Source organism: Pararhizobium sp. A13 (genome assembly GCF_040126305.1).
Taxonomy (GTDB): Bacteria; Pseudomonadota; Alphaproteobacteria; order Rhizobiales; family Rhizobiaceae; genus Pararhizobium.
Window position 1 is genome coordinate 1206427 of the sequence record NZ_CP149511.1, and the last position, 55243, is coordinate 1261669.

The following is a 55243-nucleotide window of genomic DNA, read 5'->3' on the forward strand; positions in this document are numbered from 1 at the left end:
TTCCAACGCTGGAGCTTGGATGATTGGAGGAAATCAGACTAATGAACTCGCCAGACGGCAGGAGACGTTGAGGCGAAACCTGACACTCCTTGACTGGCTGATTCCGACACAGGACATGGCAAGCGACCTGCCGATCCGAACCATACGGTTGGGCGACGAGCTGCTTTCCGTCGCTGCAGCAAGGCAACTGCTGCAGCTCGGATTCTACACATCGGCAATTTTCTTTCCGACCGTCTCCCGGGGCGAAGCGGGCTTGCGAATCTGCCTGACTGCCTCACATACCGAGCCGCAGATCAAGGCCTCTGCGTTGCAATCGACGGGATCAGGGAAGAGATCCGCCAAGCCGGCGCATGAGCGAATGCGGCCTCCGAAAAGCAGAGTGTCGAGGAGCGGCTCAAAGTCCACCAAGGTGATCCGATGAACGATTGTCCCGGCGAGAACCTGTTTTTGCTAACGGCGCATCACGCGAACATCGTAGCGTCGGTGAGAACCCTGAGGCAGGATGTCGCCAACGGCGCCAGGGATTGCGGAAAGCTCGGGCAGGTGGTGGCCGAAGAGGAGTTGGTCCGAAACAAAATAATCCATTGGCGACCGTCCTCTGCCCGCGAGGCACAGGTCAAGCTGATTTATCTCGTCTATTTCCTGGCCAGTACGAAGGGCTCTTTTGACACAGCCACGATCGCGAAAATCCAAGAATCCGTCGACCACCTCCGGTAACATGGCGGCATGGCAGACAGCTCACGTCTTGGGTGTCGTGGTCCCATTCTGAAGAACGGAAACTGTCTCGAGAAGTGTGACGATCGATGACATCGTGTCATTTGGAAGGTCTTCCAGCAACTTCATCATTCGAAAGCGGGTGTCGGCTTCCTTCTCGGTCGCGCCCCATAAATGGGGGGCTGCCGAAAAGAGCATGGTAAGCGGTGAGACGCCCAATACCTCGCTTAGATGGATCAGCCTGCTGACATGCATCTTCGATGAATTGCGTTCGTACCGGCCATAGACCTGCTCGCTCAGGCCAACGAGCGTTGCAAGCTCAGCCCTGCTAAGATTCTTGGCCTGGCGACAGTTCCTGAGTGCCTCACCGACCTTGTTATCGAGCTCAGCGAACGCGGAGATACCGTCAAATCCCTCCCGTCGGTAGACAGGCTTTTCATTTTCAGGATCCGATGTCTTCACCAGTCCCAAGTCCGCGATGTGACTTTCCAATTTTGTCGTCATATCCCACTAACCCAATCCGCAAGGCGCGAGTCATACATTACGATGCGGCCGAATGGCTATGCACTTCGTTGGGGGTGGTCAATTGAAGTGATGCTCCAGATTTGACCCCGGTGGAACTTGAACACGCCGTCGGATTTCTCGTTTTAGCCGGGGTCGCTTTTGCAGATTAAACCAGAACCGATCTGACCGATCTGTCGCCCCGTCCTTGATATCGAAATAATAGGGATCGCTGCGCCTGGGTCGCTGCTTAAATTCCGTGAATACGCACCATTCATTTCTGGAGAAGACCCGCGTAACGCCGTCGGCGGTCGTCTCGGTGCGGCTGCGGCTTGAGAATCCGGAAGAGCTGTGTCCGCCTTTGCAGGTCGTCACTGCGCGCGTGCACTGCGATTGTTCACGCGAAAATCCCTGACCCCGCACGTCGCCGCCGGTGGTTGGTGCCCAACCCGCCGGGCAATCCGCATATTTCTCATAACCTGGTTTGCCGGCGCCACCTTTGGGGCAGGTTGGCCAGGAAAATCCAGGCCCCTTCATCGCGGAAATCAATTTCTCCATCGGAGGATGGCATGCCGGAACGCTGTGCCAGGATGGATTGGAGGAAGCCGCGCAAAGGAGGACTTCGCAGCCCCATTCATTGGCTTTGGAAGGAGACATCAGAAAACTGGCGACTGTGACTGAGAGCATCGATGCGAGCAGGTTTTTCATAGGCCTCTCTCCCTACAGGCGACGAACGATTATCGGTCGCGACGTGACGGCTGGCGTCGCGCGTCCGTGAACGGCGGTGAAATCTCGCTGCTGCGCTCAGAAAGAAGGTTGAGATCCGCGAGCGGCCGGCGACCCGCCGTCTTGTCGATTGCCTTTTGACGCCACTCGGCCATGTCGAGTACATAGGTCGCCCACATCCCATATCGGGCGGCGACGGCATGGTGTTGTGCGTCAAGGTATCCACCGTTGCGCGAAACGGGCGCGATCAGTCTCGCCCATCCGACGCGCAGCATTTCGTGAGCGATATCCCGACCGCTTGCCTTGCAGACGCCGCTCGCCACATCAGAAACGTCTCGAACGGCAAGGCTACAGCTGACGACGCGACTGCCCACGGTGCGCTTCAACCAAGCCTTCGCCAGGGCGCCGCATGGCACGGGGACAAGAGAACTATTCCTGGCTTGGGCCGCCCTTGGATCAAAAGCCCATTGCGGCAGATCACAGCTGTCGATTTCTCTCAACCGTACAAGCATTCGGTGGTTGGCAAACCAAAGCGTTCGTCCGTCGATCACAACCACTTGCCCCGATACCGTACCTCGGCGGACAACCACCTGCTTTTCCGACGAACCACCGATCACGTCGGCCGCCCTGCCCTCGCCGGAAGCGATCAAAACTGAGAGAGCGAAAATCACCGTCCGGATCATGGTGCCCTCTTTGCGTTCTTCGCCGCATGACTGAGGAAAACTGCCGGATGCTGGACGTCCGTGAACCGCCAGAGCCCTCTGCGCCTCTCGCGTGCTACCTGCTCTGCGACAGCATAGGGAGCATGGACCGGCAGTCCGTCGGCTCTCAGGGTTGCGAAACCGTAACCCTCCGTGATCATCATCATTGCGAGGTCAAGTCGCTCGTTCCCGACCGCGGCGTAGCATATGACGAAGGTTAGATCGTCCTGTTCGGCCACCGGAGCACAGACGGGTTCTGTGTCCTTGATGAAGGCAGCCAGAACTGCGATCGACGCTTCGCCGCAATCGCGTCTGGTTCCTGACCGGTCAGTGTAGGAGGTGCCTCGCAAACAAGACTGGAGCCCATAGAGCCGAATGCGTTTTCCCCCGGTAACGACGGTGTCTCCCGTTTCGAACACAGCGCCTTGCGAGAGCTCGAAATAACCCGCGGGCGCAGCATGGACTGGGGTCACGGAAAGGGTGGCCGCAATCGCGCTCTTGATCAGGAATGGCTTCATTGCGCCACCACCCTCGGATCGGCCCACATGCCAAATCCGCCCCGGCCGATTCTCTCTGCGTCTTCAAGATCCGGCCGCATCAGAGTACCGTCCTGCTTTCTTGACAGTCGAAGGGCTCCAAGCGAAACCAGTTGTTCCTCAAAGTTATCAACCGTGTCCAGGGTGCCCGGATAATTGTAGTATCCGAAGCAGGTGGCATCCTGCAGAGGCGCATTTCGCTCGGTCAGGAACGCGCGGCAAAAGATGACTTTGGCAGCTTTCAGCATGATATCCAGCTGCTCGCGCGCATAGTCACCACAGCCACCTGCGAAACCCTCCTTCTGGTTGACCATTTCGCCCCGGCAGGGCTCAAGCCCATACAGGTGCAGACCAACTTCGGCATCGACCGCGATATCCACGGGCGACTTGGCGCGAAATCCGCTCGGCGAGGCGAACCCCATTCGATCCACGATCTTTCCTGCGGGATCATAGTATTCGACCACCAGAACCACCTTTCCGGGGGCGGCCAGCGATTTCACATAGGCACGATCGACTGCCCCGCCGGCCCATGCCTGGGCGGCCAGGAAAATGGCTGGCCCTGCGAGGATTGCTCGTTTGCGGATAATTCGCGTTACCGATTGCGTCAACATGGATACATCCAGTGGGTGTAATTTTTCGCTTTGCGACTCAACATTTTCATTGTAGATATGAACATATTCGGTAACGACTGAAAAGGGAAATTGCAACAGTTTCCCAAAACTCAACGGCCTTTGAGCACGAGACCGAACAGCAACGGAAAATGTGAGGACGAACCTTGAGATTGAAACGGATCAGCATTTTGGCCGCCCTGCCCGTTCTCGTATTTCCTTTCGAGGATGCATATTCATTTGATAATAAGCGCTTTTCCAGCGGGACATTACGACCTTTCGATACACCAGCACTGATCGTTGACAGGCGCTCATCGAGACCAGCCGAAGGTTTTGTGCTCGAACCTTCCGGGACTCTTGTCAAAATCCAGCATGCCCAAGGCATGAACAAATCTTGGTCATATGCGCGCCCAACGGCCGCTCTCGAGACCGCGAGGGAGCCATCGCGGGATGAAATCAACTCGTCCAAAAATATGAACACGTCATATTCATACATGGCTAAACGTCCGAGCCTTGCGACCGAATGCGGCGCCTCTCCCATGAAACCGGGGGAGATCGAAGATCTTGTCGGTGTTACGGCTAAAGCCTATGGCGTCGATCCCGAATTTGCCAAGGCGATCGCGTGGGCGGAAAGCCGGTTCGATCAGACCCGCAATAGCCCGGAGGGTGCACGCGGGCCAATGCAACTCATGCCCGACACCGCGTTCAGTCTCGGTGTGCGAGACCTGTGCGATCCGGCATCCAATATTGACGGCGGGGTCCGTCACCTCAAAGCCCTCATCGACGAATTCAAGAACCCGCTGGTCGCGGCCGCGGCCTACAACGCCGGCAGAAGGGCCGTCTATGACAATGGCGGCATCCCGCCCTACGGCGAAACCATCCGCTACGTGGCCTCAGTCATCAATCGCGAACTCGGTCTGCAGATACGGCGCCAAGAGCGCGACACGCGCGATGCGATATCCGCACATGAACCATCCATTCCCGACCGGAAGGCCAGCGGCGTAATCGGCGGACGAGGCATCCGGTTCGTCAACGGTGTCATGCACTTCTGAACCAGAGGAGACGGAAATGAAGCTCATCCTATCGCAAAGACAAAAGAACGCAGTGCGTTTCGCTACGATCCTGTCGGCGCTTGCGGCATCGCAGCTTATCGCCGCGGACATCGCGATGGCGCAGGCTACCAATCAGGCTTTCGCGCCACTCCAGACGGTGGTTCAGGCGGTTGTTGATTTTATCACCGGTCCGTTCGGTCGCTTGGTCGCCATCATCGCCGTCATCGGCCTTGGGTTCCTGGCGTTTGCCGGCCGTCTGAGCTGGTTCACGGCAGGAGCAGTTGTCCTTGGCATCGGGCTTGTGTTCGGCGCGCCGGCCATTGTCGACCAGCTGATGTCGACCGTCGGGAATTGAGCCATGGCCGAGTTCGAAGACGACAAGCCGGCCCTCACGCCGTTGATCATCGGTCTCACGCGTTCGCCCACACTGTGGGGTGTTCCCTATATGGCGATTGTCGTGGTCATCGGGCTTACGATCATCGCCTGGCTCGCGACCAACACCGTATGGGCGCTGCTGACCGCGCCGGTTGCCTACCTCATTCTCTTCACGCTTTGCACGTGGGACAGCCGCATTCTCGATGTGCTGCAGGTCGCAGTGCGCATGACGCCGAAGACGCCCAACAAGCCGTTCTGGGGCGCCAACTCCTACGGACCGTGACGGCCATGCTGAAACTCATCCGCGAAGAGCTTGGCTTCGGAGCCATCGCCGGTCGGGAAAAGCCGATGTCGAAGCATATCCCCTATCTGCGGCATGTCGCCGACACGGTGGTCAAACTCGAGAGCGGCGCTCTCCTCTCCGTCATTCGCCTGAACGGCCTGTTTTTTCAGACAGAGGATCAGGCTGAACTGAACATGCGGTCCGTCGTCCAGAATACGATGATCCGGGCGCTCGGCTCCAGCCGCTTCTCGCTGTGGTCCACCGTGATTCGCCGACAGGTCGAAGGTGATCTCGCAGGCTCATTCGAGGATCCGTTCTGTGATCTGCTCAATCGCCGCTACATGGCGCAGCTCAGCGAAAAGCGCATGTTCACCAATGAACTCTACCTGAGTGTGTTGCGCACCGGAATGCGAGGGGCGCTTGCGGCCGGCGACAAGGCGCGTCGCCTCATAACCAGAGCAGGATCGCACGAAGCGGCCGAGGATCAGTTGCGGGAATCCGTCAGCGAGCTCGAAGAGCTTGTCGGCAATATCTGCCGCGATTTGCAAAAGTACGGGGCTCGTCCGCTTGGCATCACCTACCGCAACGAAGAGCCCTATTCCGAGCCCAGCGAATTCTTCGATGCCCTGGTGAGCTGCGGCATTCCCCGACAGATGCGCCTGCCCCGCATGAGTATTGCATATTATGTCGGGAGCTCGCGCTTGCACTTCTCCAGGCGCACCCTGCAGGTGCAGGGACCGACAAAAGCGGACGACCGTTTCGGTGCCATGCTGTCGATCAAGGAGTATCCGCCCTTTACGGGTCCAGGCATGCTCGACGGGCTCTTGCAGGTCAACCATGAATTCATTCTGACGCAGTCCTTCACGATTGCCGATAAGCCGATCGCTCAGGAGCGGATCTCACGCCTGAAGCGGCAAATCGCGGCGTCCGACGAAGCCGGCAGTGACGTCGAGAACGATATCGATTTCGCCCTCAACAGCCTGATGAACCAGGAGGCGGTGTTCGGCCTCCATCACATGACCCTGCTTTGCCTGTCGCGCGATCTGGATGGCGTCAACAAGGCTGTCTCGGATCTCGGCGCCGGCCTGACAGACATGAATGTCAATTGGCTGCGGGAAGACCTCAATCTCGAGGCAGCGTTCTGGGCGCAACTGCCCGGCAATCATGCCTACATCGCCCGGAAGGCTCTCCTCTCCAGCTCCAATTTTGCCGGTCTTTCCTCGATGCACAACTTCGCCGCCGGTCAAACCGACGACACCCATTGGGGCACGCCGATCACCATCCTGGAGACGACCAGCCAGACGCCCTATTGGTTCAATTTCCATCGAAGGGACATCGGCCATTTTCTGGTGACCGGCCCGACCGGCTCCGGCAAGACCGTCGCTCTCGCCTTCCTGCTTGCTCAGGCCTTCCGGGTTCAGCCCACGCCCAAGGCTGTCTTCTTCGACAAGGACCGAGGCGGTGAGACGTTCGTTCGCGCCATGAATGGCGCTTACGAGGTTCTGACTCCTGGAACGCCCACGGGTTTTAATCCGCTTCAGCTGGAAAATGCCGGGCCAAACCGGGAGTTCCTCTTGCGCTTGCTGAAGGCGATGCTTCGCCGTGGCGATGGCCGCGACTTCGATCAGGAAGAAGAGGACATTCTTGAGCGTGCTTTGCTGCGGCTCATGCAGGAGCCCGCGGCCCAGCGAAACCTTGCGAACCTCGCAGGGCTCTTGATCGGCCGGTCGCGGGCTGGCCCGAACGACCTGAATGCGCGCCTGCGGCCGTGGATCGACGGAGAAAAGGCCTGGCTCTTCAACGCTCCGCACGATGTCCTCACCCTTTCGGACCGCAGGGTGTTCGGTTTTGACATGACCAACATTCTCGACAACGAAGAGCTCAGAACGCCGGCCTTGATGTACATCTTCCACCGTCTCGACGAGCTTCTCGATGGTTCGCCGGTGATGATCTTCATGGACGAAGGCTGGCGCCTTTTGCGAGATCCAACCTTCAGTGATTTCATCGTCGACAAGATGAAGACGATCCGAAAACTGAATGGGATCGTCGGGTTCGGCACCCAGTCGGCGGCCGATATCGCGCGCGCCCCCGCATCCCACACGCTGATCGAGCAATCATCGACCAACATCCATTTTCCCAATCCGCGCGCCGACGAGGAAAGTTACATCCGGCGCCTTGGGCTGACGGTGAAGGAATTCAACTTCGTCCGGACCACGCCGCCCGAGAAGCGCACGTTTCTCATCAAGCATGGCAACGACAGCGTCATTGCCAGGCTCGACCTCAGCACAATGCCGGACATGATCAAAGTGTTGTCCGGCCGCAAGGAGACCATCGAGGAATGCGCGCGGCTAAGGCACGAACTGGGTGATGCGCCGTCTGCCTGGCTCCCGCAATTTTGCGGTTGGGAGGCCTGGCCATGAAACGGCTTGCTCTCCCGCTTTTCGTGGTTGCCGCGGTCGATTTGCCGCCTTCAGCCAGGGCCGATGTCCCCGTGATCGACAAGACGATCCTCAGCCAAGACACAGTGCGCGACGGGACGGCGAGCGCGATCGAAGACACCGACAAAGACCGCCACACGATCAATACCTCGGTTACCTGCTCGATGTATCGCCCTTCGCGTCGAAACGATCCGGTTGGTGCCGCCGAGCAAAACTCGGAGATCTCCGGGCTGGTGCGCCGTGTCGCACGCGAAGAGGGCGTCGACGAAAACGAGTTCCTCGCGCTCGTCTATCAGGAAAGTCGGTTCAACCCTTGCGCCAAATCCGGCGCTGGCGCGACCGGACTTGCGCAATTGATGCCGGGTACCGCAGACGATCTTGGCGTTAACGAGAACAACATCGAGGACAATCTGCGAGGCGGCGCCCATTTCTACAAGCGGCAGCTGTGGCGCTATAACGGGAACGTCGCGCTGGCGCTTGCCGCCTATAACTCCGGTCCCGGCAACGTCAACAAATACGGTGGGATTCCCCCATTCAAGGAGACCCAAGGCTACGTCCGCAGCATCACCCAGGACTGGTTGCCGGCCTTCGGCGGCTCGGAAAAGTCGGGCATTCCACTGAACTACGGTGGTGGCGAAACAGCTTACACAGGCATGCGGGACTCCACCCTGAATGCCATGGGTACCACGGCTGCGACGTCGGAGAGCTTGGCCAATGTGGGAAGTTGGTACCAACAGTTGGCGGGTCTGCAGACCGGGACCATCCAGGACAGCTGGGACCATAACTCCACCGCGCGCAACGCCAATCTGGAAATGATGAACAACGTCATCAAACTTAGCACTGCGATGGCCGATCTGATCAATTCCCGCAACGCCGTTGCGGCTTCCGATCTCTCAAGTTCGTCGCAATCCACGCAGCGCGGCGGCGACGAAGACAAGTCGGGCGATACGACGGGTCTCTGCGACGCGCAACAAAAACTGGCGTGGGATCCCGTGAAGCAGGCCTGCGTCGAACAACGCGAAGGTGACGCCGACGTTCAGCTGTTGCTGCAACCCCAATAGAGGAGAGCCGATCATGAAGCTTGCGACGATAACTGCTGCATTTGTCTTGTTGCCGCTTGGCCTCGCCCTTGCCGATGTGCCGGTCATCGACAGACAAAATTACGAGATCGCCAAACAGACGGCGGACACAACCGACCGGATCCTCGACACCAACAAGAATATCCTGACCACGGTCAAGGATACGCTGAAGGCCGTCACCGGCGATCGGGGCAGCACTGCCGAGCCATTGCAAAACCTTGCAATCGGCCAGGGCTTCAGCGTCTCGTCCATGCCATCCCTCGATAGCCTGATCAAAGGCGGCGTCCCGGATTTCGGCAATATGAGTGGTGATGTTTCGAAAGTCGCCACAGCCTTCATCAACGGCCTGCAGTTGGTGAAATCTCTTTCCGGCACCGAGAACAGCAATTTCTCCGGCGATAAATCCTACGAGCAGTTGGTCAATACCGTGCTTGGCGTTTCAGCCCTGATCAACGGGTCGCAAACGGCAACGGAAGCGCGGCGCAGTGCCTTTGAGGCGGCTGGACAACAGATCGGCAAGGCCGAGGATATCAAGGGTTCGATCGACCAGAATACCCAGCTGCAGGTCCAGTCGGGCCTCACCCTCAATGAAATGATCGGGGTGATGAATGGCGCCGTGACATCGCTGCAGGCGGAGAACCAGCGCCGCCTGACCGACATTTCGAACAGCAAAAAAGCCCTCACCTATGGAAATTGACCTGATGCGGCCGCTTGTTTGCTTGAGTGCCATCCTTGCCATGGCAGCTCTATCGGGGTGCGGAACCGTCAAGGAAAAAACCGCCCCATGCAAGCGGCCGGCTGAGCTCAGTTCCTATGCGCAAGATCCGCGCCAGACCTGCGGGGCGATGCGCGCGATCAACGATCCGGCCGCCGCGTTCGCAGCCATTGGAATGGAACAATAGGCAATGGAAGACTTTCTCGGCGACCTGCTGCAGCGTATCGAGGATTCCGGGACGACGTTTTCGGAAAAGGCGTACACGGTCGTCGGCCAGGAAATCATGCCGCTGCTGCAAATCATGCTGGTGGCCTATGTCGCGTATTATGGTCTTCAGCTGTTTCTGGGCACCGCCCGGATCGGCGTTTCCGAAATTATCGGGCGCATCGTCCGGATGATGATCATTCTGGCGCTCGTCAGTTCCTGGGCGAACTTCAACAATCTGTTCTACCACTGGATCAACGACACGCCCGAGGACGTCGGTCGTGCGATCCTGGCCGCGTCCGGTACCGGCATCACCGAGCCAACCAACGGATTGTCGCAGATCTGGAGGACCGCCAATCAGGCCGCTTCCGCCTTTGCAGAGCAATCCGGCTATTTTTCCGTCCTGCCCAGCATGATCGGGGTACTGATCATGGTCGGGGCCGGCGTGTTTATTGCCGTCGCACTGGCGATCCTCATTCTGGCGAAAGTGATGCTGTGGGTGTTGATCGGGACAGCGCCGATTTTCATCGCCTGCATGCTGTTTGAGAAAACCCGGGGATACGGGGTCGGCTGGTTCAATCAGGTCCTGACCTACGCGCTGATCCCGTTGTTCATCTATGTCGTCGCCTCCTTTCTGATCGCCGCCATGGACCCCGAGCTCTCCCAGATCGATGCGGCGAGCGGCGCCAGGACGCTGACGCTCGCCGACATTGCCGGGTTCCTGCTTCTCTGCGCGGCTGGCGCATTCGTCATGTTCTACATCCAGTCGATCGGACAGGGTATCGCTGGCGGCATTGCCGCTGGCGTCGGATCAGTCGGGACCAGTATGGCGAAAAAGGTGGGCATCAAGGCGCCCATGGCCGCTGGCCTCGGAGCCAACTCTGCGGGCCGAGCGGCTTACAGAGCCGGCCGTTCCTTGCGCGATCGATACCGCGGCGATGGCGACAACTCTGGCACCAAGGCCGCGATGCAAACAAAAATAACGCAGCACAGCACACCGGCCTGAGCGGCCAGATCAATCCTCTGAAGGGCATGAGGGCAAATGGCGGGTACGAATGACGAACGTCTACGCACTTACTATCAAAGCGGTGATATCTGGGAACAGGAGATCGTCAAGAAAGCAAAGCGCTCGCGAACACTCGCCTGGTTAGTCACGAGCATCTTTGGCGCCATTACCCTCGTCAGTCTGGCCACGCTCGCCATGCTCGTTCCCTTGAAAAGCTTCGAGCCCTATATCGTCGAAGTCGACAGGAATACCGGCTATGTCGAGGTGAAGACCGGCCTGACGCGACCGACAAACCTTACCGAGCAGCAGGCGGTGACCCAGGCTAATATCGTCCGCTACATCCGGTCGCGCGAAGGCTACGACCCCTATGCCATCGAGCAGAACTTCGGCATCGCCGCGCTTCTATCGACAGGAAATGCCGCTCGCGAGCTCCAGGACCTGTATAGCGCTGCCAACGCCCGGAATCCCGCCAGAGTCTACGGCAGGAGCAAACGGGTCACGACCGAGATCGCTTCGGTCACCTTTCCGAACGCCAGCACCGGCATCGTGCGCTTTGCGACCGTCGAACAATCGGAAACGGAGTCCATTCCCCGTCATTGGATCGCTGTTGTCCGATATCGCTATACCGACACGCCGGCGACAAATGAGTGGCGCTTCGAGAACCCCCTTGGTTTCCAGGTCTACGATTACCGCCGTGACCAGGAAACGGTCACCGAGGGGAACCGCTGATGATGCGGCTTCGTTTCCTTGCTGGCATGATGACAATCGCCTCGCTTCCCACCGCCTTCGCAGCCCAGACCCCGGCCTCCGGTCGCCTCGATCCGCGCGTCACGAGCGTCGTCTATCAGCCGAACAACGTTGTTCGCGTGTTTGCCACCTATGGCATCTCGACGATGATCATCTTCGACGAGGACGAGAAATTCGAGACTGTTGCCTTGGGTGATACCGATAGCTGGGACGTTGTTCCGACCGACAAGGGCAACATCCTCTTCGTCAAACCCAAGGCGAAAAACGTCACGACCAATATGAATGTCGTCACCACCAAGCGCATCTACTACCTTGAGCTCAACGACTATGCGCCCGAAGACGGCAAAAACGTCTTCGGCATCCGCTTCGTCTACCCCGAGAAGGATCTCAATGCCTCCTTGCGAAAGGAGGCAGAAGCGCGCGCGGCCAATCCGAACATCTCGGAAATCGACAAGGCCAACGTCAATATCGACTACTCGTTTTCCGGTGACAGCAAACTGAAGCCGCTGATGGTTTTCGACGACGGGAAAAAGACCTTCTTCAAATTCGGCGCCCGCGTGCCGGCGATCTTCGCCGTCAATGCCGACTTCACGGAGACGCTTCGAAACTTCCGGCGTGAAGGCGACTACCTCGTCATCGACGGCACTGCGACCCAATACACACTGCGCGATGGCGATCAATGGACCTGCATCTTCAATCTGAGGAAGCCGGACTTCGGCGCCCCCGACCCCGATATCATGGCACCAGTCCCAGATGGAAAAGCGACGACACGCCGTAGGAGTGGAAACTGATGCAGCGGTCTCCCGAACTCGAAGCAATGCTGGCCGGCGACGAGACGGCAGTGAAGGACAAGCGAGCGCGGCGAAAGCAGTTCCTCGGAAGTGCAGCACTTGTCCTCGGCGGCGCGGCACTCGCCTATATCGTCGTCTTCGCGCCCGAAAAGCGCCTGCCAGAAAGTGTCAAGGGCGACGAGGAGTTCGCAACCACGACCTTCCGGCCGCCCTCATTTCTGCGTGATGATCAGAAGCAGCCGGAAAAAGAACCCGATCCCATCATCAAGTTGCCGGATCCTCCCCCCGAGGAGAAAGAGGAGGAACCATCGGACACGACTGAGTTCAACGTTCCGCCTCCGCCTGGTATCGTTGAGGTTGAGGGCGAAACGCCGGTCCAGCCTGTGGAAGTAGAAGAATTTCCGAAGCGTTTCCTGTCAAAGCAGGTCGTGGTGGACACCGCAGATGCCGACAATGGACAAGGACCCCTCACGTCTGGCAACGACGAAGGCAGGCCGACCGTCGCTGGCGAGGATCGCAACAGCAAGTTCCTCGCGACCGCATCGGCAATTGGTGACCGATCGGCAAAAGCGCGGCAAATCGGGCGCCTGGATGCGATGATCCCCGAGGGAACTTTGATCCCTGGCCTGCTCGAGACCGCGATCAACAGTGATCTACCAGGCCAGATTCGAGCCATCGTCTCACAGGATGTCTATTCCTTCGATGGACGTCGAGTGCTGATCCCAACCGGCACACGGCTCATCGGCGAGTATCAGTCAGAGGTCACCCGTGGTCAGAAACGCATCTTTGTCATCTGGACCCGTCTTCTTCGCGACGACGGCGTGTCGGTCAGGCTGAACAGCATCGGCACCGATAGCCTTGGTCGCTCCGGGTTGACCGGCCTCGTCGACAACAAGTGGCGTGAGCGTTTCGGATCGGCGATCCTCTTGTCGATTGTCGGCGCCGGATCAAGCTATCTGACCGGCTATGGCAGCGGCCAATTTAGTAGCAGCGGGGACGGCGAATCCAATTCCGATCGCGCCGCTGAGCTTGCCCGCGAGACGATCGCCCAGACCTTCTCCGACATGGCCAATCAGGCGCTCGCAGAAAACCTCAAGATTTCGCCGACGATCCGCGTTCACCAGGGCGAGCGCATCTTCGTCTACGTCCGCCAGGACCTCGATTTCTCCGCCATGTATCCGGACCCGGTCGAGAACGCCTTGAAGGAGATCAAGCATGAGCGAGGCCTTCGCCAAAATCAAAGCCGCTGAGAACAGCCCCTACTATTTCCTGGAACGGGCTTTGGATCCGCTGCGCGCATTCCTGGCCGATCCCACCGTCGTCGAGATTTCGGTCAATCGGCCGGGCCATGTCTACATTGAGCGGCTTGGCGCGGAGGTGATGGAACATCATCATATCCCAGTGCTCACCGCGGCAGAGATCGAGAATATCGGCGAGCGCGTCGCCGGCGCGACGCACCAGTTCATCAGCCGCATCAATCCCATCCTGAGTGCTGCACTTCCGACAGGCGAGCGCATCCAGATCGTGCTCCCGCCCGCAGCCGTCGATGGCGGCGCCATCTCGATCCGCAAACAGGTCACCAGCAACTTCACCCTTGAGGAATATCGCGACAACGGCTCGCTGGAAAAGGTGTCGGTCGCCGTTGGCGGTCTGAGCGAGGTCGAACGTGACCTGATCGAGCTCCTGCGCGCGGAGCGCATCTACGACTTCATTCATGCTGCAATTCGCAAACGGGTTTCGATCCTGATCAGTGGCGGCACCTCGACTGGCAAGACGACGTTCCTGAACGCTTGCCTGAAGTCCATCGACCTATTCGAGCGCATCCTGACACTCGAAGATACGCGTGAGCTATTTCCACCGCAGAAGAATGCCGTCCATCTCCTGGCGTCGCGGGGCGATCAAGGCACGGCACACGTCAGCATCCAGTCATTGCTCGAGGCGTCTCTGCGTATGCGGCCTGACCGGCTGTTCGTCGGTGAAATCAGGGGCGCGGAGGCTTTTGCCTTTCTGCGCGCAATCAATACCGGTCACCCCGGAAGCATGTCCACAGTCCACGCGGACACGCCGCTTGGTGCCTACGAACAGCTGGCGATGATGATGCAGCAAGCGGGAATGTCGTCCGGTTACTCCAAGCAGGATCTGATGTCCTACATCCAGATGGTCATTCCGGTCGTGATCCAGCTTCGTCGCGACGGTGGCTGCCGCGGTGTATCGGAGATTTACTTTGCCAGGCATGCGGCATGAACAGGACCTATCTGGCGGCCTATCTGCTCTTTTGTTGCCTCATCGCGGTTGCGGTGTGGGTGCTGAGCTACGCTGTCATCCTGCAGCTCGTCTACGAGGATGGTCGAGTGCTTCAGTTGACGGTGACCGCAAATCCGTTCACGCCTTTCCAACAGCTCATGCGCTATTCCGACAATCGGCCTCTGCAGATCGCGGCCGTTGGTGCACTATTGCCGGCAATGATGATGGCGAGCGCTGCAGCCGCCTTTGGTCTTCAGAGACCCTCCAACCCGCTCGGCGACGCCGCGTTCCAGGACGTCGCCTCGATCCGGCGGGGGAGGTGGTTTCGAAAAGATGGACATATATTGGGACGGCTCGGCCGCAAGATTCTACGACGGCGGGACGATCGGCATCATCTCGTCATCGGCCCGACGCGCTCTGGAAAGGGCGTTTGCTATGTCATCCCCAACGCACTGACCTTTCCGGGATCCATGATCGTCACTGATCTCAAGGGCGAGATCTTCCAGCATACGGCTGGCTATAGAAAGTCGAATGGCCATCAGGTCTTTCTGTTCTCGCCGGGCGCGAAGAAGACGCATCGATGGAACCCGCTTGACTTTGTCCGGCAAGATCGCGGAAGCCGCACGATCGATATCCAGAATATGGCGAGCATCCTCATTCCCGAGACCATCGGCTCGGAAAACGCGGTGTGGCAAGGGACTGCGCAACAGGTCATCGCCGGTGTCATCAGCTACGTGCTGGAAAGCACCCGCTACAAGAACCGGCGCAATCTTGGCGAGGTCAACAGCATCTTGAATGCAGGCGTCGATTTGCAGGGGCTGATGAAGTTGATCAAGGAGAAGGAACCCGACCTTTCCAGATTCACGACCGACAGCTTCAACGCCTATATCGCCCTGAACGAGCGAGCCGCGCGATCAGCACTCCTGGATATCCAGAAGGCGATGCAGCCGTTTCGCAATGAGCGGGTGATTGCGGCAACCAACGTGACCGACATCGACCTTGCATCGATGCGCCGTAGGCCGGTGTCGATCTACCTTGCCCCGAATATCAGCGACGTCACCCTCTTGCGGCCGCTCCTCACCCTGTTCGTACAGCAGAGCATGGATCTGCTTACGCGTGAATTTGATCCGGGCGCCCTGCCCGCCTATTTCCTCCTCGACGAGTTTCGGCAGCTGAAGAAAATGGACGAGATCATGAACAAGCTGCCCTACGTGGCCGGCTACAACATCAAAATAGCCTTCGTCATTCAGGATCTCAAAAACCTCGACGAGATCTATGGTGAGACATCACGCCATTCCTTGCTCGGCAATTGCGGTTTGCAGCTTATTCTTGGTGCCAACGACCAGGCCACGGCCGAGTATGCCTCCCGCGCGCTTGGCAAGAAAACCATCCGGTACAAATCCGAATCCCGCACGCTGGAACGGATGGGCCTTCCGCGTCGAACAAAAGTCGAGCAAATTCGCGAACGTGACCTGATGATGCCACAGGAAGTGCGACAGATGCCGGAGGATCGCATGATTCTTCTGGTCGAAGGTCAGCGGCCGATATTCGCAGGCAAGCTCAGATATCATGAAGTCGGCCCGTTTAAGATGGCGGCACAAGTATCCCTCGAAAACAAGCCCGTCGTTCCAGAGACGGAATTTGTTCCCTCGCTTCCAGTGCCGGCAACCGAAGCGGAGTACGGTGGCTCTCCACGTTCGATCGGGACCGACGTAACACCGATCACGACAGCGACCAGTGCCGATATTGTGCCTTTAATGATCGCCAGGAGTTTGCCCGTGAGCTCTCGCGTTCGGAAATTTCCCGGCAGCGACGGCAATGCCGCAGCGGAAGGCGGCCGCGAGGAAGCAGCACTTTACCGCAGCACGGGGGTAGAGGCCCAGTTAAAACCGACCGCAGAGCGTTTGCGTGAAGTGGTCGAATCGACGTTGGCTCAAGCCCCAGGTCTTTCAGCGCGCGACCGCCGGAGTATTGCTGAAATTCTCAACCAAACAGTTCCGGACCCGGTTGAAATAGGTCTTGCATAGCGGTTCTCGCAGCCGAGTCCACCAAGGCAGTTTAGAAATGAGGGCAATCAAACCGCGTTGGGAAGTGCTATAAATCTTCTCGACCGTTTCAAATCTCGGCCCCAAATGCGCCCAGGAGTTGCAGGCGGACGGAGTCTCCTTCGCGCCCATTGCGGACATCGCGGGCATCGCAGGATTCCCTATCGCCAGCGCTGAGAAGGTCACGATTGCAAGCGACGCGGCAAGATGATGCGAAACTGAATTTTCGATCATCCTCGTATTACACGGCTCAATGTGTCTATGACGGTTATACCCAGATCACCAACGTCTTTGACGATAACTGAGTTGCTGTAGAACTGAGACGCAGCAAATCCGATTCCGACTCCCACCAGCTCAATTGCACCCTCTTGCTGAGTTCGGGCAATAACCTCACTCAAATGCCGATTCAGAAAGTCCCGATCGTTGGCGAGAAGGGTTGAGTCATCCGCGGGTACGCCGTCTGAGAGGACCAGTATAATCCGCTTGCCCGCAGAGGTTTCCATCTGACGGGAAATGGCCCACTCGATCGCCTCGCCGTCAATATTTTCCTTCAAGAGGTCTCGACGAAGCATCGGCTTAAGTAACTCGGTTTTAACGGGTCGGCCCGGTAATTTCGCAGATTTGTAGATGATGTGAAGTGTATCTGCGAGTCTGCCCGGAGCTGCTGGCCTATTTTGCCGTTCCCAAAGTTCACGGGACTTTCCCCCCTTCCAGCCAACTGTTGTGAAACCTAGAACTTCATACTGGACACCCAATAAGCTGAGGAAATCCATCGTGACATCACATGTCGCAGCGGTGAGTAAAATGCTTTGACCGGCCATTGATCCGGAGTGATCAACAAGAATGGTGACGAGGGTATTCTCAAGTGCTTCTGGGGATTTCTCGGCTCGGATTTCGCACGACGCCTCTAGGCCTGCAATATGCGCCTTTATTCTCCACTTTTGCAGCGCGTTCTCAAACGTGTGCCACGCTTCAAAGTAGTCATTTTTCTTGTTGGCTGGCAAGCGGCCGAGAATCGAGTCGAGCTCGTAAGAATGCACAACAACGTCAAATTCTCGGGTGAAGACGTGATATCCTAGATTATTTTGTTCGACCTTCTTTGTTTCCTGTCCCGAGATAAAAAATCCGCTTAGCTTCTTAAAAAAATACGACATGAACTGCTCAAGGTTTTGCGGGCCGCTTGTTTTCGGGCGACAGATTTATAGACAGATGGATTGTATGAATACCAAAGCTATCAGGCAATGTCCGCTTCGGGCACCCCGAAAGCAGACGCGCGCAGCCTCCGAGGTGGCCGCGGCTGGATCGTGTGGAAAGCGCTCACACTCACTGAATTCGCTTTCACAGCACACCCTCAACGAAATCTACTGTTCTCTATTCGTATTCGGACATTCTCGGGTGTTATATCAAATCCAGTCGCCCGTTTGCCGGACCAGTTGATGCCAACATAAAGCCCATCTCTTTCTAGTCCGGAGAGCCAACGATCCACGAATTCTGGAAGCTCGAGGCGGCAGGTTCGGAAGCCGCTATATGCAAAGACATTGTCTATGACTTTTTGGGCCTTGCTTTCCAGAGACCAAAACGGCATTGCCGTCTGGCCATCTAAATTCGTCGATGTAGGGAACCCCTTACCATCTTGAATCGACCAAACACTTCCGTGTGCGATGACCTCGCTAAAAAATCTCTCGGCTTGTGCAGCTGCGGTGCTCATATCCCCATCAAAGCATTTCAGGCAAAGGTCCACAATGGGCAAAAAGCCGTCTCACCGAGATCGCATTCGCGATGGCATGGATGCTTCAATCGATCCTCGCCGCCGCTGACGACGCCAGGCCTCGTCTTGCGATTTCGTCTGCGGGCGAAACCTACCGATCCCGTCATCCGACGATCCAGTCCAGCGCCATGGCTGCACGGCAACCGCTGCGTGCCTCGAGGTGAAGCTGCAGTCTTGCCGCTGCCCCGGGTCGGCGTCCGCGGTGGCGTTGTCAGCGGCCGGCCCAAGTAAAAGGGCAGCATATATTCGCATTTGCTAATGGAACTTTTGGCATCGGCTCCGCTTCTATAATTATTCACGGAAGGAGCGAATTAATGGGCCGACCCAAGAATGCAGCAATGCATCGACGAGTGCCTCAGCTGCAAATCCGTCTGTCCCTCGACCCGATGCACAGCGGACTGCAAGCGCGTGGCCGACATGAGCGTTTGTGTCGAGGCTTGCCGCAGATGCACGGAAGGCTGTCGCCAGCGTTGGACGGATGGGTATCGATATAAGTACGGCTGTCAGAGGCCTGCGATGGCTGGCGATCACGATGGTCTGCTGCAGCTGTGCTGCCTGTACGACCACGCAAGCGCCGAACAGCAAAGGATATATTTCCGAAAAGGTATACGGCGTGAAGGCGGGTCCGCGGGTCGCCTACGGCAAGAAAATTCCCAAGGGCCGTGGCCGCTATATGGTCGGCAAGCCCTATGTGGTGAAAGGCAAGCGCTATTATCCGAAGGAAGAGCCGAACTACGACAAGAAGGGCGTCGCTTCCTGGTACGGCTCGGCGTTTCGCGGGCGCCTGACCGCAAACGGCGAAATTTACGACCCGGATCACCTTTCTGCCGCGCATCCGACCCTTCCCCTGCCCAGCTATGTGCGGGTGACCAATCTTGAAAACGGTTCGTCGCTCATCGTGCGCGTCAACGATCGCGGTCCCTTTCATCACGGTCGCATCATCGACGTTTCCAGCAAGGCAGCCGACATGCTGGACCTGAAGCACCGTGGCACGGGCGCCGTTCGGGTGCAGTATGTGGACCACGCCCGCTTGGCCGGACACGATATGCCCTATCTCATGGCCTCCTACGTCAAGAAGAGTGATCGCTTCCCGGTCGTCAATCCGGAGCCTCAGATCGCAACCGGCGTGATGGTGGCCTATCAGTCGCTGGGCGACCATTTGCGGAGCGACGGTCAGTCTCTGTGGTCGACGCAGACGAACTTTGCCGGCAATACGCCAAGCGCCTCCTACCAGACAGGGACCAGCGCCGCGGCCGCGTTCCAGACATTCGAGCAATTCGTGATGTTGCCTGAGATCGGCCACATAACCTTTGAGCGGCCGTCCGAATACGCCCTGGCCAACGGCCTGGGCGGCGATGCAGATGTCAAATATTGCTTGGACGAGAATATTGATGACGGTGTGCGCGGCATGTGCGAGGTTCAAGTTCTCCCCCTGCCGGGTGTCAATCGCAATAAGCGTCTGACCGGCGTGATCTCCATAAGGCGGCGCCGGTCTTGCCGAAGGGGCCACCGCTGGCGCGGGACACAATCATTCTTCCCTAGAGTCCACAAAGCGCCTACGCTCATGACCGACCTTCACTGTGTGCCCTGTCATGAGCCGACGGGTACGGTCAAACTCACTTTCACCCGATCCATCGCCACGAACGTCTGGAAGCGTTTGACGTTGTCGTTGCCGAAGAACAGGCGCCGCGTAAGCGCTTCGTAGTCTGCCATCGTCGGCACGACAATCACAAGAACGATGTCAGCCTCTCCAGTCACCTATTGGCATTGCTGGTTTTCAAGCGCGGAGGCGAACGCTCGCTTGGCTTCCCGCATCTGCAGGCTCGTCGAATACCAGAACCTCTGGCATATGGCCTATGTTTGGCATTGTCATTACGCTCTCATATGCTCTGAGGCCGAGGTTGCATCGAAACCGGGGGCCGGCAACTGGAACAGAATTTCGCGAAATCGCTCCAGGGCGACACTGATGCAACCCAAAAGTCCTGCCTGACTGCCAAGAGTGCTGAGGGCGCAGGCGGGAGGAGCCGGCATGCACCGGGCAAGATGATATTCGACGCGATCGATCAACTCCCAACGCGCGCCGACGCTGCCGCCGAAAATAACGGTTTGCGGATCGAGTACCGCCGCGACGGCGACAATTGCCGCGGCGATGACACGCGACACCTCGTCGATGACAATGGAGGCGGCAGGATCGGAAGCGCGGTCGAATATGGCACGCACCGTCAATCCTGGCTCACCGCCAAGACCTTCGTAGCGAGCCTTTATCGCAATGCTGCCAACTGAGGATTCGAGAGCTCCGGCTTTGAAAATGCGGGAATCGAATGGGTCGGCACCCACAGGCAATGTCGAGATTTCGCCGGCTGCGCCGTGAGCGCCGCGAACAACGCGACCCTCGTTGACAATGCCCATGCCGACCCCCGTGCCCAGTGCGATGAACACGTAATTATCGATGCTCTTGCCGTGCCCCAGCCTTTGTTCGCCTTTGGCCGCGAGATTGACATCGTTGTCGATGAAGACAGGGAAGCCCAGCCTTTCGTAGAGAAGGCTCTCGACAGGAATATCCGTGAGGCCTGGAATATTGGGCACCATGTGCAGACGGCGGGTCGCAGGATGAACGGCGCCGGGGATGCCGACAACTCCGCCTTTGACTTTTTCCGCATGAATACCCGATCGTTGCAGGAGTTCAGCGTGGATACGCGTGATCTGATCGACAAGGTGCATACCGCCGCGCGCGTCCGTTGGTTCGCAGCTTTCCTCAAGCACCGACCCGGACAAATCGGCAAGCGCCGCATGGACCTTGGTCCCGCCAACATCGACGCCCAGAAATAGAGCCTTTCTCGGATTGGGCTCATAATTCATGGCGCTACGACCGATCGCGCCTTGTGTTTTTCCGCTCTGTTGGACCCATCCTTCATGTTCGAGAGTGCCGACTATCTCCGACATCGCCTGTTTTGAAATACCGGTGAGGCGAGCCAGTTCGGCTCTCGATACAGGCGCACGCTCGAACACCGCCCGCAAGACCGTGCGTGATGTAAGCTGGCGGGTAAGCGAGGTATCCATCATTTTTTCGCCTAATTAGTAAACTTTCCGAACTAATATGCAGATTCTTCTTTCGTTGCAATCCAGAACGTCCCAGTTGCGGCATGATTCGTGCTTGTATTCGCCTTTAGTCGTACAGCTCCCTTATGCTTAGTATGATTGCTTTACAAATTTAAAAATTAGCTCGACAAAGCGCCGGTCAACTCCGGGCGGAAGCCGGAACTAACGGAGAATCTTATGACTTTGAAAATGAAGCGTGTTCTCAAGCTTGCAGGATTACTGCCGGCGCTCACCGTCGCAGCATCGGTCGCGCAGGCCCAAGAGGCAGCAAGCGCAAAATCACCCACCGGCTATAAGCTGGTATGGTCGGACGATTTCAATAAACCGGGTTTGCCGGACAGCAAGAAGTGGGTCTACGATACCGAAGCCAACAAGACCGGCTGGTACAACAACGAAAAGCAATATTATGCAGTTCGCCGCCTTGAGAATTCGAAGCTTGAAAACGGAAAGCTGACGATCACCGCGCGCAAGGAAAAACTGACTTCCGCGCCGGATTACGGTGGACAGAACTACACTTCAGCGAGACTGATTACCCGTGGCAAGGCCAGTTGGACCTATGGGTATTTCGAAATAAAGGCCCGCTTACCTTGCGGCAAAGGCACTTGGCCAGCATTCTGGATGCTTGGCCCCGAAGAAATCCCGTGGCCCGACAATGGCGAAATCGACATCATGGAGCAGGTCGGAAAAGCACCGTCAAAGATAACCGGTACGATCCACACGGCCTCGACCGCGGGCACGTTCGGTGATGGCGGCGAGACGACCATTCGAGACGCTTGCAAGAAATTCCATGTCTACCAGACGACCTGGACGCCGGAAAAAATCACCATCGGCGTCGATGGCAAAGTGTTCCACACATACGAGAACGATGGCAAGGGCAAGGCCAGCTGGCCCTTCGACACGCCGCATTACCTTCTCGTCAATCTGGCCATCGGGGGCGATATGGCAGGCAAGGTCGATGACCGGATATTCCCTGTCAGTCTGGACATCGACTACATCAAGGTCTATCAGCGCGAAAAATAACCCTGAAATGGCCGTGCCGAGGGGGCGCGGCCGTTTTTATGGCAGCTCCGACCAAGAGCGCGCAACAAGTCAAAAAACTCTTGAGCACGCCTCCGTGATTTGGACCCGATCCGCGAACGCCCATACAAGGCCCGCGGCAAAAACGGTCGCACCGGAGCCGGACAGATGTCAGCACCCGACTACACGCCACGCATCCAAAAATTGTCGTGCTTTCAACGGGGGCGTCGACAAACAGGCGGACCAGAGAATGCCTCTCGAATTCGGGCCGAGTGCTCGGCTTCCGCAGCTTCCGAAAGATTATCAGCGTCGAAATAGACAATATCGATGTCATTGATGCCATGAGTGGCGGAAAGCCAAAAGCGTGATTCCAAACCGTTTGGGCAATAGCACCAGCCACCAGCCAGGAATCAGGAAGAGCAATTTGATCCCAATTGCTGAGGATCGAAGAGAGAAGTGGGCTCTCGGAGACGATAGATTGCAATTCCATGTGCAGGTCTTCGCTCACTAAATCTTCCTACCAACTAGGGACAGCAACCTACAACGCCTGCAATATCGCCAATGGTTTCGGCGCAATCGAAGATGCATCACGTGCAAAAGAAGGCGGCATCCTTCCAGATGCCGCCTTCTGATCAGGATGAGTCCTGACTGCGTCTTGTTCCTACCCCCTGCGATAGAGAACCATTCCAGCATGATGCAGGACGTCATCGATAAAATCGCCGTCTGCTGTGAAACCGGTATCGTCCCAATACTCGACATGATTTCCGGAGACCTCGTATCGTCCTTGATAGGCGCTTTCGCGCGAGCCGCGTGCTTCATCGTAACGTCCGCTTGGGAGCAACTCGTGCCGGATGCGACCGTCTGCCGTCTGCCACATGCCAACATAAGGGTGGGACGACGTGGCATGGACGGTCATTGTGCCGTCCCCATCTTGCCCAGGAACCGCTGGATGCTCTCGGGCTTGACGATCCATGCATAGTTCAGCTCATGACGGATTTTCCATTTGCCGCCAGTGCATTCCCAGCCGAGCTGCGAGCGACCGTCGAACGCGATGACCTTGTCGTCAAGACGATCGATACGACCGACGAAACCAAGCGTCGTTGAAGCGACGGTATCCCCCACGATTGCATCGTGACCATCGGTCAAGCCGTGGTGGACCGACCGCGCGGCGTTTTGCAGCGCTTCCCAGTTTGCGCCGTAGCGGGCGGAATCGCGAAAGAGCTGTGTGTCGCCGGGTGCGAAATTGTCGTAAAAGACCCCATTGGAGTTTTCCAGGTCGTAGTACCTGCTCAGCTTTTGAGAGAACACGAAATTAGGGTCGCCTTCGTGGCGTTCCCAGCCTTTCATGATCCAGTCTGCATGAAGTGCGAGGGGAGCATCGGCGCCCTCCCGGGGACATGAGCTATCCTGTGCAGCAACAGGTCCGGCGCAAGCGCCAATAGCCATAGCAGCGGCGATTATGATTTTCCCGTGTGTCATTGGACTACCTTCCTTTGATGACCAAGTTTCTTGTCTGTCGTGCCGCCAAGTCAGGTTCGTCGAGGCACGAGGAATAGGTAGACAAATTTGATTGTCGCTTGTATCTCCTTTCGGCTAACGTGATTGGTTAGCAAAATTCGACAATGACAATCGACTTAAACCTTCTGCCTGTCTTTCTCGCCGTAGCCGAAGAGGGGAATTTCAGGGCAGCCGCTGATCGCCTCGGCGTCACCCGCTCTGCCGTAAGCCAGGGAATCAGACGGCTGGAGGACATTTGCGGCATCGCGCTCGTCAGCCGCACTACTCGCAGCGTGCGTCTAACCGAGGCCGGGAACCGGTTTCGCGAAGCACTTTCTCAGCCAATGGCAGATGTAAAATCCGCATTCGAGGAGGTGGCAGGTGACGTCAGTCCTCGTGGGTTGCTGCGGATCGCAGTAACTTCGATTGCGGAACAGTTTCTCTCCGGTCCCCTGATCGCCTCCTTTGCTGAGGCCCATCCAGGTATTACCATCGACGTAACGGTTACCGACGACATGTTCGACATCGTTGCTGCCGGCTTCGATGCGGGGGTACGGCTGGGCGAAGTGATTGAGCAGGATATGGTGGCGATCCCGCTGACGAGAGAAGAGAGAGAAGTAGTGGTTGCTGCGCCAGAGTATTTCGAGCTCCACGGGACCCCGCGGCATCCTCGGGAATTGGTGCATCATCGTTGCATCGGATGGCGCCCATCGCCTAGCGCGGCTCCGCACCGGTGGGAGTTCGAGCAGGACGGCATAGCGTTCGACGTAGCCGTCGAGCCCCAAATTACGACGAACGACTTGCGTCTGATGATCCGGACAGCGCTCGCTGGCGGGGGCATCACATTTGCACTGGAAGAGACATTTCGCCCCTATATTGATCGCGGCGAGCTGATCACGGCACTGGACGACTACCTGCCACCTTTTCCTGGATTCTTTCTATATTTTCCAAACCGACGGAACATGGCGCCCAAACTGCGCGCGCTCATTCACCATGTTCGCGCGTACAGGCGGGCATCTTTTGCGATTGGATAGCAAAGGAAGCGCACGACTTTCGCGGATCAATCCCCACGTCGCGGGTCAAGCAGCGACCAGCGAACCCCAGTCGTTGGCCCTCCCGGACTCAATGCTTAAGGATCTGACTGAGAAAAAGCTTCGTCCGATCATGCTGCGGATTGGTGAAGAACGCCTCCGGATTCCCCTCCTCGACGATCTGACCGGAATTCATGAAGATCACTCGGTCGGCGACCGCTCGCGCAAAGCCCATCTCGTGCGTGACGCAGACCATCGTTATGCCGTCGCGCGCAAGGCTGGTCATGGTGTCAAGAACCTCCGAGACCATTTCCGGATCGAGCGCCGAGGTCGGCTCGTCGAACAGCATGACGGCCGGCTCCATGCAGAGACTGCGGGCAATGGCAACACGTTGCTGCTGGCCACCGGAAAGCTGGATCGGGTATTTGTTGGCCTGTTCGGGGATGCGGACTCGCTCCAGGAAGCGTAACGCCGTTTTCTTCGCTTCCACGGCCGACACGCCCTTGATCCACATCGGCCCGACCATGCAGTTCATCAGAACCGTCATGTGCGGAAACAAATTGAAGTGCTGGAACACCATGCCAACGTTCTTGCGCACCTCGGCGACGTTGCGCATCTTGTCGTGAAGTGTGATGCCGTTGACGGTGATCTCGCCCTGCTGATGCGCTTCGAGCCGGTTGAAGCAGCGGATGAGGGTCGACTTGCCAGAACCGGAAGGGCCGCAAACGACGATGCGCTCGCCCTTCCTGACCGTCAGGTTGATGTCTTTCAGCACCTGGAACGCGCCATACCATTTGGCGACGTCCTTCGCCTCGATGATCAAGTCCATGCTCATCTGACTTTACTCCTGGCGTAATGACGCTCGATACGGGACTGGATGAGTTCAAGGCAGATCGACATGATCCAGTAGATGATCGCGGTCGAAATCAGCATTTCCATATGCTGGAAAGTCTTTTGGCCAAGCGTGCGGGCGAGAAACATCAGTTCCCAGACGCCGATGACGGAAACCAACGAGCTGTCCTTCAACATGGAAATGAACTGGTTGCCGGTCGGCGGAATGATGACCGGCAGCGCCTGCGGCAGGATGATCCGGCGCATGGTGATGCCGAAGCCGAAGCCGATCGACCGTGACGCCTCCCATTGGCCGCGATCGATGCTTTGGATGCCGGAGCGGAAGATCTCGGTCATGTAGGCGCCGTAGCACAGCGACAGCGCGAGGATGCCGGCGGGTACCGCGTCGATGACGAGGCCAAGCTGCGGCAAGCCAAGATAGATCAGATAGACCTGCATCAAAAGCGGCAGGCCGCGGAAGAAGGACGTATAGAAACTGGCGATGGCATAGGCGAAGCCGTTGGTCGACAGCTTGGCGACGGCGCCGAGAATGGCGATGACGGAAGCGATGACGATCGAGATTGCGGAGACATAAAGCGTTGTCACTGCGCCTTGCGTGATCAGGAAGGGCAGCTTTTCCCAGATGAATGGCAGGCTGAGATGGAAGGTCTCGAAGAAGGCGAGAAAGAGCATCAGCAGTTCGAACCAGACGATGGCGATCTGCACCTTGAGCGGCGCAAACCCGATCAGCACTACGTTCAGCGAAAAGATCACGGCGACGACGAAGGCGACGGCGAACCGGCCGTAGAGACCGCTTTGCAAGGGATCGCCGATGACCGGGCGCATCAGCTCGCCCATGCTCGTGCCGGTCAGGTTGAATGCAAGAAAGATCGCCAGAACGACGGCGAACATGGTGACGACGAACCACGGCTTGTGTACGAGAACTTCAGATTCGACTGTATCCGGGTAAAGCATCTCTTGTCCTTCGGACGGTTTGGCGGCCCGTGTTTACGGACCGCCTGAGAGGGTGGTTATTTCACGGCGGTGTAGTCGACGCCGTACCACTTGATCGAAAGTTTGCTCAGCGTGCCGTCGCTCTGCATGCCCTTCACCGCCTCGGCGATCTTGGCATCGAACTCTGCATCGCCATGCTCCGTCGCAACGGCCAGCGGTTCGTAGAATACGGGATCGCCGAGCTGCTTGATCGGGTATCCCGCCTTCTCCGCATCGATAATGCTCGGCAGCGACGAGACGACCGCATCGAGGCGGGTGCCGTCACCCAGGCGCAGGTCATCGAACGCCGTCGTCGAATTGCTGTAGGACTTCACGTCCTTCGGCTTGAATTCGTATTTGAAGGCTGGCGCACCGGCAGCATCCAGCGTCAGGTCCTGTTTGGCATAGGCCTCGAAGGTGGAGGTCGCAGTCGTACCCACTGCCTTGTCGTTGAGATCCGCGAGCGTCGTCGCCTTGCTATCCTTGTGAACAGCGACGGCGGCAGGGGTGTAGTAGTAAACACCGGGGAAATCGAAGATCTCCGCCCGCTTTTTGGTCGGGGTCATGGAGCCGACATGCATGTCCCAGCGGCCCGACCAGTTGCCGGCCGTGATGATATCCCAGCCGGGCGTGACGAATTCGACGCTGACGCCGAGGCGTTTGCCGATGTCCTTGGCGACATCGACGTCGAAACCATCGAGTTCGTTCTTGTCGTTCATGAAGGATTGCGGCGCCCAGTTGGCATCCGTCGCAACCTTCAGCGTCTTGGCCGCGAGCACCCGATCGAGGACTGCGCCGGCATTGGCCGGAAGCGCGGAAAACGTAAAGGCGAGTGAAGCTGCAAGCGCCGTCAGTTTGGTGAGATGTCTCATGCTGTCTGTTCCCTTTGTTATTGATGAATTCCGCGGCTGAACCCTCCCGGTCTCGCCGCTATGGTCGCAATTTAGTACCCATTGAACTCGCCCGGTCTTCCGTTGAACCGCAGCAGGTTTGCGCTGCCTCTTGCTTGAAAAGGTGAAAGTCAAAGCTCGCCCTTCTCCCGCACCTCCGCGCGGACGCTGCCTGCTGCCCGGAACGCCTCCACGCCTGCGGGAATGCCGCAATAAACAGCGATCTGGACGAGTGCAGCGCGTAGTTCGTCATCTGTCAGGCCGTTGCGGATCGCGCCCCGGAAATGAATGCCAAACTCGTGCATGCGGTTGAGAGCCGCGAGCATTCCAAGGTTGAGAAGGCTGCGTTGCTTGAGATCGAGACCATCGTCGGTCCAGGCGGCACCCCAACAATATTCGTTGAGAATATCCTGGAACGGCCGGGAAAAGTCGTCCGCGTTACTCAAGGCCCGATCGACATAGTCGTCACCGAGCACTTTGCGCCGCACGGCCTCGCCAGCTTGCTGAAGCGATTTATCCATGGCTCACCTTTTCTCCTGAAAGGAAATCCCCCATCAATAGTGCCACTGTCACCGGCGCTTCGATGAGGATGGAGTGCCGCAGGCCGGGCAGGATCGCCAGCGTCGAGCCCGGGATGCGGTCACGCATGTAGGCTGCCATGCGCGGGTTCGAACCTGCATCCTCCTCGCCCGTCGCAATCAGCGTCGGGCAGCGGATCTGGTCGAGAAAGCCACCGAAATCCGTTTCCGCCAGAACACGATAGGCCGAGGCATAACAATCCGGATCGTTCTCGGCATCCCGAGCACGCAGCCTCTCGATAATCTCCGGATTGCGCTCCTGAAACTCCTCCGTCAGCCAGCGCGACAGCGAGGCGTCGTGATGGGTGCCCGGATTTCCGATCCGCAGGGCTGCAAGGCGGGTCAGTACGCGTTCGCGCTCCTCCGGCGTGCGACCTGCGACAGTGGAGAGAAGGACCAGCTTTCTCAACCGGGCCTGATGCGTAAGCGTTAGCCGCTGGGCAATCAGCCCGCCAAGCGAGAACCCCGCCAGATTGAAGGTATCGAAACCTGCATGCGTGGCGATCGCCAGCGTCTCATCGACGAAATCGTCGATTTCGTAACGCCCCTTAATCCGTGTCGAACGCCCATGACCGCGCAAGTCGAACGTCAGGACCGTGAAGCGATCCTTGAGTTCCGCCACCACGCCACGCCACGCCTCGAGGCAGGAGCCGACACCATGGATGCAGACCAGCGGTTCCGCGCCGTCGCCATCGATGCGATAGTTGAGCGTCACGTCACCGACGGTATGATGCTGATGCTCCGTCATCCTCAGCGTCCCGAAGCCACCGCGCGCTGGCGGTCCTGGTCACGGGCGGCGAAGAAGGGCATGACTTCATCGACGAAAAGCCGCAGCGTCTTCTTCTGCAATTCGAACGGCAGGTTGAAGGTGAGGCCGAGGCAGTATTGATCGACGCCAGCCGCTTCATAGGCGAGCAGCTTCTCGGTCACCTCGTCAGGCGTCCCGAACATCAGGTTCTTGCGGATATTGTCCGGATTGTAGTTGTCCTTGCCTTTGACGCTTTCGAACGGCACGGCCTCGGGGAAGCCATCCTTGACCGCGCCGATGTTCTGCATGAGATTCTCGAAGGTCCGGCCATAGTCCATGCTGTGCTGGACGGCCAGCTGCCAGTCCTCTGGCTTGTCATAGACGCAGGTCCGGCGCTGCATCATGAAGCGCGGACGCGGAACCTCCGGATGGTCGGCCACTGCTTTTTCGAACTTGTCGGCGAGAACCTGGATTTCGGCCGCAGGCGCGGACAGCGGGGTGGACAGGATGTTGGCGCCGACGCTGATTGCCCAATCGAACGTGCCGGGATCGCGGGCCGCGACCCAGATCGGCGGATGCGGCTGCTGCAGCGGCTTTGGTACGGCGGTGGCGAGCGGAAACGTCCAGTGGTGTCCATCATGGGCGTAGTCGCCCTGCCACAGTTTCTTGACTGCCGGAACGAGTTCCTTCAGGTAGGCAACGCCCTCTTGCTGCGGCATGCCGCCTGCCATGCGGTCGAATTCGTATTGATAGGAGCCGCGAGCGATGCCGAATTCCAGTCGGCCATCCGTCAGGTGGTCACAAAGCGCTGCCTCACCGGCAAGCCGGATCGGGTTCCAATAGGGAGCAACCAGCGTCGAGGTGCCGAGCCGGATCTGTTGCGTGTGCTGCGCCAGCCAGGTCAGTGTCTGAAACGGGTTAGGCGAAATCGTGCACTCGATCGTGTGATGTTCGGCCGTCCACAGCGTTTCGAAACCACCCTCGTCGGCCATGCGGGCAAGCTCGAGGAGATTGCTTTTGACTTTGGACATTGGCGCGTTCGGCGAGAAACGTTCCATGGTGAGTGAGACTGCAAATTTCATAGGATTTCCTCCCTTGCGGGCCAACGTTTCTTGTGTCCGGTTACTTCAGGCGAATGATGAAGGGGTCCTGCATGGCGCCGGAATAATCGATGATGACGTTCTTCAGCCGTGAGAACTCGCGCATGACCTCGAAGCCGCCGCGCCGGCCGTAGCCGCTTTCCTTGAAACCGCCATTGGCGGACATGAAGGATGACGAGCGGTAGGTGTTGATCCATACCGTTCCAGCCTCGATCTGGTTTGCGAAGCGCAGCGCGCGGTCGATGTCCCTGGTCCAGATACCGGAGGCAAGGCCATAGCGCGTGTCATTGGCGAGCTCGATCATCTGCTCTTCCGAAGAAAAGGGCATGACGCCGACAACCGGGCCAAACAGCTCGTCACGCATGAACGTCATGTCGTTCAGCGCATCGACCATGACGGTCGGCTCGAAATACCAACCGCGTCCGAGCTCGTCCGATTGCGGCCGCTTGCCGCCGGCCGCGACCCTCGCGCCTTCCATGACGCCGGAAGCGACATAGGCTTCGACTTTGGAGAGTTGATCGGACAGCGCCAGCGGACCGATATCGGTCTCGTCTGCAGTCGGATGACCAACCTTGATGTGCTGCGTGCGGGCAACGAGTGCTTCGACGAAGCGGTCGTAAACGCTTGCCTCGACGAAGCAGCGCGACCCGGCAACGCAGGTCTGCCCGGCCGCTGCGAAGACGCCGGCGACGACGCCGTTGACGGCATGTTCGATATCGACATCGGCAAAGACGACATGCGGAGACTTGCCGCCGAGCTCCATCGAGCAGGGCACGAGGTTGGCGGCTGCGTTGCCGGCAATCCGCCGGCCGGTAATTGTGCTGCCGGTGAATACGTATTTCGCGATACCCGGATGCCGGGTCAGCGCTTCGCCCGCACTTTTGCCGGCGCCGGTGACCACGTTGACGGCGCCGGCCGGAAAGCCGGCTTCGGCAATCAACTCGGCAAGCGCCAATGTCGATGCTGTCGCATGTTCGGACGGCTTGACGACGACGGTATTGCCAATCGCAAGGCAGGGCGCCAGCGTTCCGGTCAGAAGCATCAGCGGAGAGTTCCACGGCGTGATCATACCGACGACGCCAATGGGTTCGCGCATGTTGAAGTTGAGCATGTCAAGCTTATTGACCGGGATCGTCTCGCCCTGCAGCTTGTCGGCCATGCCCGCAAAATAATGGTAGGCATCCGGCATTGCGCGCATCTGCGCCCGCGTTTCCTTGAGAAGCTTGCCGTTGTCGCGCGTCTCGATATCGGCCAGTTCATCGGCATGTTCGAGCACAAGATCGGCCAGCCTGCGCACGAGGCGGCCACGATCGGTCTGCGTCATGCGCCGCCAGGCGGGATTGTGGAAGGTCGCCTGGGCAGACGAAACGGCCGCCTCTACATCATCCGCGTCGGCCTCGGCAAACTCGTACCAGCGTTCGCCTGTGGTCGGATCGAAGCTTTCGATGTAGCGGCCGTTCTTTGGTGCCACGAACTGGCCGCCGATGAACAATCCCTGACGTGAACCTTCGATGGATTTGACTGTCGTCTTCATGTCTGCTGTCCTGCTTTCGAATTAATCCTGGGCGACCTGCATCCAGGCGCGGGCCTGCCCGTCGATCATTGCCACCCGGCCGCCGTCGCCCGTGTCCATGTAGATGCCGAAGCGCATTTCCTGCCGTTCACGCACATAGCGGCGCAGCATCGAGCGGAGTTCGTGGGTCGGGATCAGGTCGTAGGGCAAAGCGTCGATCGGGAAGAATTGCAGTCCGGCCGGCAATTCCGCACCGGCAGCATCGGCCGCAAGCCGGGCCCGATAAATAAGGTAACCCGGGTCGCTGTCGGCGACGTCAAAGACCGAGTAGAGAAACGTGTCTTCGGAGACGAGGCTCAGCGCATCGCCATCGTCGATCATCAAGCGGCTGTCAGCCTTGCGCCGTCTTGCCGTCGGCAGAACCCAGCCGCCCTTGCCATCGGAACGCAGCAGCAGATTGTTTTCTGCCTCGATGAGGTAGCCTATGATCATGCCATGCGAGGCAAGCCAGCCGGCGGGAAGCGGATCTTTCACGCTGGCATAACGACCGCGGCAGAAACCGAGCGGCGCCGAGGGGCTGGTTCCAAAGGCCTGGACCTGGCCGACGAGGATGACGTGATCGCCTGCATCGACACGGGTGTGAACCGTGCAATCGAACCAGGTCAAGCTGTCGGTCAAGATTGGCGCACCGGTATGCACGCGGTCGTGATTGACCGACTGGAACTTGTCCGGCGATTTCGAAGCGAACGTTGCCGAGACGTCCACCTGGCCCTCATGCAGAAGGTTGACGGCAAAGGACGGAGCCGCTGTGAAGGCGGGGAAGCTGGAAGCGGACTTGCCGACGCAGACAAGCAGCAATGGCGGATCGAGCGATACGGAGGTGAAGGAATTGGCGGTCATACCACGCGGATTGCCATCCTCATCCAGAGTCGTGATCACGGTGACCCCGGTCACGAACGTGCCAAAGGCGCGACGCAGTGCGATGGGGTCGATTGCCGTGTCCGCTCTTGCCGCTGTGTCCGCCATCGGTCCTGCCATCCTCATTCCGGTTCGATGAAGGAAGACTAGCGCCAAGGGTTCGGCCGTTCTTCCTCCTGTCCGCAGGAAGGGATGGGAATCTCCTGCTCTGATCCGAGGGATGCTGAAAACCGGCAGCGACATGCGTTTTCGAGGCGGCAGGAACGAGCCGCCTATCAATGACACTGGTGATGAATGGGTTAGTTTTTGGCGGAGCTGCGATTATCGATCACGGCGTGAAGCCGCAGGGCCAGTTCGACGGCAAATCGCTTTTCCGGCGTCTCCACATCGATGCCGAACAGTTCCTGGATGCGCGACAGGCGGTATCGTAGCGTTGTCACATGCAGGCCCATCGTATCTGCGCAGGCCTGGCTTCGGCACCCTTCCTGCAGATAGGCCGACAGTGTTTCGAGATAGGGTGTGCCGTTTTCACGATCATGCTCAGCAACGGCACCGACGCTGTCATGGACAAAGCCTCTGATATCGCCGGCATCAGAAGCGGCGACCAACAACGGCAGCGGCCCGAAATCCTGCCCCGACAGCGCGCCGGTGCGCCCGAACGAGCGACCGATGCGGATGGTACGACTGCACCGTTCCCAGGCTGCGGGATAGTCGGACAGTCCAGTGCAGCGATTGCCTGCGACCACGATCGGCTCCTCCTCGAAGGAGCGCCCGAGATCCTCGGCGATGCGGCGCATCACCTTGCCGATTTTTTCCTGCCGCTTGCTGGCGTCGAAGGGCACGAGACAGACAAGCCCGCCATCGGTGGCAATTACGCTTGCCGGTATCGACGCCTGCTGCAGTATCCGCGCCACGCTGTGCTCGACATCGATCGAGATCCCGCCAAGGCTTTTCGTACGCTCCGGAAAATCGACGACGATCATTTGTTGCGCAGTTCCGAAATTGATTCCGAGACGCTGCGCCCGCTGCAGCACGTCATTGGCATTGCGCCAGCGCTGCTCCACGACTTCGAAGAAGAGTTCCGTCTGCGTGCGGGTTTCGAACCGGAAGCGGATGAAGCTGCGCATCATCTGGACGTTGAGCGCGAATTTGGCGCTATCGAGCATCAGCAAATCGAGATCACTGAATTCGCGCGACGTCGGAAAGACGATCAGTGCACCGACGAGCTGGGCATCGACATTCAGGGGTTCGATACGCGCCGAAATCGTGAACCGCCGCGTTCCGTCATCGAGAAACAGGCTCACCGTCTCGCTGCTGCCGCGATCGATGGCATCACGCGCGGCGCGCATCAATGGCCGGCGAAGGGAAGTCGCTGCTGCCTCCTGCCACGCGGCATCCTCGAACTGACCCAGATTGGGAGAGCGGCCTGGGATCACCTGGTTGGTGGTGAAATCGATCACAACCAGGGGATTTGGCAGCAGGGCACCGACCATGCTCGACAGTGACGCAACCGAGCCATCGGCCAGCACGTGCTCCAGCAGCGAGGTATGCGCCTCCAAAGCTCTCTGCAGGCGATTGGAGGAGCGTTTCTCCGCTTCCAGCCGGTGCTGGCGTTCGACGGCAATTGCACCGAGATGGACGATCATGCCAAGGAAGGCGAGGTCGTCTTCGGAGACATCGGTGATCTGGCGTGCAATCACGCTGAGCACCATCGGCCGCCCTTCGCTATCGGCACAGTTCATCGGCATGACCAGAACAGTACGGTAGTCGCGCTCGAACGCCTCGCGCCGATACCCCGGAAACTCCTCGGATTCACGCGCATCGCGGATATAGACCGGCTCGTTGCGCTGCAGAGCAATCAGCGAAGGACTTGTCGCCAGTTCCCACTTGTCCGGCAGCTGGCGCTGGATGAGCGTGGGATCATGCCGCACGACGACATAGGCATAGCCATGCGCCGCATCGATCGCCATGATTGAGCCAAGTGCCCAATGCGCGTGGCGGCAGGCAGCGATGATGAGGTCGTGCAGAACAGCCGTGAGATCGCCGCCGCTGTTGATCTGGCTCGCGACGTCCCTCAAAGACAAGATCTGCGATTTCTGATCCACGCTGTGCACGCACTCCCTTGGGCAGCATCAAGTCTGCACCGGTTTCTCCCGCTTATTCTACCTCGCCTCCGAGCAGAATGCAGCCATCCTTTCCTCTGACAGACAGGAAGACTTTGAGGTTCGGTGCTCAGTAATTTCGCAAAAACCAGCAACCGGAAAGATCACGACATGGATATAGGCGTCAGGAAAATTGCCACGTTCGTTGAGGAGACCTTCATTGAAGGTGGCAGGGATGCCGAACGGCCGATCACCATGGTCGTCGTGGCGGCAATTCTCCGCAATCCCTGGGCGGGACAGGGTTTCGTCGAAAATCTGAAGCCCGAGATCCTGCGCGTGGCACCGGTGCTCGGGCAGGAACTGACACGCCGGTTGCTCGCCCTGATGCCGGCCGAAAAAGTCGAGGCCTTTGGCAAGACTGCGGCCGTCGGCGTCAATGGTGAAATCGAGCACGGGTCGGCCCTGATCCATACGCTGCGCTTCGGAAATGTGTTTCGCGACGCCGTTCACGGCACGTCCTATCTGGAATTCACCAACACGCGCTCGGCACCCGGCGCGCTCCTGTCCCTGCCGATGACGCACAAGACCAAGCCCGGCAAGCGTTCGCACTTCCTGACCGCAAATTTCCAGATCGCCGACGCACCGGGGCCCGATGAGATCGTCATTGCGATCGGCACCTGCGATGGCGGCCGAGCCCATGCTCGCATCGCCGATCGTTTTCAGGACATGGCGGAAATGGAAGCCGAAAAGCTGACTTAAGACGCGTCTCACGCCGCTTGGACACTATCAGGCGACGCGAAGGGCAATTACTGTTGCGTTACCGGCAGGATACAAACTCGCATGAAACTCGACGCCATCGACCTGCGCATCCTCGAAACCGTCCAGCGTGATGGCCGCATCACCAAGGTGGCGCTGGCGGAAGAGGTCGGCCTGTCGCCAACACCCTGCTGGATGCGTCTGAGGAAACTCGAAAAGGCGGGCATCGTTTCGGGCTATCACGCCCGCGTCGCCGTGCGCCGCTTGGCACCGGTCGCAAGCGTCATGGTGGAAGTGACACTCGGCAACCATCGCCAGGCGGATTTCGACCGTTTCGAGCGTGCCGTGGCGTCAATCCCGGAAATCGTCGCCTGCTGGTCGGTCGGCGGCGGCGTCGATTATATCCTCAAGATCATGGCGGCGGACATCGACGCCTACCAGCGGCTGGTCGATGGCCTGCTCGACCGCGAAATCGGTATCGCCCGCTATTTCACCTACATCGTCACCAAGACGGTCAAGGAAGAAACCGCTTTGCCGCTTTCGATCCTGCTTTCCGAAGCCGAGACGTCAGACAGCTAGACGATTCCTCTGCAGCGGCGCCTGCTTTTGGACCGATCCTCTCTGATCACTACACTCAACAGACAATCTCTCGCATTGAAGCTGGCAGATTCCGCGGCAACCGAAGCACGAGGAGCCCGGAGATGAACGCTGTATTCGCACGCCCCGCCTGTCATGATGCGCTTGAGCGCTTGAAGGACAAACATCTCCTGAAATCGCTCGCCTATGTCGGCGGCCGATGGATGGCCAATGGCGCCAACCGGACCTTCGAGGTCCGGGATCCCGCTTCCTCCATACCGCTCGCCTGGGTCTCCGCGCTGGATGCCAACGAGGCGTCAGGTGCCGTCGATGCAGCCGCTGTCGCCTTTCCCAAATGGCGCGCACTGCTGCCACAGGACCGCGCCAAAATTCTGCGGCGGTGGCACGACCTGATGATGGCGGCCAAGGATGATCTCGCGCTGATCATGACGCTGGAGCAAGGAAAGCCGCTCTCGGAATCGCTGGGCGAAATCGACTATGCCGCCTCGTTCATTGAGTGGTATGCCGAAGAAGGCAAACGGCTAAATGCCGAGAACGTCACCAGCCATCTGAAGGACGCAGAGATGATCGTTCGCCGGGAAGCACTCGGTGTCGCCGGTATCGTCACGCCTTGGAATTTCCCCTCCGCCATGGTCACCCGCAAGGCAGCGGCAGCGCTTGCGGCCGGCTGCACTGTCGTTGCCCATCCCTCTTCCGAAACACCGCTATCCGCATTGGCTCTTGCCGAACTCGGCGAGCGAGCAGGCATTCCTGCCGGTGTCTTCAACGTCGTCACCGGCGACGCGGCCACCATCGTCGGGAGGATGTGCGCCGATACCCGCGTTCGCGCCATCAGCTTCACCGGCTCGACCGAAATCGGCCGACTGATCGCCGGCCAATGCGCTCCGACGATGAAGCGGCTGGTGATGGAGCTCGGCGGCCATGCGCCGCTGATCGTCTTCGACGACGCCGACATTGGCAAGGCCGTCGACATCGCCGTCAACGCCAAGTTCGCGACCTCGGGCCAGGATTGCCTCGCCGCCAATCGTATCTTCGTCCAGCGTCCGGTCCTCGACGCCTTCAACACCGCCTTCAAGGCCCGCATCGAGACCTTGAAAGTCGGCACCGGCCTTGATGCGGGCGTTGAGATCGGACCACTGATGCACGAGCGTGCCGCCGAAAAGGCCGAAGAGCATGTGACCGACGCGGTGATGCGCGGCGCAAAGTGCCTGACCGGCGGCAAGCGTCACAAGGCCGGCCCCCTGTTCTACGCACCGACGCTGCTGACCGATGTGCCACACGATGCGCTGATCATGCGCGAAGAGACATTCGGACCGGTTGCCGCCGTCACCGCCTTCGATACGGAAGAGGAAGCCGTCACCCGCGCGAACAATACGGAATACGGGCTCGTTGCCTACGTCGTCACCGAAAACGGCGCCCGCCAGATGCGGCTGGGCCGGGCGCTGGAATATGGCATGGTTGCGATCAACCGGGTGAAGATTACCGGCGGCCCCATTCCTTTCGGTGGCTGGAAGCAGTCCGGCATCGGCCGCGAAGGCTCCCGTCATGGCCTGGAGGCCTTCACCGAGCTCAAATATCTCTGCATCGACACGGCCGCCTGATACCCCCCCGCGAGACGCACTCATTGAACACAGACACAAGGAATCCGACCATGTCCGAACACAGCAACGAAATGACCGCCTGGGATCGCGACCATTTCTTCCATCCGTCCACCCATATGGGTATGCACGCGCGCGGCGAAACGCCGACCCGCATCATCGCGGGCGGCGAAGGCGTCTACATCACCGATACCAATGGCCGCACCAGCCTGGATGCCTTTGCCGGGCTCTACTGTGTCAATGTCGGCTACGGCCGCCAGAAAATCTCGGATGCAATTGCCGCGCAAGCGAAAAACCTCGCCTATTATCATGCCTATGTCGGCCATGGCACGGACGCCTCGATCACGCTGTCGAAGATGATCATGGATCGCGCGCCGAAAAACATGACACGCGTCTATTTCGGTCTGTCAGGCTCGGATGCGAACGAAACCAACATCAAGCTCATCTGGTACTACAACAACATTCTGGGCCGCCCGGAAAAGAAGAAAATCATCTCGCGCTGGCGCGGCTATCACGGTTCCGGGGTCATGACCGGGTCACTGACCGGGCTGGAACTCTTCCACAATCTGTTCGACCTGCCGCGCGCGCCGATCCTGCACACGGAGGCGCCCTATTATTTCCGGCGCCCGGATCGGTTGATGAGCGAAGAGCAATTCTCTCAACATTGTGCCGACAAGCTGGAGGAGATGATTATCGCGGAAGGCCCGGACACGATCGCCGCCTTCATCGGCGAGCCGATCCTGGGGACTGGGGGTATCGTTCCGCCGCCTGCCGGTTACTGGCAGAAGATCCAGGCGGTGCTCGAGAAATACGACATCCTGCTGGTCGCCGACGAAGTCGTCACCGGCTTTGGCCGCCTCGGCAGCATGTTCGGCTCGGATCATTATGGTATCAAGGCGGACCTGATCACCATCGCCAAGGGCCTGACATCCGCCTACGCCCCCCTTTCCGGCTCGATCGTGTCGGAAAAGATATGGCAGGTGTTGGTTGAGGGCTCCGACAGGATGGGCGCCATCGGCCACGGCTGGACCTATTCCGCTCACCCGATCTGTGCCGCCGCCGGCCTCGCCAATCTGGAACTCATCGATGAACTCGGCCTTGTCGAGAATGCCGGCTCCACCGGTGCCTATTTCTGCGCCGAGCTGGCAAAGGCCGTTTCCGGTCACAGGAACGTCGGCGACGTGCGCGGCGACGGGCTGATGGCGGCCGTAGAATTCGTCGAGGACAAGGACGATCGCAAATTCTTTGACGCGTCGAAGAAGATCGGCCCCCAGGTGTCGGCAGCCCTTCTCGAACGCGGCGTGATCGGCCGCGCCATGCCGCAGGGGGACATCCTCGGCTTCGCGCCGCCTCTCTGCCTGACCCGCGAGGAAGCCGATATCATCGTCAAGGCGGCGGCAGGGGCAATTGAATCCGTGTTCGGCCGCTGAGCGCTGGCTCACGTTCAAAAAAGAAAGGACACTTGCGACCGTGTGCTGCAATCATACGGCCGCCTTGAAAGGATTTGAACTGGAGATTCCCGTTGGCAGCCGCTTAGATCTCAGTCGATTAACGGCCAACGGTCAATTATGGACTTCAATATGAATGTTATCTCCAGATCAGTCACTTAGGCGTCAGACGCGGATACGTGGCAATACCGCGACATGAAACTATCGCGTATCTGAAATACGGGAAAGTTGCATAGATGCCCCTCCATCTCGTAGGCGAAAACATCGATAAAATGCGCGGCCACCGCCAGGCGGAGGCTGGAAAGCTAGTCCAGCTGATGCGCGGTATCTATGTCGATGCCGACGACGATATAGATCTGACTGTACGGACCCACGCGGTGCGCATCGCTAAATATCTCTATCCGAACGCCTACTTGTCCGCCGCCAGCGCCGTACTGCTCGGCCCGATGCGTGATGGCCGGCTGTTCCTGACCGGCCGCCGCGTGCAGCGGCGGCGTATCCGGACGCTCGAAATCATCCAGAATAAAGCGCCGGACCATGCGGTGATCGGCGACGACATGGGCGAATTGCGCGTGGACGTGTCTTCGCTGCGGCAGCGTTTTCTGGAAGCCTTCCGCATCCGTCCAGACGGTCCTATCTACAACGTGTTCGAGGTTCTTGAGGAAACACCAAACTATCCGGTGCCCCATTGCTTCTCGGTTTGCGGCTGCTTCGACTGGTGGCCGCAGCTCTAACTTCGCACCGCGCGCCTGATCGATTGAGGCGGCTGCCCGTAGATGCGGATGAAGGCCCGCCTCATGTTTTCCGCGTCGCCAAAACCGACCGCCTCGGCAATGCCTTCGACAGATTCGCCGGTCGTCTCAATCCGACCACGAGCCAGATCCGCACGGAGCCGTTCGACCACACGGGCGGGCGTTGTCCCAGTCTGTGCTCGGAATACGCGGCTGAACTGCCGAAGGCTCATGCCCGCGGCCTCCGCCAAACGGTCAACCGAGAGCGCTTCCGCAATGTGATCGCGGGCATAACCAATCGCGGCGGCCAGCCGATCGTTCCTTGGCGCAAGATCGACGGAGGCTGCGAATTGCGATTGGCCGCCGTGGCGGCGATGGTAAACGACAAGATGCTGCGCCACGCCTTTGGCAACCGCAAAACTGTGATCCTCCTCGATCAACGCCAACGCGAGATCGATGCCGGCTGTGATACCAGCCGAGGTCCACACATTGCCGTCGCGACAGAAGATGCGGTCTGCCTCAACATGGATCAACGGGTAGTCCCGTTGGAGGCGCGCTGCGTATTGCCAGTGCGTCGTCGCTCGACGCCCATTCAGCAGTCCTGCGGCCGCGAGGGTAAACGCGCCGGTGCAAACGCTTGCGACGCGCCGGCTTCGCTTCGAAGCCTCGACAATGCGGGTCAGCGTGTCTGCGGAAGGAAGCTGATCAATCGGTCCGCCGATGACGACGAGTGTATCGAGCTCGGCGTCGTCGAGCGATGTGGCAGGCGTCGCCATGCCAAGGCTGTTCGTCACGTCACCCGCGTCCACTGCGAGCACTTGGATCCGATAGGCGGATATTCCAAGTTGGCGATTTACCGCTTCAAACGCCCCCGCCGGGCCGGCGAGGTCGAGCATCTGAAACCCCGAAGAAACATAGAAGCCGATTCTGCGCATGGCCGAAAGGTAGGGAACTATGGCCTTTTGGTCAAATGCTCTCGGCTGTAGTTTTCGATCAGGAGAACATGCGATGTCAGAACCAATTAGTGTAGTAATGCCGGTCTACGACGGGGTGACCCAACTCGATTTCACGGGTCCCCACCAGTTTCTCTCGCGTACGCCCGACCTCCAGATTCGAGTGGCCTCGCTGGGAGGACAATCGATCGCGGCGGACGGCCTGACATTCACGAATCTGGAGGACTTGGCCGCCATCGAGTCGTGCGACGTACTCCTGGTGCCGGGCGGTGGCGGCTGTATCGCTGCCATTGAAAACGATCTCTACCTCGAACAGATCATCCGGCTCGGAGCGACTGCGCGCTATCTGACCTCCGTCTGCTCCGGCTCGCTTATTCTAGGCGCCGCCGGGTTTCTTAACGGCCGCCGTGCGGCCTGCCACTGGGCGTGGCGGGAACTGCTTCCAACCTTCGGCGCGATCATTGACGAGAGCCGCATCGTGAGGGACGGCAACCTCCTGTCCGGAGGCGGCGTCACGGCCGGCATCGATTTCGTTCTGGCCCTTGTTGCCGAACTGCGCGGGCAGCGCGTGGCGGAAATGGTGCAACTGGGCTTGGAATATGCCCCTCAACCGCCCTTCAATTCCGGCCGCCCGGACACCGCGCCAGCAGAAATATTGGAGGCGGTGAATGCGCGCACGGCGGCGAACCGAGCTGAACGGCGCGCTCGGCTTGATGCCTGGGTAGGCTCACATCGCGTCAGCCGTCACGCCTGAGATCCCAGGTTCGTGTGAACGCCGACGCAGTGATTGTCGAAACGCGAGTTGCCGTGAGGTCGATCCGATCCAGCTGTGCCGATCGGTTCCGCAAACCACGTGTAACATCACCCATGGAGTGAGATGTGAGCAGCGAGAAACCTGATTTCAGCGATGCGCTAGCAGTAGGCCGGGAGTTGGATCTGGACTTACCCGACAGCCAAGCCGTTCGGGATGCCTACGCGCGAGCCCAGGACGACTCGCCGCCCTGGCTTTTCCATCATGTTGTGCGCTCTTGGCTGTACGGTGCCAAGTTGTCGCAACAGCGCTCGCTTACTCCCGATGCGGAACTCGTCGCGGTGGCAGTGCTCCTGCATGATCTGGGCCTTGCATATGGCGGCGCTCCCGATCGCCGTTTTGAGGTTGTGGGCGCGGACATCGGTCGCCGCTTCGCCCTCGAACATGACATGGGCGAGCGCCGCGCAGAAACAATATGGGACGCAATCGCGCTGCACACCACGGGATCGATCGGACGACACAAGGGAACCGACGTCGTCTGCACCTTGAGCGGTATCGGATGCGACTACGGCGGCGCTGGGTATGGGGACCTTGGCGATGACAACAAGAAAGTCATCCTGTCAGCCTATCCTCGCCTTAACATGAAGAAACAGCTAACGACATGCCTCTGCGGCATTGCCAAGAACCACCCGGACACAACAAGAGATAATTTCATCGCGGACTTCGGCCTGAGATATGTGCCAGGGTACAAGCGAGCGTCGCCGGTTGATTTTCTAGAGCAAGCGCCCTTTGACGAGTAGGCGAGCAAGCGATGCCGTCGGTCACCGCGAAGCGAAGATGCCCGAAGTTGATCGTCGTGCCGCCACACTACCAGGCGGTCCTAGCGTGTATGGAGTATACGCCATTGACCGAGCCGCTGTCGCTGATTGAGGCCTATCTGGATGTGACCGACAACCTAAAAAGGGGCACGGAGACTGCCATGGAGATTGCGCCGGAGATCCGCGCGAAAATGAATCACGTCACCGGTCTCAACCAGTCCACTGTGGCGGCTATTTGCTCCGCCAAAGAGGGGTCGCGGTAAAGGTCGATGAAATGTCTGACGAACGCCTCAACAAGTAACCACTTGTTCTTCCGTCCGGCGCCGCCGTGCGCGCCGCCGCGTCACAAAGGCGGTTCGTGTTCCATACTGCTCTCGGAGCTCTTGGGATTCGAACCGTGGACCCATCGTTGCAGATCTCATCTTCACCTATTGTGATTAGAGAGCAGGCTCCGGTTCAGCCGGAAGCCTCTTCGTCGGCGATGTCTGTCCAGCCACTAGCCAACGGGAACAGTCAACCCCACTTTCACCCGGTCCATCGCCACGAACGTCCGGAAGCGCTTGACGTTGTTGTTGCCGAAAAACAGGCGCCGCGTAAGCGCTTCGTAGTCTGCCATTGTGGGCACGACAATCACAAGAACGAAGTCAGCCTCTCCAGTCACGTAGTAGCATTGCTGGATTTCAGGCGCGGAGGCGAACGCTCGCTTCGCGTCCTCGATCCTATCCGCGGTTTCGCTGATCACCTCGACCTCGACGAAGATGGTGATGGACTGCCCGACGGAGGCGGGATCGATGATGGCGACATTTGCCTGGATGATCCCGCTTTCCTCCATTCGCTTAATGCGGCGCTGCACCGCTGGCGCGGACAGATTAATCGCTGCTCCGATCTCCCGCTGCGGTGTCCCGTTGTCCTTCTGGAGGATTTCAAGGATTTTCCTGTCGTGGGCATCCAACGGCTGAAACGGACCGGACTTATTCAAACCCACCCTCCGATGAAACAAAGTTGCAAAAATGTCGCCAATATTCAGCGCACTTTTCGCCTCCTTTGCAATATCCTTCAGCCAACTATCAATGAGGCTGACATGTTCCTGCTCAACAAAACACCTGACTATGGCAAGCCGCTGATTGCCAATGACGCCGAAACGCTCGGTATCGACGCCGCCATCAAGGTCGAACGGTTTTTGTCCTTCCGAGACAACCACTCGCCTACTCCCCTGAGACCGCTTTCCGCGCTGGCGACGAAAATCGGTGTCGCTTCCATCTTCTTCAAGGATGAGGGCCATCGTCTCGGGCTTGGCAGTTTCAAGGCGCTCGGGGGTTCCTACGCTGTTATCCGTCTTGTCCTCGAAGCAGCCGAAAAAGCGCTTGGCCGTGCCGTCGACGTCTCCGAATTGCACGCCCCAGAGGTCGTGGCGGTGGCTAAAACGATGACCGTTGCCTGTGCTACCGACGGCAACCACGGTCGATCCGTCGCTCAAGGGGCGCAGCTCGTGGGTGCGAAGGCCGCGATCTTCGTGCATTCCGGCGTTAGCGACGAGCGGGTCGCCGCGATCGCCCGGTTCGGTGCGGAAATGGTCCGGGTCGACGGCACCTATGACGATTCTGTTCGAGAAGCCGCGCGCGTCGCCGAAGAGAGGGGTTGGACGATCGTGTCGGACACCTCCTGGTCGGGGTACGAACGTATTCCAGGTCTGGTCATGCAGGGCTACACCGCACTGGTTCGCGAGGCGTTGCGGCAGATGGCCGAGACGCCGACGCACGTTTTCATTCAGTCAGGTGTCGGCGGTATTGCCGCATCTGTGGCGGGCTACATGGCTATCGAGTTCGGAGACAGACGGCCGACATTCATAGTCGTCGATCCCGCACGTGCGGCGTGCCTTTTCGAAAGTGCCAAGGCCGGCCATGCCGTCAGGATTGCCCACGGTGAACCGACCGTTATGGCCATGCTGGAATGCTATGAACCGTCGCTGGTCGCCTGGCGCATCCTGTCCCGCGTTGCCGACGGGTTCATGACCGTGGGCGAAGCGGATGCGATATCTGTGATGAAGGCGCTTGCAAACCCCTTGGGCAACGATCCTGCGATCGTGGCGGGCGAAAGCGGGGGCGTTGGTCTTGCGGCGCTGATCAAGGCTGCCTCCGATCCTGAAATAAAGGCCGCAATCGGTTTGGATGAGAACTCCCGTGTTTTCCTGATCAACACCGAGGGTGCGACGGACCCGGACAAATATGCGGAACTTGTCGGCGCGACGCCGGAACAGGTCGAAGCAGGCATCAATAGAAGAGCGAGCGCGTGAGCAATCAGTCGATCAATGCCAATCGTCTACTCGGGCGTATTCGAGAACTTGGCGAAATTGGCCGCGACGGTGATGGCAGGCTGGTACGTCTCGCGGCCTCGGACTCAGAAAAGCTTGGCCGTGACCGGTTCGTGGCCTGGGTGAAGGATGCTGGTCTCGACGTTGCCGTAGACCGGATCGGAAACGTGTTCGGCATCTGGAGACCTGAAGGTACGGGTGATCGTCCGCCCCTGATGCTTGGTTCCCATATCGACACCGTCGTCAACGCCGGGATGTACGACGGCTGCTATGGCGTTCTATCCGGACTCGAAGTCGTCGAGACAATGAAAGCACAAGGCTTTGTCCCGTCGCGGCCGATAGCCGTTGCCGCCTTCACAAACGAGGAAGGCGTGCGTTACGCGCCGGACATGATGGGATCGCTCGTTTACGCAGGGGGTCTTGGCGTCGAGGACGCACTTGCGACCATGGGAACCGATGGAACCACTCTCGGAGAGGAACTCGAACGCATCGGCTACGCGGGACCTGAGGAACCGGGATTTCTGCAACCCCATGCCTATATCGAACTTCACATCGAGCAAGGTCCTGTTCTTGAACGAGAAAGCATTTTGATCGGCGCGGTCGAGAACCTGCAGGGCATTTCATGGCAGAGGGTCACCATAGACGGCGATGCCAACCACGCGGGAACGACACCGATGTCAATGCGGCGCGATGCTGGCCACGCCGCCGCACGTGTCATCACGTTCTTGCATGACAGGGCAATCGCATCGAACACACCAACGGTGGCGACCGTCGGCTGCATGAGCTTCGAACCGAATGCGATCAACGTGATCCCCTCGCGCGCAGCCTTTACCGTCGACCTGCGCGATCCCGACGAGGACCGTCTCAAGGCTGAAGAAGCTGAGTTGGTAGCCTTCCTCGACAGGCTGGCTGAGGAAGAGCAGGTGAGCGTGTCGGTGGAGCGCCTGGCCCGTTTCGAACCCGTGAAGTTCGATGCGAAAATTGTTGGATTGATTGAGAAGGCGGCCAAGGATCGCGGCCTGACCTGCAGACGCATGACGTCGGGGGCAGGACACGATGCTCAAATGATCGCGCGGATCGCTCCATCGGCTATGATCTTCGTACCCAGCGTCGGCGGAATCAGCCACAACCCGAAAGAGTTCACAACGGACGGCGACTTGGTTGCGGGTGCGAACGTCCTGTTGGACGTCGTCCGGCAGTTTGCCAGAGAGGAAGAGTAGATGGCTGCCGAAATGAACGATTTGCACGCAGAGATGACGGCATGGCGTCGGGAGCTCCATGCCTATCCGGAGTTCGGTTTCGAGGAGAAAAGGACCTCGGCATTCGTTGCCGCCAAGCTTCGGGAATTCGGCCTGGACGACGTGACAGAGGGTGTCGGCGGGACGGGCGTCGTTGGCACGTTGAAGCGAGGAACGGGCAATCGCGCGATTGCCCTGCGTGCGGACATGGATGCGCTAAAAATCGCTGAGCAGAGTGATCACGCCTACCGCTCACGCAATCCAGGCATCATGCATGCCTGCGGCCACGACGGCCACACGACCATGCTTCTCGGAGCCGCCAAGATGTTATCGGAGGAAGGTGGCTTCGACGGAACCGTGCGCTTCATCTTCCAGCCTGCTGAGGAATGGGGCAAAGGCGCTCTCGCCATGCTCGACGACGGGTTGTTGGAGCGTTTTCCGTTTGAGGAAATCTATGGGCTGCACAACATGCCCGGACTTCCCATCGGGCGCTTTGAAACACGTGCAGGGGCCATCATGTCGGCCGAGGACAACTTCGAGATCGTTCTGAAAGGCGTTGGCGGACATGCGGCGCGCCCGCACTGGGGCAATGAAGTGCTTGTTGCTGCCTGCGCACTCGTGACCAATCTGCAAACCATCGTCTCAAGACGACTGAGCCCGACCGATGTCGGTGTCCTCTCCGTCACCGAACTGGTTACAGACGGGACCCGCAACGCACTCCCTGGCTTGGCACGAATCCTCGGCGATGCCCGGAGCTTTCGTCCAGAGATCAGCGCGACTATCGAAAAGCAGATGAGGATCATTGCCGAAGGAACAGCACTGGCGCACAACGTCAGGGCGGAGGTGACCTATACACGGGAATTCGTACCTCTCTTAAACGACGCCACCCTCGTCGAGGAAGCCTTTGCTGCCGCGCGGACTGTCTTCGATGCCAAGGAAGTCCACGTTGCAGACGAACCGATGACCGGGTCCGAGGACTTCGCCCGCTTTCTCGAACACGTACCGGGTGTCTTCGCCTTCGTTGGCAACGGCAAGGACTCTGCGCCGCTGCATAACCCCACATTCGACTTCAATGACCACGGTCTCCTTTACGGCTCGAAGTTCCATGTCGCTATCGTGCGTCAACGGCTGCCTTCGTCTGCGTGACTTTAAAAAGTCGGCGGAAACTGCCTTGCGAATTTGTTGACAAGTTGAATTGGGGCAAGGCGGCCTGCAGTTGTCCGCGACGCAACCCGTCAATTGAGCCACGCACAGACAGCCGACCAAGCCAATGTGAGGGCATGGTCGATCACCGCGATCCCCATGACGACGACGAACACGACCCCGAATACGGTCGCGATCCCGTCCATCGCCTTGCGATCATCTTCGACGACAATGATGCGCCTATCGTCACCAGACATCAGACCTGTTCCTACCGTTCCCGATCATCATGTTCATTTCGCGCCTTCGTGTCGCCGTCGATCCGGCGGTTTTGCACGTCTGCCTCCCGTCCGGATCCACCCGCTGGAGCACCGCGCTCCGGATTGGCAGCCGGCTCGGATCGTTCGGATCTTGCTGCGGTCTGTTCACGGTCGGCTTTCTGCCGTTCGCGTTCGACCGCCTGCAACATGTTCCTGAGCGCCTCGTCGACGTCGGCGACGTCGCGGATCAGCCCGTTGCCGGCAGCCCCGAGCTCGGCTGCCTTCAGCAACTGCGTATCGAGCGCCTGCTTCAACGCCCGGATCGTGTCAGGCGCCCCGGCTTCCGCCCGCTCCAGTGCGTCGCGAGACCGTTCGACATCAACGAGAACCGCGTTTGCCGCTTCGGCCGCCGCGCGGCCGTAGCGTGCAACCGCATCGTTCCATCGTTGTCTTTCATCTTCGCGGTCGCTGCCAGCCGTGCTGCGATCCTGCTGATCGCCGCCGCGATCTCTGTGCTCGACGAGTTCGACGAGTTCTCGCCGCACATTGACATGCTCGCGGGCCGCCGTCGCGATCGCCTCTAAACCGGCGCGCTCCGCCGCCGGCATTGCCCGTTCCGCCTGCAACAGTGCGGTTTCGACCCGCTTCTCGTAAGCCTCGAATTCAGGTCGTGTCATGTGGCGCATATCGTCACCCTCCGAAACAAGTTCGACCAACGTCAGCAAATCTGTTCTGGATTGCGCACCAGAATTGGGTTTCTCACCCTGTCCCGACAGCTGCGGGTCAGCCGCCAGGCTGCGATCGTCAAGCCGGCTCAGCTGAGCGTCAACAAACTCTCGTACGGGCTGAGACAGCTGCGACCGCCCGAATTCGAGCCATTCCTGTTGGGCGGCTCTGGTATAGGTCTGGCTGCGAGCGGTATGGGGAATGCTGCTTGGCAGATCTGCCCGCTTCGCGTCGTAACGACGCTGTGCCGCCTCACTGGTTGCCTCATGGTCGGTGCGACCGATGGTGTTCACCGGCCGCACCTGGTTTTTGGAATAGGCCGCCGGGCTGGCCCGGTCCCGGCGATCGGTCATTTCCATGGCAATGCCGTGCATCCGGGCCTTCTCGGCCATCGTCAGCCGCCATTGCCGAAACGTCGAAATGGTCGTCTCGATCCGGTCGCCGCCATCCGAGCGCATCGCGACGATGGCATGCACATGCACATGCGGACGCTTGCCCCCCGCCTCCTGCGCCTTGGGATCGCTTACAGCGTCGTGCAGCGAAAACACATACCGGTGGCCGGCAAACTGGCTCCCGAGAAAGTCGCGGGCCGCATCCTGGAAGGCCGTCACATCGGTACCCGCCCGTGCCGACAGGATGAGATGCATGACATCGCGCGGCTTGCGGCTATGCAGCTGATGCCGCCATTCCAGCTGGACGAGATCGCCGGCCTGTTTGGCGTCGGAGATCGACCGCCCCTGCTCATCCTGGACATTGCCCGTGTGGGTTTCGACGAGCGACCGCAGACGGCTGGCGCCGTAGTCCGTGCCATTGCCGTAGCCGGTGAATTGGAACTTTGCGCTCGCGTCTTCGGCAAGGCTCGCATCCAGGCGCTGCTGCACGATTGCGCTTGCCTTCGCGTCGGCTGTCAGGCGCTCTCCTCCCGGGCGACGAAGCACAGCCATTCCTTCGATATCGAAGCCACTGCCATCCGAGCGCTCGCTCACCGCAAAGGCAAAGGCACCGTCGCCCAGACCCTGCGTCACGATCTGCCGCGCCCGCGCGAACACGTCATCACCGCCACGGCCGTCCTCTGTGACGGCGACATGAAACAACCCGATGTCCCGGCTCTCGGCCCGGTTGTTCATCAGGTGATCCCACTCGCTGCCCACCGCGGAAAGCTGATCACGCCCCCGGAGCTGCTCGCCGCGTTCGTTCTCGACCACGACATCGCCGTTGCGCGAGACATAGGTGATCATCGCCGCCACTCGCCCGCCGCCACCGAACGACGCCATCTTCACCACGGCCGGCTGACTGCCGGAGGCAAGGCCGGCAAATCGCGCCCGCATCGGCCGATCGGCGCGACGATGCATGCCGGCTCCCAATCCCGGGCGATCCCTTCCTCCCACCCGGAATCCGCCTCCCCGACCTTTCGATCCACCTACCAGCTCCGAAGTGCCGGCAGCCCCTCCCCGGCGCCGGCGCTCGTCCTCATCCGACGATGGCCGCCGCCCCAGCGACAGATCATGGAGAAAGGCTGCCTTACGGCTCTCCCATTCGGCGGTGAACGCTCCCAGGAAAAACTCCATCAGGCTCTCCCCACCCGCATTCGAGTGCCACGCGCGGCGAATGACCGGAGCTCAAGCAGCAGTGCGGCGACGGCACGCTGACCATCAGCGATCACCGCCCTCTCCGCCTCGGGCCGACCGGGTTCTCTCCGGTTTGCCGCCCGCGCCAGCTGGTTGAGGTTGACGCCGACGGCTTGGAGATCGGACAGAAGCAGGCCAAGGATGGCGCGATCCTCCGGCGTGAGGAAGGGACGCACGCCGGCCCCCTCCAGCGTCAGCGACCGCATGAACGCCGAAATCGTCAGTCCCGCGCTTGCGGCAGCATCGTCGATCCTGGCCATTTCTGTGGCGCTGAAGCGGGCGTGAACCACCCTGTCCTTGCGCTCGGTTCGCCCGTCCCGTCCAGAGCCAACGCGAGCGCCGGCGATACCGCTTTCCCTGGGTGTCAACGCGCGCATCGGACCTTCCTCGAAGCCGGCCGCAGGCCCATCGACGGCCCGTCCGTCGATCGTCAGCAAATTTGTATCACAAATTTGCGTATCCTGCCAAAAACAACAGTACCGAATCGGTAACATATGTTCAAGTCGATGCATGACGATCCACGCCCGACCTCCGGCCGTCGACAGCCTTGGCGCGCGCCGCACAGCCGAACCGATCGCCGCAGGCCAGGTGCACGGACCGACGCGACCAGCACCACCTACATCCGCCATAACGATTTGATTTGTATGAATGTAGTGAGTAAACCTACATCCACTCGCTCCATTGCGACAATGTGTTTGTGGCGTGCAATTGGGGAGTGTGGAATATAGTCCACACTGTAGACCGGACCTGTAGTTCAAAAACATCCGCGTCATCGATATGAATATGCTGTATTCACTATTTGCTTGCACGCATCCGGCCGTTCGAGGCATGATGCGGCGATCGTCACCGCGATCGGGAAGCGACCTATGACCAGAACGTATGCGGCAGTGAGCAACAAAGGCGGAGCCGGAAAGACGACGCTTGTGACGTTGCTGGCTGGTGAATATGCGCTGCGTGGTGAGCGCGTCCTGCTTATCGATGCGGACAACCGGCAAAATCTCTCGGGCTGGTGGAAACTATGCGCAGAGAAGAACAACGTTCCCGACCACATCGTGGTCACGGTCGCTTTAACGCAACGGTCGATCGAGCAGGCAATCGATGACCTCGGCCGTGCGTTCAATCTCGTCATCATAGACGCGCCCGGCGTTGACAGCTCGTTGCAGACGACAATTATCCGTTCCGCGGAATTGGTGATCTCGCCCATTCAGCCGGCGATCAAGGAACTTGAGGCTGCGGGCCAGGCTGTCGCTGCGGTCAACGAGATCAATGACCGGTTCGGCTTGAGTATTGCCCATGTCAATGTCCGAACGCGCATTTCGATGCCTGGACGCAACCTCGAAGCCTACCGTTATATAAGGCCATTTGTTGCCGGTCTCGTAGCCGCGGAATATCGAACACGACTTCTCGACACCGAGCTGTTCGAGCGCAACATTTATCGCGAGATCCAGAACGGTCTGGGAACCCTGCAGATGCAGGAGCTGACGGATCCGGTTCGAAAGGCAAGGATTGAGGTTCAGGCACTGGTCGAAGAGATCGAGCGGTACCGGGCATCCAACAGTTCGGAAGGTGCGGCATGAGCAAGGCGGGCCTCGATCTCCAGGATTTCTCCATCGCGTCGCGCAGGACAGAACCGAAGCCGCAAGCGAATTCCGATACGACCGCAGCAGCCAGTGCTCCGACGACGGACGGAACCGTGGGGCCGATGCTGCCGAAGCCCAGCAAGCAACAACGACGCGAGACGGCCGAAGCACGTGCGATAGCGCAAGAGGATGTGCGCTACAGCTTGAAGAACCTGAAGCGCACGAAGCAGCGCAACGTAAAATTCTTCATCAATATTGCCCTGGACTACGACTTGAAGGCGCGCCTGCAGCGGTCAGCGCTGGAAAACGATCTGAAGATGACGGCGGTGGTGAAAGCAGCGCTCGACTATTATCTGACGGAAAATGGCTACTGACGAGGTCGGCAAAGAAGGCGCCGCGACATACCTGCGGCAGAGTGGAGAACTGCCCTCAGTCGGGCGGGTTCTTCTCGGTGAGTGCTTCGAGCGCCGCCTTGAGTTCCGCCTCGATCTGGCGGCGCTCCTCGATTGTCGGGGCGTTGCGGAGTTCGGCGCGCAGCTCTTCGATGTGCTGTTCGATCGTCATCTCTTCGTCTCCTTGACGTTTGTGAAAGATGGCGATCGCGGCTGTGAGGGGAGAAGACGGGTCAAGGTTCGCGTCAGCGACCGGCGGAGCCGGTGCGTGGAGGAGCCGATTTTGTCGGAGCAGAGCGGAGGCAAAATTGGAGGGGCCGCGCGACCTTGAGGCGGCTTTTTCCCTCACAGACAATAACCGGCACTGAACAGACAGGTTTTAGTCTCGTGTGCCACCCGTGAACGTCGCAGACGTTCAAACAGCTGGAGGCAAGACTTGGTGCGCACGTTTCAGATCGCAGAAGAGATCGTCAAAGAACGAAGCGAGGATTTTGCCGATCGCCTGGCGATCGCATACGAGAAGGAACGGCGACCCCTATGCCTTTGCCGAAACCCGGGTGTGCCGATGTATGTTGCTCGGATCGGCGATCAGCTCATCGTCAAGCGCATGCCGCTCAGCGGCCGCGCGCACGATCCTCAATGTGGATCCTATGAGCCTCCATATGAACTGACGGGCCTCGGACCTCTGATCGGAAGTGCGATCCAGATCGATGTTTCGACCGGTGCGGCCGCCTTGAAGCTCGATTTCACCATGACGAAACGGGCATCTCGGTCGCTGTCCGTCACAAGCAGTGCGCAGCGCCCGAAGAACGAGCCACGCAAGCTGTCGCTTCGTGCGCTCCTGCACTACCTCTGGCACGAGGGTGGGTTAACCGAATGGACGTCGCTCTGGATTGGCAAGCGACATTGGTGGCATGTTCGCAGCCACCTTGTCGAGGCGGCTCGCACCATGACGGTGCGGGGAGAACCGCTGGTCGATCGGCTTTTCGTCCCCGAACCGTTCCGGGCAGACGACAGACAAGCAATCGAGCAACGCCGCGCGGTGGCGCTGGCGGAGATTTACCAGATGCCCGGCCCGAAGAGGTTGATGCTGCTGGTTGGCGAGATCAAGGAGTTCGGCGAGGCACGATCCGGCCGCAAGGTCATCATCAAGCATATGCCGGGTTTTCCGCTTTTCCTCGAGGATCGTGCCTGGACGTCGTTGCAAAACCGCTTCAGCGCTCAGTTGGAACTGTGGCAGGCCAACGAGGTTTCCCATTTGCTGGCCATCATGACGATCGGCGCGACGGGATCAGGGCTGACGACAATCAATGAGATCGCTTTGATGACGGTGACGGCCGAGTGGCTGCCGATGGACAACGTCTACGAGGAACGTGTGCTTGATAGGCTGACGAAGATGCGGCGCAAGAGCGTGAAGGGGCTTCGGTTCAATTTGTCGCCTTCGCTTCCGGTGGCGTTTGCCACGCTACCGGAGGCGAAACCTGTGCCCGTTGCGCTCTATCTTGTGCCACCGGACGCCGGCGACGCGTTTGAATCCGCGTTGGGCGAAATGATCAAGGCACGCCCCGACCTTGGTTCCTGGGTCTGGCGGATCAATGACGGAGAAATGCCCCGCCTCCCGCCGGGTTAAGCGTCCAGCGCAATCATCACGAAAATGAATCGGTCGTGACCCATCGATTCATAACTCTCGTTGGACGCCGACTGGTGGATCTACAATTCTCCGGGACATGTTTCACTGTCGGTTTCAGCTCTATTGCCAGCGCGTCGATGCGAGCAAGAATATGGCGCGCTACTACGCCTTGTCGATCCAACCGACCTTGTTCGGAGAGATGGCCGTTGTCCGCGCCTGGGGCCGGATCGGTAAGCGCGGCGGCGAGAAGAGCGAGGTGTTTCCAACGGAGCGGGAGGCCGCTTCGCGTTTTCTGGAACTGGTGCGCAGGAAGCGCCAGAGGGGCTACAGACCCGTGGGAAACTGTGGACACCTTGGGGTTTGAGGGACGATGTCGGCCGAGCGGGCCATGACAAAACCGAATGCGACTGGAAAGTGTCATCTCCTTGTTGATGTAGAAGATGGCGCTGCGGCTGATGATGGAGTGGGCGGGATCAAGGTTCCCGGCAGCTGCCGGCGGAGCCGGCGTGCGGAGGTGCAGATTTTTCTCGGAACGTGGTGAAACGCAGCGGAGGGAACTTCGAGGATCCTCGCGACCTTGAGGACCGATACCTCGTTGCAGACTTGGTGGACCAAGCAGTCTGGTGTGGCACCGCGATGGCCAAGGCCGGGCTCCACGCCCGTCCTTGACCTTCCGTCAATGGCGGTTTCAGGAGACAATAGTCCCTCGCGTTATTGCCTCGCTGGTATAGGCAGAAATCGGTTTGCTGGGCCTGAAGCCGAGGTCGCGCTCGACCGGCAGGCCGAGCAGCCCGCGGATGTTTTCGATTTCCGAGAGCCTGACGCTGCCGAGCTCGGGGAAGCCAACCCCGAGATCGCAAAGGCCGAACAAAATGTCTGGCTCGTCGGGTTCGGCCGATGCAATGAGCCAGGTTGCTGCGCCGTCGGGTGTGAACAGTTTAAACACGGGAACGGGGTCGAAGTCTGGACCCTCCGCGAAGCGGGCGCCATTCTCCAGAAGCCTCGTGCGGATGTTATCGATGATGAGCTGCATGATGGGCTCCATATGATTGAGGACTGGAAAGCCGGCCCCGCTAAGCGGGGCCGGTCGACGTCTCAGGCATCAGGGTCGTTCCAGAGGATGACCTTGCGGCTGTCGTCGCCGCCGGGCGCGGGAGCGACGTTGCCGAAGATCACGCCGATCTCCGGAGCCTCCAGCTTCACCGAGAGGTATTCCTCGCCGGTCCGCTGGGAGTGGCGGTACCAGCCGGCGCCGATTTCAAAGCCGGTGCGGCGGTGGATGATCCTGTAGTCGGGAGCGACGTCGCTCGCCTTGGTGGCGTTCGGGATCAGGGCGATCGGGGCGTTGACCTTGATCGTGGCGAAGATGCCTTCGAGCGAGCCGTCGGTCTTCTGGGTCAGGGTTGCGATCGTGGTGGCCATTGTGCTGTCTCCTTTGGTTGCATCGGGAACCATTCCCGATGGCGCCAGAAGGAGGCGGCCCACGGCCGCGGTCACCGAGCCAAAGCGAGGGCGAACCCCTTTGGGGTTGACCGCATTAGGTCCGCGGGTTGCCTACAAAGGCGACATGGAAAAGGAATGGCTCTTGATGTAACCGAAGAACGGAGAAGCACATCGATCGGCCGCCCGAATGCTGCCCGTCTCAAGCATGCGGCGCGCATGAGGCATGGCACGATTCAATCAGCGCCCTCGCCCGCAGGGCGCTTAGCAACAGGTGGAGCACAGATCCTGCGAGGCTCCACCATCAAATCACCGAATGAGTGGAAATCGGCCACGACTGCTCCGTCCCCCTTGCGAGGCTGTACAGCTCCCGGCAGCTCCGAGCCGCGGCGATCA

59 protein-coding genes and 4 pseudogenes (1 of these 63 cut by a window edge) are annotated in these 55243 nt (G+C 59.2%); 33 read left to right on the forward strand and 30 right to left on the reverse strand.

Features of this window, described 5'->3' with window-relative positions:
• Positions 1–23: the end of a class I SAM-dependent methyltransferase gene (locus tag WI754_RS27290; protein ID WP_341487108.1), read on the forward strand. The gene continues 964 nt to the left of window position 1, outside the view; the window shows 23 of its 987 coding nt (coding positions 965–987); the start codon falls outside the window, past its left edge; its stop codon occupies positions 21–23.
• 394 nt (positions 24–417) lie between these two features.
• Entirely contained in the window at positions 418–717 is a 300-nt protein-coding gene (locus WI754_RS27295; protein WP_349438017.1) for a hypothetical protein, read from the forward strand.
• Positions 718–738: 21 nt separating this feature from the next.
• On the opposite strand, the gene WI754_RS27300 is transcribed toward WI754_RS27295, so the two are convergent.
• The 5 genes from WI754_RS27300 to WI754_RS27320 form a co-directional block, all read right to left on the reverse strand.
• Complete coding sequence (locus WI754_RS27300) at positions 739–1218, reverse strand: helix-turn-helix domain-containing protein (protein ID WP_341487110.1); 480 nt, start codon at positions 1216–1218, stop codon at positions 739–741.
• Positions 1219–1296: 78 nt separating this feature from the next.
• Complete coding sequence (locus WI754_RS27305; RefSeq protein ID WP_341487111.1) at positions 1297–1923, reverse strand: hypothetical protein; 627 nt, start codon at positions 1921–1923, stop codon at positions 1297–1299.
• 29 nt (positions 1924–1952) lie between these two features.
• Complete coding sequence (locus WI754_RS27310) at positions 1953–2558, reverse strand: thermonuclease family protein (protein WP_349438018.1); 606 nt, start codon at positions 2556–2558, stop codon at positions 1953–1955.
• Positions 2559–2620: 62 nt separating this feature from the next.
• Positions 2621–3145 (reverse strand): thermonuclease family protein, encoded by a 525-nt coding sequence (locus WI754_RS27315; protein WP_341488022.1) that lies wholly within the window; start codon positions 3143–3145, stop codon positions 2621–2623.
• 11 nt (positions 3146–3156) lie between these two features.
• Entirely contained in the window at positions 3157–3789 is a 633-nt protein-coding gene (locus tag WI754_RS27320) for a hypothetical protein (RefSeq protein WP_341487113.1), read from the reverse strand.
• A gap of 170 nt (positions 3790–3959) precedes the next feature.
• Between WI754_RS27320 and WI754_RS27325 the strand changes: the two genes are divergently transcribed.
• From WI754_RS27325 to WI754_RS27385, 13 genes are read left to right on the forward strand one after another with little or no spacing between them, the layout of a single operon-like run.
• Positions 3960–4838, forward strand: coding sequence for a lytic transglycosylase domain-containing protein (locus WI754_RS27325; RefSeq protein WP_349438019.1), 879 nt, complete (start codon positions 3960–3962; stop codon positions 4836–4838).
• A 16-nt stretch (positions 4839–4854) separates the two neighbouring features.
• Complete coding sequence (locus WI754_RS27330; protein ID WP_341487116.1) at positions 4855–5193, forward strand: TrbC/VirB2 family protein; 339 nt, start codon at positions 4855–4857, stop codon at positions 5191–5193.
• A gap of 3 nt (positions 5194–5196) precedes the next feature.
• Positions 5197–5496, forward strand: a complete 300-nt coding sequence (locus WI754_RS27335) for a VirB3 family type IV secretion system protein (protein ID WP_341487117.1) — start codon at positions 5197–5199, stop codon at positions 5494–5496.
• A 5-nt stretch (positions 5497–5501) separates the two neighbouring features.
• Positions 5502–7916 (forward strand): VirB4 family type IV secretion system protein, encoded by a 2415-nt coding sequence (locus tag WI754_RS27340; RefSeq protein WP_341487118.1) that lies wholly within the window; start codon positions 5502–5504, stop codon positions 7914–7916.
• Complete coding sequence (locus tag WI754_RS27345) at positions 7913–8995, forward strand: lytic transglycosylase domain-containing protein (protein ID WP_341487119.1); 1083 nt, start codon at positions 7913–7915, stop codon at positions 8993–8995. Before WI754_RS27340 ends, WI754_RS27345 begins: the two co-directional genes overlap by 4 nt.
• Positions 8996–9008: 13 nt before the next feature.
• Positions 9009–9710 (forward strand): type IV secretion system protein, encoded by a 702-nt coding sequence (locus WI754_RS27350; RefSeq protein WP_341487120.1) that lies wholly within the window; start codon positions 9009–9011, stop codon positions 9708–9710.
• Positions 9700–9915 (forward strand): hypothetical protein, encoded by a 216-nt coding sequence (locus WI754_RS27355; protein ID WP_341487121.1) that lies wholly within the window; start codon positions 9700–9702, stop codon positions 9913–9915. Before WI754_RS27350 ends, WI754_RS27355 begins: the two co-directional genes overlap by 11 nt.
• A 3-nt stretch (positions 9916–9918) precedes the next feature.
• On the forward strand, positions 9919–10938 hold the full coding sequence (locus WI754_RS27360; RefSeq protein WP_341487122.1) for a type IV secretion system protein: 1020 nt from the start codon (positions 9919–9921) through the stop codon (positions 10936–10938).
• A 36-nt stretch (positions 10939–10974) separates the two neighbouring features.
• Positions 10975–11667 (forward strand): type IV secretion system protein, encoded by a 693-nt coding sequence (locus WI754_RS27365; protein WP_341487123.1) that lies wholly within the window; start codon positions 10975–10977, stop codon positions 11665–11667.
• Entirely contained in the window at positions 11667–12476 is an 810-nt protein-coding gene (locus WI754_RS27370; protein WP_341487124.1) for a TrbG/VirB9 family P-type conjugative transfer protein, read from the forward strand. The genes WI754_RS27365 and WI754_RS27370 overlap by 1 nt, the downstream gene beginning before the upstream one ends.
• Positions 12476–13726, forward strand: coding sequence for a type IV secretion system protein VirB10 (gene virB10 / locus WI754_RS27375; protein WP_341487125.1), 1251 nt, complete (start codon positions 12476–12478; stop codon positions 13724–13726). Before WI754_RS27370 ends, virB10 begins: the two co-directional genes overlap by 1 nt.
• Positions 13692–14720 (forward strand): P-type DNA transfer ATPase VirB11, encoded by a 1029-nt coding sequence (virB11, locus tag WI754_RS27380; protein ID WP_341487126.1) that lies wholly within the window; start codon positions 13692–13694, stop codon positions 14718–14720. The genes virB10 and virB11 overlap by 35 nt, the downstream gene beginning before the upstream one ends.
• Positions 14717–16747 (forward strand): type IV secretory system conjugative DNA transfer family protein, encoded by a 2031-nt coding sequence (locus WI754_RS27385; RefSeq protein ID WP_341487127.1) that lies wholly within the window; start codon positions 14717–14719, stop codon positions 16745–16747. The genes virB11 and WI754_RS27385 overlap by 4 nt, the downstream gene beginning before the upstream one ends.
• 248 nt (positions 16748–16995) lie before the next feature.
• Here WI754_RS27385 and WI754_RS27390 read toward each other — a convergent pair whose 3' ends face one another.
• Positions 16996–17919 (reverse strand): cobalamin biosynthesis protein CobT, encoded by a 924-nt coding sequence (locus WI754_RS27390; RefSeq protein ID WP_341487128.1) that lies wholly within the window; start codon positions 17917–17919, stop codon positions 16996–16998.
• 197 nt (positions 17920–18116) lie between these two features.
• Complete coding sequence (locus tag WI754_RS27395; RefSeq protein ID WP_349438020.1) at positions 18117–18473, reverse strand: DUF2750 domain-containing protein; 357 nt, start codon at positions 18471–18473, stop codon at positions 18117–18119.
• Between the two features lie 538 nt (positions 18474–19011).
• On the opposite strand from WI754_RS27395, the gene WI754_RS27400 reads away from it, so the two are divergent.
• Positions 19012–20238 carry a septal ring lytic transglycosylase RlpA family protein gene (locus tag WI754_RS27400; RefSeq protein ID WP_341487129.1) on the forward strand — a complete coding sequence of 409 codons (1227 nt, stop codon included), beginning with the start codon at positions 19012–19014 and terminating at the stop codon, positions 20236–20238.
• Here the strand turns inward: WI754_RS27400 and WI754_RS27405 are convergent.
• Positions 20124–20360 (reverse strand): annotated as a pseudogene (locus tag WI754_RS27405) (Lrp/AsnC ligand binding domain-containing protein); the annotation flags it as partial. The gene WI754_RS27400 and the pseudogene WI754_RS27405 sit on opposite strands and share 115 nt — an antisense overlap.
• 45 nt (positions 20361–20405) lie before the next feature.
• Positions 20406–21593 carry an ROK family transcriptional regulator gene (locus WI754_RS27410; RefSeq protein WP_349438021.1) on the reverse strand — a complete coding sequence of 396 codons (1188 nt, stop codon included), beginning with the start codon at positions 21591–21593 and terminating at the stop codon, positions 20406–20408.
• A 216-nt stretch (positions 21594–21809) separates the two neighbouring features.
• Here WI754_RS27410 and WI754_RS27415 point away from each other — a divergent pair, with 216 nt between their 5' ends.
• Positions 21810–22652 (forward strand): glycoside hydrolase family 16 protein, encoded by an 843-nt coding sequence (locus tag WI754_RS27415; RefSeq protein WP_341487131.1) that lies wholly within the window; start codon positions 21810–21812, stop codon positions 22650–22652.
• A 212-nt stretch (positions 22653–22864) separates the two neighbouring features.
• On the opposite strand, the gene WI754_RS27420 is transcribed toward WI754_RS27415, so the two are convergent.
• From WI754_RS27420 to WI754_RS27435, 4 genes and pseudogenes are all read right to left on the reverse strand, one after another.
• Positions 22865–23023, reverse strand: coding sequence for a nucleotidyltransferase family protein (locus WI754_RS27420; RefSeq protein WP_349438069.1), 159 nt, complete (start codon positions 23021–23023; stop codon positions 22865–22867).
• Positions 23024–23035: 12 nt separating this feature from the next.
• Positions 23036–23139 (reverse strand): annotated as a pseudogene (locus tag WI754_RS27425) (hypothetical protein); the annotation flags it as partial.
• Between the two features lie 171 nt (positions 23140–23310).
• A complete protein-coding gene (locus tag WI754_RS27430; protein ID WP_341487132.1) occupies positions 23311–23565 on the reverse strand; it encodes an Atu4866 domain-containing protein in 255 nt (84 codons plus the stop codon).
• On the reverse strand, positions 23562–23996 hold the full coding sequence (locus WI754_RS27435; protein ID WP_349438022.1) for a hypothetical protein: 435 nt from the start codon (positions 23994–23996) through the stop codon (positions 23562–23564). The genes WI754_RS27430 and WI754_RS27435 overlap by 4 nt, the downstream gene beginning before the upstream one ends.
• A 275-nt stretch (positions 23997–24271) precedes the next feature.
• On the opposite strand from WI754_RS27435, the gene WI754_RS27440 reads away from it, so the two are divergent.
• Complete coding sequence (locus WI754_RS27440) at positions 24272–25180, forward strand: LysR family transcriptional regulator (RefSeq protein ID WP_341487134.1); 909 nt, start codon at positions 24272–24274, stop codon at positions 25178–25180.
• Between the two features lie 88 nt (positions 25181–25268).
• Here the strand turns inward: WI754_RS27440 and WI754_RS27445 are convergent, their stop codons facing one another.
• The 9 genes from WI754_RS27445 to WI754_RS27485 all read right to left on the reverse strand — a co-directional run bounded on the left by WI754_RS27445 (position 25269) and on the right by WI754_RS27485 (position 34853).
• Positions 25269–26012, reverse strand: a complete 744-nt coding sequence (locus WI754_RS27445) for an amino acid ABC transporter ATP-binding protein (protein WP_341487135.1) — start codon at positions 26010–26012, stop codon at positions 25269–25271.
• The gene (locus WI754_RS27450; RefSeq protein ID WP_341487136.1) at positions 26009–26983 is read right to left on the reverse strand and encodes an amino acid ABC transporter permease; all 975 of its coding nucleotides are present in this window, start codon (positions 26981–26983) and stop codon (positions 26009–26011) included. Before WI754_RS27450 ends, WI754_RS27445 begins: the two co-directional genes overlap by 4 nt.
• A 56-nt stretch (positions 26984–27039) precedes the next feature.
• Positions 27040–27873, reverse strand: coding sequence for a transporter substrate-binding domain-containing protein (locus WI754_RS27455; protein WP_341487137.1), 834 nt, complete (start codon positions 27871–27873; stop codon positions 27040–27042).
• A gap of 149 nt (positions 27874–28022) precedes the next feature.
• Entirely contained in the window at positions 28023–28412 is a 390-nt protein-coding gene (locus tag WI754_RS27460) for a carboxymuconolactone decarboxylase family protein (protein WP_341487138.1), read from the reverse strand.
• Positions 28405–29217, reverse strand: coding sequence for an alpha/beta fold hydrolase (locus WI754_RS27465; RefSeq protein WP_341487139.1), 813 nt, complete (start codon positions 29215–29217; stop codon positions 28405–28407). The genes WI754_RS27460 and WI754_RS27465 overlap by 8 nt, the downstream gene beginning before the upstream one ends.
• Positions 29218–29219: 2 nt before the next feature.
• On the reverse strand, positions 29220–30299 hold the full coding sequence (locus WI754_RS27470; RefSeq protein WP_341487140.1) for an LLM class flavin-dependent oxidoreductase: 1080 nt from the start codon (positions 30297–30299) through the stop codon (positions 29220–29222).
• Positions 30300–30339: 40 nt separating this feature from the next.
• A complete protein-coding gene (locus WI754_RS27475) occupies positions 30340–31851 on the reverse strand; it encodes an aldehyde dehydrogenase (protein ID WP_341487141.1) in 1512 nt (503 codons plus the stop codon).
• 21 nt (positions 31852–31872) lie between these two features.
• The gene (locus WI754_RS27480; RefSeq protein ID WP_341487142.1) at positions 31873–32856 is read right to left on the reverse strand and encodes a flavin reductase family protein; all 984 of its coding nucleotides are present in this window, start codon (positions 32854–32856) and stop codon (positions 31873–31875) included.
• Positions 32857–33047: 191 nt separating this feature from the next.
• Complete coding sequence (locus WI754_RS27485) at positions 33048–34853, reverse strand: helix-turn-helix domain-containing protein (RefSeq protein ID WP_341487143.1); 1806 nt, start codon at positions 34851–34853, stop codon at positions 33048–33050.
• A gap of 168 nt (positions 34854–35021) precedes the next feature.
• On the opposite strand from WI754_RS27485, the gene WI754_RS27490 reads away from it, so the two are divergent.
• The 5 genes and pseudogenes from WI754_RS27490 to WI754_RS27510 all read left to right on the forward strand — a co-directional run.
• The gene (locus WI754_RS27490) at positions 35022–35609 is read left to right on the forward strand and encodes an amino acid synthesis family protein (RefSeq protein WP_341487144.1); all 588 of its coding nucleotides are present in this window, start codon (positions 35022–35024) and stop codon (positions 35607–35609) included.
• Positions 35610–35690: 81 nt separating this feature from the next.
• Positions 35691–36185 carry an Lrp/AsnC family transcriptional regulator gene (locus tag WI754_RS27495; RefSeq protein ID WP_341487145.1) on the forward strand — a complete coding sequence of 165 codons (495 nt, stop codon included), beginning with the start codon at positions 35691–35693 and terminating at the stop codon, positions 36183–36185.
• A 122-nt stretch (positions 36186–36307) separates the two neighbouring features.
• Positions 36308–37804 carry an NAD-dependent succinate-semialdehyde dehydrogenase gene (locus WI754_RS27500; protein WP_341487146.1) on the forward strand — a complete coding sequence of 499 codons (1497 nt, stop codon included), beginning with the start codon at positions 36308–36310 and terminating at the stop codon, positions 37802–37804.
• 50 nt (positions 37805–37854) lie between these two features.
• Complete coding sequence (locus WI754_RS27505) at positions 37855–39231, forward strand: aspartate aminotransferase family protein (protein WP_341487147.1); 1377 nt, start codon at positions 37855–37857, stop codon at positions 39229–39231.
• A 254-nt stretch (positions 39232–39485) separates the two neighbouring features.
• Positions 39486–39872, forward strand: a pseudogene (locus tag WI754_RS27510) (type II toxin-antitoxin system HipA family toxin); the annotation flags it as partial.
• Between the two features lie 107 nt (positions 39873–39979).
• Here WI754_RS27510 and WI754_RS27515 read toward each other — a convergent pair.
• Positions 39980–40915, reverse strand: a complete 936-nt coding sequence (locus WI754_RS27515; RefSeq protein WP_341487148.1) for a GlxA family transcriptional regulator — start codon at positions 40913–40915, stop codon at positions 39980–39982.
• 73 nt (positions 40916–40988) lie between these two features.
• On the opposite strand from WI754_RS27515, the gene WI754_RS27520 reads away from it, so the two are divergent.
• The 3 genes and pseudogenes from WI754_RS27520 to WI754_RS27530 all read left to right on the forward strand — a co-directional run.
• Positions 40989–41687: a DJ-1/PfpI family protein gene (locus tag WI754_RS27520; protein ID WP_341487149.1), complete on the forward strand. Its 699-nt coding sequence runs from the start codon at positions 40989–40991 to the stop codon at positions 41685–41687.
• A 125-nt stretch (positions 41688–41812) separates the two neighbouring features.
• Positions 41813–42484 carry an HD domain-containing protein gene (locus tag WI754_RS27525; RefSeq protein ID WP_341487150.1) on the forward strand — a complete coding sequence of 224 codons (672 nt, stop codon included), beginning with the start codon at positions 41813–41815 and terminating at the stop codon, positions 42482–42484.
• A gap of 8 nt (positions 42485–42492) precedes the next feature.
• Positions 42493–42723: pseudogene (locus WI754_RS27530) on the forward strand (DNA polymerase IV); the annotation flags it as partial.
• Positions 42724–42998: 275 nt separating this feature from the next.
• Here the strand turns inward: WI754_RS27530 and WI754_RS27535 are convergent.
• The gene (locus WI754_RS27535; RefSeq protein WP_341487151.1) at positions 42999–43481 is read right to left on the reverse strand and encodes an Lrp/AsnC family transcriptional regulator; all 483 of its coding nucleotides are present in this window, start codon (positions 43479–43481) and stop codon (positions 42999–43001) included.
• A 102-nt stretch (positions 43482–43583) separates the two neighbouring features.
• Here WI754_RS27535 and WI754_RS27540 point away from each other — a divergent pair, with 102 nt between their 5' ends.
• From WI754_RS27540 to WI754_RS27550, 3 genes are read left to right on the forward strand one after another with little or no spacing between them, the layout of a single operon-like run.
• Entirely contained in the window at positions 43584–44795 is a 1212-nt protein-coding gene (locus tag WI754_RS27540; RefSeq protein ID WP_341487152.1) for a diaminopropionate ammonia-lyase, read from the forward strand.
• Positions 44792–46033 (forward strand): Zn-dependent hydrolase, encoded by a 1242-nt coding sequence (locus tag WI754_RS27545; RefSeq protein ID WP_341487153.1) that lies wholly within the window; start codon positions 44792–44794, stop codon positions 46031–46033. The genes WI754_RS27540 and WI754_RS27545 overlap by 4 nt, the downstream gene beginning before the upstream one ends.
• The gene (locus WI754_RS27550) at positions 46034–47197 is read left to right on the forward strand and encodes a M20 aminoacylase family protein (RefSeq protein ID WP_341487154.1); all 1164 of its coding nucleotides are present in this window, start codon (positions 46034–46036) and stop codon (positions 47195–47197) included.
• A gap of 89 nt (positions 47198–47286) precedes the next feature.
• Here the strand turns inward: WI754_RS27550 and WI754_RS27555 are convergent, their stop codons facing one another.
• Genes WI754_RS27555 through mobC form a run of 3 tightly spaced genes read right to left on the reverse strand, consistent with a single transcriptional unit; the run spans position 47287 to position 50242 of the window.
• Positions 47287–47451 carry a hypothetical protein gene (locus tag WI754_RS27555; RefSeq protein WP_341487155.1) on the reverse strand — a complete coding sequence of 55 codons (165 nt, stop codon included), beginning with the start codon at positions 47449–47451 and terminating at the stop codon, positions 47287–47289.
• 11 nt (positions 47452–47462) lie between these two features.
• Positions 47463–49745, reverse strand: coding sequence for a conjugal transfer protein TraA (locus WI754_RS27560; protein ID WP_341487156.1), 2283 nt, complete (start codon positions 49743–49745; stop codon positions 47463–47465).
• Positions 49745–50242 carry a plasmid mobilization relaxosome protein MobC gene (mobC, locus tag WI754_RS27565; RefSeq protein ID WP_341487157.1) on the reverse strand — a complete coding sequence of 166 codons (498 nt, stop codon included), beginning with the start codon at positions 50240–50242 and terminating at the stop codon, positions 49745–49747. The genes WI754_RS27560 and mobC overlap by 1 nt, the downstream gene beginning before the upstream one ends.
• A gap of 429 nt (positions 50243–50671) precedes the next feature.
• Here mobC and WI754_RS27570 point away from each other — a divergent pair, with 429 nt between their 5' ends.
• Together WI754_RS27570 and WI754_RS27575 are read left to right on the forward strand one after the other, a co-directional pair.
• Positions 50672–51382, forward strand: a complete 711-nt coding sequence (locus tag WI754_RS27570; protein ID WP_341487158.1) for a ParA family protein — start codon at positions 50672–50674, stop codon at positions 51380–51382.
• Complete coding sequence (locus WI754_RS27575; protein ID WP_341487159.1) at positions 51379–51759, forward strand: hypothetical protein; 381 nt, start codon at positions 51379–51381, stop codon at positions 51757–51759. The genes WI754_RS27570 and WI754_RS27575 overlap by 4 nt, the downstream gene beginning before the upstream one ends.
• Before the next feature lie 55 nt (positions 51760–51814).
• On the opposite strand, the gene WI754_RS27580 is transcribed toward WI754_RS27575, so the two are convergent.
• A complete protein-coding gene (locus WI754_RS27580) occupies positions 51815–51949 on the reverse strand; it encodes a hypothetical protein (protein ID WP_341487160.1) in 135 nt (44 codons plus the stop codon).
• A gap of 267 nt (positions 51950–52216) precedes the next feature.
• Here WI754_RS27580 and WI754_RS27585 point away from each other — a divergent pair, with 267 nt between their 5' ends.
• Both WI754_RS27585 and WI754_RS27590 read left to right on the forward strand, forming a co-directional pair.
• Complete coding sequence (locus tag WI754_RS27585) at positions 52217–53407, forward strand: DUF1173 domain-containing protein (protein ID WP_341488023.1); 1191 nt, start codon at positions 52217–52219, stop codon at positions 53405–53407.
• Between the two features lie 97 nt (positions 53408–53504).
• Positions 53505–53771, forward strand: a complete 267-nt coding sequence (locus WI754_RS27590; protein ID WP_341487161.1) for a WGR domain-containing protein — start codon at positions 53505–53507, stop codon at positions 53769–53771.
• 324 nt (positions 53772–54095) lie between these two features.
• Here WI754_RS27590 and WI754_RS27595 read toward each other — a convergent pair whose 3' ends face one another.
• On the reverse strand, positions 54096–54440 hold the full coding sequence (locus WI754_RS27595; RefSeq protein WP_341487162.1) for a DUF2958 domain-containing protein: 345 nt from the start codon (positions 54438–54440) through the stop codon (positions 54096–54098).
• 62 nt (positions 54441–54502) lie between these two features.
• Entirely contained in the window at positions 54503–54829 is a 327-nt protein-coding gene (locus WI754_RS27600; protein WP_341487163.1) for a DUF736 family protein, read from the reverse strand.
• Positions 54830–55243 lie beyond the last annotated feature (414 nt).

What these genes read in the sequence shown, in the direction of transcription:
- WI754_RS27590 (WP_341487161.1), top strand. Translation starts at nt 53,505, where the DNA reads ATGTTTCACTGTCGGTTTCAGCTCTATTGCCAGCGCGTCGATGCGAGC.
- WI754_RS27450 (WP_341487136.1), bottom strand. Translation starts at nt 26,983, where the DNA reads ATGCTTTACCCGGATACAGTCGAATCTGAAGTTCTCGTACACAAGCCG.
- WI754_RS27370 (WP_341487124.1), top strand. Translation starts at nt 11,667, where the DNA reads ATGATGCGGCTTCGTTTCCTTGCTGGCATGATGACAATCGCCTCGCTT.
- WI754_RS27475 (WP_341487141.1), bottom strand. Translation starts at nt 31,851, where the DNA reads ATGAAGACGACAGTCAAATCCATCGAAGGTTCACGTCAGGGATTGTTC.
- WI754_RS27455 (WP_341487137.1), bottom strand. Translation starts at nt 27,873, where the DNA reads ATGAGACATCTCACCAAACTGACGGCGCTTGCAGCTTCACTCGCCTTT.
- WI754_RS27430 (WP_341487132.1), bottom strand. Translation starts at nt 23,565, where the DNA reads ATGACCGTCCATGCCACGTCGTCCCACCCTTATGTTGGCATGTGGCAG.
- WI754_RS27295 (WP_349438017.1), top strand. Translation starts at nt 418, where the DNA reads ATGAACGATTGTCCCGGCGAGAACCTGTTTTTGCTAACGGCGCATCAC.
- WI754_RS27515 (WP_341487148.1), bottom strand. Translation starts at nt 40,915, where the DNA reads ATGCGCAGAATCGGCTTCTATGTTTCTTCGGGGTTTCAGATGCTCGAC.
- WI754_RS27500 (WP_341487146.1), top strand. Translation starts at nt 36,308, where the DNA reads ATGAACGCTGTATTCGCACGCCCCGCCTGTCATGATGCGCTTGAGCGC.
- WI754_RS27345 (WP_341487119.1), top strand. Translation starts at nt 7,913, where the DNA reads ATGAAACGGCTTGCTCTCCCGCTTTTCGTGGTTGCCGCGGTCGATTTG.
- WI754_RS27490 (WP_341487144.1), top strand. Translation starts at nt 35,022, where the DNA reads ATGGATATAGGCGTCAGGAAAATTGCCACGTTCGTTGAGGAGACCTTC.
- WI754_RS27480 (WP_341487142.1), bottom strand. Translation starts at nt 32,856, where the DNA reads ATGGCGGACACAGCGGCAAGAGCGGACACGGCAATCGACCCCATCGCA.
- WI754_RS27340 (WP_341487118.1), top strand. Translation starts at nt 5,502, where the DNA reads ATGCTGAAACTCATCCGCGAAGAGCTTGGCTTCGGAGCCATCGCCGGT.
- WI754_RS27320 (WP_341487113.1), bottom strand. Translation starts at nt 3,789, where the DNA reads ATGTTGACGCAATCGGTAACGCGAATTATCCGCAAACGAGCAATCCTC.
- WI754_RS27520 (WP_341487149.1), top strand. Translation starts at nt 40,989, where the DNA reads ATGTCAGAACCAATTAGTGTAGTAATGCCGGTCTACGACGGGGTGACC.
- WI754_RS27415 (WP_341487131.1), top strand. Translation starts at nt 21,810, where the DNA reads ATGACTTTGAAAATGAAGCGTGTTCTCAAGCTTGCAGGATTACTGCCG.
- WI754_RS27600 (WP_341487163.1), bottom strand. Translation starts at nt 54,829, where the DNA reads ATGGCCACCACGATCGCAACCCTGACCCAGAAGACCGACGGCTCGCTC.
- WI754_RS27395 (WP_349438020.1), bottom strand. Translation starts at nt 18,473, where the DNA reads ATGAGCACCGCAGCTGCACAAGCCGAGAGATTTTTTAGCGAGGTCATC.
- WI754_RS27575 (WP_341487159.1), top strand. Translation starts at nt 51,379, where the DNA reads ATGAGCAAGGCGGGCCTCGATCTCCAGGATTTCTCCATCGCGTCGCGC.
- WI754_RS27360 (WP_341487122.1), top strand. Translation starts at nt 9,919, where the DNA reads ATGGAAGACTTTCTCGGCGACCTGCTGCAGCGTATCGAGGATTCCGGG.
- WI754_RS27440 (WP_341487134.1), top strand. Translation starts at nt 24,272, where the DNA reads ATGACAATCGACTTAAACCTTCTGCCTGTCTTTCTCGCCGTAGCCGAA.
- WI754_RS27400 (WP_341487129.1), top strand. Translation starts at nt 19,012, where the DNA reads ATGGGTATCGATATAAGTACGGCTGTCAGAGGCCTGCGATGGCTGGCG.
- WI754_RS27560 (WP_341487156.1), bottom strand. Translation starts at nt 49,745, where the DNA reads ATGGAGTTTTTCCTGGGAGCGTTCACCGCCGAATGGGAGAGCCGTAAG.
- WI754_RS27355 (WP_341487121.1), top strand. Translation starts at nt 9,700, where the DNA reads ATGGAAATTGACCTGATGCGGCCGCTTGTTTGCTTGAGTGCCATCCTT.
- WI754_RS27410 (WP_349438021.1), bottom strand. Translation starts at nt 21,593, where the DNA reads ATGGATACCTCGCTTACCCGCCAGCTTACATCACGCACGGTCTTGCGG.
- WI754_RS27300 (WP_341487110.1), bottom strand. Translation starts at nt 1,218, where the DNA reads ATGACGACAAAATTGGAAAGTCACATCGCGGACTTGGGACTGGTGAAG.
- WI754_RS27540 (WP_341487152.1), top strand. Translation starts at nt 43,584, where the DNA reads ATGTTCCTGCTCAACAAAACACCTGACTATGGCAAGCCGCTGATTGCC.
- WI754_RS27555 (WP_341487155.1), bottom strand. Translation starts at nt 47,451, where the DNA reads ATGTCTGGTGACGATAGGCGCATCATTGTCGTCGAAGATGATCGCAAG.
- WI754_RS27460 (WP_341487138.1), bottom strand. Translation starts at nt 28,412, where the DNA reads ATGGATAAATCGCTTCAGCAAGCTGGCGAGGCCGTGCGGCGCAAAGTG.
- WI754_RS27330 (WP_341487116.1), top strand. Translation starts at nt 4,855, where the DNA reads ATGAAGCTCATCCTATCGCAAAGACAAAAGAACGCAGTGCGTTTCGCT.
- WI754_RS27580 (WP_341487160.1), bottom strand. Translation starts at nt 51,949, where the DNA reads ATGACGATCGAACAGCACATCGAAGAGCTGCGCGCCGAACTCCGCAAC.
- WI754_RS27305 (WP_341487111.1), bottom strand. Translation starts at nt 1,923, where the DNA reads ATGAAAAACCTGCTCGCATCGATGCTCTCAGTCACAGTCGCCAGTTTT.
- WI754_RS27495 (WP_341487145.1), top strand. Translation starts at nt 35,691, where the DNA reads ATGAAACTCGACGCCATCGACCTGCGCATCCTCGAAACCGTCCAGCGT.
- WI754_RS27445 (WP_341487135.1), bottom strand. Translation starts at nt 26,012, where the DNA reads ATGAGCATGGACTTGATCATCGAGGCGAAGGACGTCGCCAAATGGTAT.
- WI754_RS27390 (WP_341487128.1), bottom strand. Translation starts at nt 17,919, where the DNA reads ATGTCGTATTTTTTTAAGAAGCTAAGCGGATTTTTTATCTCGGGACAG.
- WI754_RS27350 (WP_341487120.1), top strand. Translation starts at nt 9,009, where the DNA reads ATGAAGCTTGCGACGATAACTGCTGCATTTGTCTTGTTGCCGCTTGGC.
- virB11 (WP_341487126.1), top strand. Translation starts at nt 13,692, where the DNA reads ATGAGCGAGGCCTTCGCCAAAATCAAAGCCGCTGAGAACAGCCCCTAC.
- WI754_RS27385 (WP_341487127.1), top strand. Translation starts at nt 14,717, where the DNA reads ATGAACAGGACCTATCTGGCGGCCTATCTGCTCTTTTGTTGCCTCATC.
- WI754_RS27465 (WP_341487139.1), bottom strand. Translation starts at nt 29,217, where the DNA reads ATGACGGAGCATCAGCATCATACCGTCGGTGACGTGACGCTCAACTAT.
- WI754_RS27550 (WP_341487154.1), top strand. Translation starts at nt 46,034, where the DNA reads ATGGCTGCCGAAATGAACGATTTGCACGCAGAGATGACGGCATGGCGT.
- WI754_RS27470 (WP_341487140.1), bottom strand. Translation starts at nt 30,299, where the DNA reads ATGAAATTTGCAGTCTCACTCACCATGGAACGTTTCTCGCCGAACGCG.
- WI754_RS27595 (WP_341487162.1), bottom strand. Translation starts at nt 54,440, where the DNA reads ATGCAGCTCATCATCGATAACATCCGCACGAGGCTTCTGGAGAATGGC.
- WI754_RS27505 (WP_341487147.1), top strand. Translation starts at nt 37,855, where the DNA reads ATGTCCGAACACAGCAACGAAATGACCGCCTGGGATCGCGACCATTTC.
- WI754_RS27435 (WP_349438022.1), bottom strand. Translation starts at nt 23,996, where the DNA reads ATGAAAGGCTGGGAACGCCACGAAGGCGACCCTAATTTCGTGTTCTCT.
- WI754_RS27570 (WP_341487158.1), top strand. Translation starts at nt 50,672, where the DNA reads ATGACCAGAACGTATGCGGCAGTGAGCAACAAAGGCGGAGCCGGAAAG.
- WI754_RS27365 (WP_341487123.1), top strand. Translation starts at nt 10,975, where the DNA reads ATGGCGGGTACGAATGACGAACGTCTACGCACTTACTATCAAAGCGGT.
- WI754_RS27335 (WP_341487117.1), top strand. Translation starts at nt 5,197, where the DNA reads ATGGCCGAGTTCGAAGACGACAAGCCGGCCCTCACGCCGTTGATCATC.
- virB10 (WP_341487125.1), top strand. Translation starts at nt 12,476, where the DNA reads ATGCAGCGGTCTCCCGAACTCGAAGCAATGCTGGCCGGCGACGAGACG.